Source organism: Pseudomonas sp. Pseusp9 (assembly GCF_059491265.1).
Genome location: NZ_CP168500.1, coordinates 2,362,501 through 2,420,171, shown reverse-complemented (window position 1 = coordinate 2,420,171; position 57,671 = coordinate 2,362,501). Strand labels below are relative to the sequence as shown.

The window sequence follows — 57,671 nt, the reverse complement described above, 5'->3', positions numbered from 1 at the left end:
TCCGCCTATGGCTACGACAACCGTTGTCTGCTGGACACGCTGGCGCGCAACAAGGGCCGCCATAAAGGTGTCGTCGTGGTGCCGAACGATGTCTCCAGCGAGACGCTCGCGCAGTACAAGGCACAGGGAGTAGTCGGCGTGGCGCTCAATGCGGCACTGCTGGGTCCCGAGCGTTTCCTGAAGGTCGACACCCTGATGGGGCGCCTGGCCGAGCTGGACCTGTTCGCCCAGATCCAGGTGAAAGACGATCAACTGCTTGCACTGTTGCCCTTGCTGCAGCGCACGCGTCCCCGTGTGCTGATCGACCACTCCGGCCGGCCCGATGCCAGCGCCGGCTTGCAACAGCCGGCCTTCCAGGCACTGCTGGCGCTTGCCGGCAACGGACGTACCTTCGTCAAACTCTCCGGACTGTCGCAATACTCCAGGCAGAATTACCCGTATGCCGATGCCCAGCCATACCAGCTTGCACTTTTGCAGGCGTTCACTGCCGAAAACTGCATGTGGGGCACGGACTGGCCGTTCTTGCGCGCGCACCAACACATGGAGTTGGGCACCGTTCTGACCAACTTCGGCGAGATGTTCCCGAATGCCAGTGACCGCCAGCAGATTCTTTGGGAGACCCCAAAACGCCTGTTCGGCTTTACCGCCTGACCCGGAACATCACGGATAACTCAGCCTGACCTGGCTCGGCAGGCTGTTCGGCCGCCCTTTCAACTGGCGCCCGAAAGTGGACAACCAGGGTGCCATAGAAGAAAGGCAGCACCGGTTGCCCGGATGGATGGGACGTGGGAGCTGCGAAGTTGTTCAGATCAGCAAGTCTTCATGGAACGCGCCAAACGGACGCTCGGGATGGGCGAGCTGGATTTCCAGAATCCACAGGCCGGTGTTCGGGCATTGATCCAGATCCCCGAGGTCGCCGCCCCGATAAATCGCGTGGGGAAAATCGCTGACCCGGTGGCCTTTGATGTCGAGGTTGAGCTTCCATCCCATGGCCTGCGCCTGAGCGGCCGCAAAGTCATAAAGCGCCACCCCGGAAACCCGCTCGCTGCGCCAGAAACTTTCGACCCGGTTGAACAGCTCCCTGGCCGCCGCCGCGCAGGCGAGCATTTCTGGATCGGTGCCGGTGGTGAAGGTCGCGCCGGCATCACCTTCGTGCCCTTGCCACACCACCCCCATGTCGATGAAGAAAATGTCTTCGGCCCCCAACTCGGGGTCGCCATCGGAGCGCTGCTTGAACGTTTTGAGCGTGTTGGCGCCAAAGCGAACCAGCAACGGGTGCCAGATCCGGTCCATGCCCAGTTCCGCCAGAATCTCTTTGCCTCGCAACTGCGCCTCGGATTCGCGCATACCGGGCGTGATTACCCGGGCAATCCGGTCGATGGCCTTCCAGGTCATCTGCTGGGCGTGTCGCATCGTTTCCAGTTCGTAACGCTCACCTACCGCTTCTTTGCTGCTCAAATCCGTACTCATCATTCATTCCCTTGGTAAGAAAGTGCAGGCCAAGCGCTATATAGTTTTGTATATTGCGATACTTGATTCCAAAAATAAAGCCATGACCCAGGCTTCGACCCAACCTTATGACAATCGCTAACACCGCAATCGGTGGCCAAAGCAGCGCGCTGGAGCACTCTCTCAAGCCCACAGCGACTCGCATCCGCCAGCACAATCAGCACCTGATCCTCAAGGCCGCCAGTGAAGAGTTTTCAGCGACTGGCTTCGACGCAACCCAGACCCGTGATATCGCGGCGCGTGCCGGGGTTCCCAAGGCCAACCTCTATTACTACTTTCAAAGCAAAGAGAATCTATACGCTCAGGTACTGCTGAGTTTTGTCGAGCCACTGCTCCAGGCTTCAGCGGCATTAAGAGAAAGCGACGACCCGGTGGTTGGCTTGCAGGCCTACATACACGCCCGGATTCGCATCATTCAAGAAAACCCTCTGAGTTCAAAAGTCTTCAGCCATGAACTGTTGTTTGGTGGAAAACATTTACCTGAGGAGTGCAAGAACCTGCTGCAAGCCGAGGCCCGGCGCAACGTCGACTGCCTGCGCAGCTGGATCGATCGTGGCCTGCTCGCGCCAGCTGATCCCGAACATTTGATGCTCTTCATTTGGTCGGCAACCCGAACCTATACCAATCTGGGTTGGCAGATGTCACTGATTACGGGCACACAAAAACCGAACGACGCAGACTATGAGTGCGCAGCGGCGACCATTACCCGGATGGTGCTGGGCGGCGTTGTTCCAAAAATCGGCAACGGATTTGAAGCCGCAGCATTCATAACTTGAACGACAGCCTGCCAACACCGGGGATCAGGAAAGGTTGGCCAACCAGGCCTTGGTGATCGTGAAAGCGTGAGCCAGCCGCTCAGTTGCGCCTGTCGCGGGGCATGGGATTTCCACACTCCAGTGCAGCCCGGTTGGCAAGACATCGAGCAACTCGGTCAAGGGCAATTGCCCCTGACTGGGCGGCAGACGACCCTCGCGGGCTTCGCGGATGATTCCCTCCCCTGTGGGCGCCAGCGCCGGCGCATCGCACCATTGCACGCCATGAATGTATCGTTGATCCAGTTGAGCCACGGCAGCGGCATTGCCACCTGAGCGGAACAGGTGCAACGCATCCAGCAGCACGCCGCCGTTGGCCTGCCCCGCCGCCGCGATCAACGCGACGGCCTGTTGCAGGTTGCCAATGTGGCGCCAGCGCATGAATTCCAGATCCACTCGCAGGCCATAACCGGCCGCCAACTCGCACACGGCAGCGAAATTATCCGTGAGCCGGCATTGCTCCGGGTCGTCGCCCGACACAGTGAGGCAACGCGCTCCCAGTTGCGCCCCGGACTCCAGCAGCGAGGCAAATCCGGCGACGTCCACTTGCGGTGTCAGCTCGACGAATTCGATCTCGTTGACTACCACGCCTTCGCTATCCAGCGTGGTCTTCAACTGTTGCAGCGCCTGGCTGCCCGGCGCCAGCGGGTAAGCGATGCCACCCGCCATGGCCGGGTGCAGGCGCAGGCCGACCGAACTGAAACCGGCGCGCGCCGCCTCTCGTACCAGGGCATCGGGCGCCAGCTCCAGCGCGGTGAGGTGCGCGACACCCAGGCCATTCAATAGGTGGCCCTCCCGCCACTGAGGTCGAACACAAAGCCTGTAGTGAAGCTGCACTCGGGCCCGGCGATCCAGGTCACCATGTTGGCGATCTCCTCGATTTGCAGGAAACGCCCCATGGGAATCTTGGCCTTGCTCGCGGCAATGTGCTCCGGCGTCATTTGCGCCATCAGCCCGGTTTCCACCATGGCCGGAGCAATGCAATTGAGCAGCACGCCGTCCTGGGCCAACTCCTTGGCCGCCGCCTTGGTAAACGCGATGACACCGGCCTTTGCCGCCGAATAACCGGAGATGTATTGCACGCCGTCCTTGCCGGCCATTGAGGCGACATTGACGATGCGCCCGTAACCGCGCTTGCGCATGTGCGGGATGACCGTGCGGCAGCAATGGAACACGCCCGTCAGGTCGATGGCGATGACCTGGTCCCAGGCCGCTGTCGGGTACTCCCAGCAAGGGGCTACCGGTCCATTGATACCGGCATTGTTGACCAGGATATCGACGCCCCCCTGTTGGGCAACGACCTCGCCGAAAGCCGCCTCGACGGACGCCAGTGAGGCGACATTGACGGCTTGCCGCATCACCGGTTCAAAGCCGTTGACGACGCTGTCCCAGCCATCGACCGCCAGGTCCCAGATGACGATCTGCGCGCCAGCCTTGTGCAAGCGACGGGCAATGCCCAGGCCAATGCCACGCATGCCGCCGGTAACGATGGCCGTCTGGCCTTCAAGGTATCGGGTCATCAAAGTGCTCCTTGTTGAACGGACTGGATGTCGGGCAGGCGGCGCAGATCGCGCACCATGAACAGGTAACACAGCGCCCCCAGCACGGTGATCGAGGACACGAAAGCCAGGGCCCAGACGAACGAACCCGTGGTTGTGACGATGACGCCGATGGTCAACGGGGTGACGATGCCGGCCGCATTGGCGAACAGGTTGAACACACCACCGCTCAAGCCGAGCAAGCCTTTGGGGGCGATATCGGAGACGATCATCCAGGCCAGCGCCGACATGCCCTGGGCGAAATAGGCCACGCACAGAATGGCGATCACCAGGGCGTCGGAGTCCACGTAATTGGCCAGCACGATCACCGATGCGGTCAAAAGACCTGCGATCACCGGCAACTTGCGTGCGACATTCAACGAGTAGCCGCGGCGCAGCAACGCGTCCGACAGCCAGCCTCCGGCCAGGGTACCCAGGGACGCCGCGATGAACGGCAGCACCGCCACCCAACCTACCTTGAGCCAGGGCATGTGCCGCTCGGTGACCAGATACGTGGGGAACCAGGTCAGGAAGAACACGTTCGTCGAGTTACAGGCAAACTGCCCCAGGCAAATCCCCAACATGTTGCGATGCTTGAGCAATGCAGGAATCTGCGACCAGGAGAACCGCGTGGCCTTCTGGCCCCCATCGACCACCCCGCCGCCTTCGGCGATGTAGTCGAGCTCGGCCTGATTGGCAGTGGTCGACTCATGGGGCTCGTGGTACTTGCGCCACCACACCAGGCCATAGAGAACACCCAGGATGCCCACCGCCATCAGCAGTACGCGCCAGCCATGGGCGTGCAGCACCCAGAACAGCAACGGCGTGAGAAACGCCAGCCCGACGTATTCGGCGAAGGTGTAGATGCCGGTTGCCCGAGCGCGCTCGCTCTGCGGGAACCAGGTCGCGACCACCCGGCTATTGGTGGGAAAGCACGGCGCTTCGCTGGCCCCCACCAACAGGCGAAAGCCCAGTAACGAAAGAAAGTCCTGGGCGAGACCTTGCAGACCGGTGAACAACGACCATAACGTCAACGCCAGCCAATAGGTGAACTTCGTGCCCAACCGGTCGATCAGGATGCCGCCGGGAATCTGCGCGGCGGCATAGGTCCAGGAAAATGCCGAGAAAATGAGCCCCATCATGACAGCGTTCAGGCCCAGGTCGGCACTGATACTGGGAGCGGCGATACCCATGACGCTGCGATCCAGGTAGTTGATCATGGTGCCTCCGGAAATCAGCGCCAGGATCATGAATCGGGTGCGGGTTCTGGCGGTTTGCGCCGCCGGACAGGCGAGCGTTGCCGCCGCAAATCTATTGTCGGTCGTCATCGTTTTGTTCCTTGTTGTTATCGGGGGTATTACGGGTAGCGCAGTTGCCCTGGGCCGGCTCAATGCTCGCCAAAACCGAACAGTCGCCGTGGCGTGTCCCACATCACCTTTCGCCTTACACTGCAATCGGGCATCAGTCGCTCGGCCAGCTTGAGCAGCGGCCCGTAGTCCACGCGCGACTGCTCGCGAATGAACGGCCAGTCCGAACCCCACACGCACGCATCCGGGCCAAAGGCCTGGAGCAGCGCCCGAACGTAGGCACCGGCTTGCTCATCGAGATGATCGTGGGCGGCGAACTTCTGCATGCCGGAGATTTTCACCCAGGCCCGGCCGCTCCCGGCCAGCCCCAGTAGCGCCTGGAACCCTGGCTGACCGAGGCCTGCGCGGACGTCGGGACGGCCACAGTGGTCGATGAGCAGCCGCGGCGCAGTCGATTCAATCAAGCCCAGCAAACCGACCAGTTGGTTGCCATGGACCTGGATCTGGGCGAACAGGTCCAGTTCGGCGAGCCGCCCGAAAAGCCCGGCCGCATCACTCATGACAGCCAAGCCTTCCAGCGCCGGATTGAACGCAATGCCCACCACACCCTGCTCCTTGAGCGCGGCCAGCTTATCCAGGCCGGTGTCATGGTCGACAACGGCAATCCCCTTGAAGCGGCCCTCGTTTTGCGCCAGCGCATGCAGCAGGCAACGATTGTCCGTGCGGTAGCCACTGCTCGGCCCCACCAGCAAAGCGTGTTGCACACCATAGGCGTCCATGACCCGGCCGAACTGCTCCAGAGGCGCGACTTCCTGCCCGGCGGGTGCGTAAATCGTGTCGGTGCGGTAGGCAAAGCGCGCGGGGTCGAACAGGTGGTTATGGCAATCGATCTTGGGTTCGTCGTAGATGCTCAAGGCTGCTCCCGCCAAGCGTCACTGCGCCTGCTCACTGATCTTTGTTATTGTTCGCCGCGTGGGCGATGCCGTGGCAGTGAAGATACGACCAGGCGATCGATAGCGCTCATACAGAGATCGCACGAACAATAACCAAAGGTTAATGACCCATGCCCTACGGCGAAGGCCCGGACGCCAACACGATGCTGTTCAAGCTGCGGCACATGGAAGTGTTCCGGGCGGTGATGCTGACCGGCTCGATCAGCGGTGCGGCAAAAATGCTCTACGTGTCGCAGCCGGCAGTCAGCAAGCTGATCACCTATATCGAAAGTCGGCTGGTCTACCGTCTGTTCCAGCGCATCAACAATCGCCTGGTGCCCACCGCCGAAGCCGTGACCCTTTACCGGGAAGTCGAGCGTGTCTACCAGGCCGCGCTGGCCGTCAATGAGTGTGCCTTGGCCCTGGCCAACGGCCCCCACCGTCAGCTGCGCATCTGCTGCAGTGCTTCACTGTCGACGGTGGTCATCCCGTTCGCCCTGGCCCGACTCAAGCGGGAATTGCCATCGCTGAACATTGAATGGCAAACCACGCTGATGGGCGATATGCCCAACCAGATTCTCTCGAAGAAGGTCGACCTGGCTGTTTCGGCACTGCCGCTGATCCATGACCACCTGCACTCGCTGGCCTTCATGCGCGCCCGCATGGTCTGCGTGATGCCGGCTGATCACCCCCTTGCCCGCCGATCTTCATTGTCACTGCACGAGCTGGTTGACCAGCCGTTGTTGCTGTTTCGCCCCGACATGCCTTTTGGCCGGTTGCTGGCCGACGAGATCGAGCGCCAGGGCCTGAATCTGTGCTCCATGCTCAATTTCACCAATGCCAATGAAGCGGTCGCCCTGGTCAAGCAAGGCATGGGGCTGACCATCATCGATGAATTCGTGGCCCAGGACAGTGGCCTGGTCGTCGTACCGCTGGTTGAGGCGATTCATTTCGATATCAGCTTTGTCTACTCGCGGTTTGAGCCGCTTGGCGAATCCGCCATCCAGCTCATGCAGGTGCTTTATCGCCAGGCGGTCAAGCTGGGACGAGTGATCCCCGGCTGCGAACTGCCGAATTTCGACCGATAACCACGAAGGCAGCCCAGCAGATTGAACATCGATACCCGAATCAAATTCCGTCATCTTGTCTGCTTTCTCGAGGTCGCGCGCCAGGGCAGCCTGGCACGTGCTTGCGACAAGTTGGCAATCAGCCAGCCAGCGCTTTCCAAAACGCTGAAGGAACTGGAAACCCTGCTGGCGGCCACGTTGTTTGAGCGGGGAAAAAAGGGCTCGACGCTGACCGAGGCCGGAGTGGCCTTTTTGCGCTATGCGGGACCGAGCGTGCAATCGCTGCGTGAAGGGGTCAACAGCCTGCGCTCCGGTGTCCATGAGCCGATTACCGTACGGCTGGGCGTGCTTTCCACCGTCGAAAGCCTGTTGGTTCCTGAAGTTGTCTGCCGTCTGCATGACCGCCAACCCGCTTTGACGGTCAGTGTCGTGACCGGGCCCAGCGCCTACCTATTGTCCCAACTGCGCGTCGGTGAGCTGGATCTGGTGATTGGCCGAATGACCGATAGCCCATCGATTCTCGGGTTGACGTTCGAGCACCTTTACAGCGAGTCCATGACCCTGGTGGTACGTTGCGGCCATCCGCTGCTGACCTATCCACTGGGGCCTAAAAACCTCGAAGACTATCCAGTGGTATTGCCATTGGCGGGAACGACGATCCGGAAATTCGCCGACGGCCTGTTTGTACAGCACGGAATTACCCCGTCACGCCAGCGTCTGGAAACCCTGTCGGTAGCCCTGAGCCGACGCTACGTGCAATGCAGTCAGGCAATCTGGGTCGCACCGCTCGACGCTGTCCGCCAGGACTTGCGGCAAGGCGAGTTGGTGGAGCTGGACCTGGGAATGCGTGAACCAGGCGGTTCCGTAGGGTTATGTACAAACCCTGCGATGCCTGTGACACCCGCAGCGCAGTGGTGCGTGGAGGCGCTGCGTGAGGTCGGGCAAGAATATCGCGAGGGCAAATATCCATAACCATTTGGATATGGATAAGGTCGGTTTTTTCAATTTCGGGTTGGGCCGCAACGAGGGAGACTGAGCCACAGGTAGCCGCCAATGCAGCGCTTGCCTCTGACTAACCATAACAACAGGAAGACCGACATGTCTGATGCGCATGACAGCCGCTTCGTCATTCGTGACCGTAACTGGCACCCCAAAGCCCTGACGCCTGACTATAAGACTTCGATCCCGCGATCCCCCCGCCAGGCACTGGTGAGCATCCCCCAATCGTTATCGGAAACCAGCGGTCCGGATTTTTCCCACCTGAAGTTGGGCCGGCACGATAACGATCTGCTGCTGAACTTCAATCATGGCGGCTTGCCCGTTGGCGAACGCATCATCGTCGCGGGTCGGGTTTGCGATCAGTACGGCAAGCCGATTCCCCATACCCTGGTGGAGATGTGGCAAGCCAATGCCGGTGGCCGTTACCGGCACAAAAAAGACAGTTATCTGGCTCCCCTTGATCCGAATTTCGGCGGCGTCGGCCGTGCCTTGACAGACCGCGATGGCAACTACAGCTTCCGTACGGTCAAGCCCGGCCCCTATCCATGGCGCAACGGCCCCAACGACTGGCGGCCGGCCCATATCCATGTCTCCATCAGTGGACCGTCAATTTCCACGCGCCTGATTACCCAGCTGTATTTCGAAGGTGATCCGCTCATCCCCATGTGCCCGATCGTCAAGTCGATCGCCAATCCGGACGCGGTGCAGAGCCTGATCGCCAGGCTTGATATGAGCATGGCCAATCCTATGGATTGCCTGGCTTATCGCTTTGATATCGTCCTGCGCGGCCAGCGCAAGACCCACTTCGAAAACTGCTGAGGAGGCCTGCACATGCCCGTTCAACTGCTGCCTGAAACACCGTCGCAAACAGCCGGTCCCTATGTGCATATCGGACTGGCACTGGAGGCGGCCGGCAACCCGCCGCGCGAACAGGAAATCTGGAACGTCATGGCTAAACCAGGCGCGCCCGGTGAGCACATTTTATTGATGGGTCACGTTTACGATGGCAATGGGCATTTGATTCGTGACGCATTTCTGGAGTTCTGGCAGGCGAACCACGACGGTCTCTACGACACCGCTTACGATCAGGAAAAACCATTCAACGGCTTTGGCCGTACAGCCACCACAGATGTCGGTGAATGGACGATCGAAACCGTGAAACCCGGCCTGGTGAAGAACGCCTCGGGTGTGCCGATGGCGGCGCATATCAATGTGTCGCTGTTCGCTCGGGGCATCAACATTCACTTGCAGACGCGGCTGTATTTCGACGACGAATCCGAGGCCAATGCAGTGGATCCCGTATTGAACCTGATCGAACAGCCACATCGGCGTGAATCCCTGATTGCCAGGCGCTGCACGGTTGACGGGAAGTTGGCGTACCGCTTCGATATCCACCTTCAAGGCGAATCGGAAACAGTGTTCTTCGACTTCTAACGACGCAAGTGCCGAGGCCTGCGGGTCGTCGGCGAGTCCGTTACCCGATAGTTGCCAGCGTCACGCACAGAGCCCACCGCGGATTTATCCGCGATGGGCTCTGCAACCGCGTAGCAATGTGCGACCAGCAGCAAAAGCATCATGCCGTCAGGATAAAGTCCGCCTGATCGATACCTGCACTGTTGACACCGACAAGGCGAATAGAGTCTATTCCGATCCCGATCAGCGTGTCTGCACCGTCGGCCGCAATGCTCACGTTGGCAGCGAATGTCTCGCTGTTGATCCCCAGCCCCGCGATATTGAGCAAGTCCTGCCCTCCGGCCGGATCGGCATCGAAGTCCTGGATCGAGTCGTTGCCGAAGCCTGCGGCAGCAAACGCGAAGGTATCGTTGCCGAAGCCGCCGTTGAGCGTGTCGTCGCCCAGCCCGCCGAAGAACAGATCGTCACCCGCACCGCCGACCAGAACGTCGTTGGCCAGGCCGCCCAGCATCGTGTGATTTGCCGCCGCTGCATCGTAGGCCAGCTCACTGCCGCTGCCCTCGCTGTTCGCTTGCAAACCCGCCGCCGCGTATTGGCCATTGAGCGCGACCTGCGACACATGCGCACCGTCACTCACGCTCAACAGGCCACCGGTGCCGGTGTCATTGGCTGCATAGGTGATCTGCGTATTGGCGCCGAACGCAACATCGCCAAAGTCCAGCTTGTCACCTGCGGCAAAACCGCTGACGCTGCCACTGAACGCCGTCGACACATCGAGCTTGAGCGTGCCTGCCGCGCCGCTGTCGAACCTCACATGCTGATCGGAGGCAGCACCGAACTCCAGTATCGCCGAACCGCTGATAGTCGCGCTTCCCGCGCCACTGGCATCTCCGTGGACGGTGATGTTGCCATCGTTCGCCCACAGGCTGCCGCTGTTGAGGAGCGCACTTTCAATCACCAATCCACCGCTGCCGCTCGCTTGCAGCACGCCCGTGTTGGTGACGGCGCTGCTACCGGTATCGATCACCAGTGCATTGATGCCGCTGGCATGAATCAGGCCCGAGTTGACCAGCATCATCTGCCCCGCTCCCAATTGACCGGCACCGGTGATGGTGTTGTCGGCATTGGTGAGCACCGTGTCGGCACTGCCGCCGAAAATCACGTTTTGCGCGTTGTCGGATAGCAGCACCTGGCCGCCACCGGTCAATGTCGCGCCACGGAACAGAATCTCAAGGCTGGTCTCGTTGCCGGTGGAGCCGAGCTCGACGGTGCCGCTGTTATGGATGCTGCCACCGAACGGCATGATCGCGCCGTCGGCAATGGTGAGGGTGCCGGTATTGGTCGTGACCGGGTTCACATCGAACAGCAGGTTGGCCCCGCTCAACGCCGCCGCATCCACGCCGTTGACAGTGATCGTCTGGTCGGCACTGATGCTGAGCACGGCATTGCCGTTCGCATCGTTGGCGATACTCACATCCGCAAAATCGTTGACGCCCGTGAAGCCGATCAAGTCAATTTTGTCCACCGCCGCGTCGAAGCTGTAAATGACGTTGTTGCCGATCGGCTGGGCGAAGACGAAGGTGTCGGCAGCGGACGAGCCGGTCAGGTTGTCGTCGGCGGACAAGGCGAAGATCGGTGCACCCGGGGCATAGACTTCGACGTTGTTGAACACATAGGCGCTTGCGGTGCTGCCGTCGCTGTTGCTCCAGTGCATGTTGACATCGAGCACCAACGCACCGGCGAAGTCGCTTGGCGTTGTCACAGTCAATGCGCCGGGATCGCTGGTCTGCACGGTCCAGGTGCCATCGCCATTGTCGGTTCCTGCATTGAACGTCCATCCCGAGGGAACACCGCTGATGGCCACCGTTATCGGGCCGCTGATATCGGCCGACGGAACGTTGAGGGCCAGATTGATGGGTTCGCCAGCCGCACCTGCCGGGAGATTTGCGTTAGAGGTGTACGCAACACCCGTATTACCAGCCAAGTCCGTGTAGGTGTTTGCAACGTTGGCTTTTACAGATCCATTGTCGGTTCTGGTGAAGTCCACGGTATAAGTAGTGCCGCTACCGGAGAAGTTGCTGAGGGTTCCGCGGTTTGCGGTGACACTGAAATCACTGATATCGAAGTTAATCACCGCTTCACTGAACGTGATGGTTATTGTGCCGCTGCCGGTGTTCCCTAGCTGTGTCGGCATCCCTGACGCTGTGTGCACGGTTATGGAAGTCACCATCGGCGCTACGGTATCGACTGGCGTCTCAACGACGTTCTGCACGTTTACCGTAATGGTCTGTGTGTCGGTTCCGCCATTGCCGTCGGCCACCTGAACGTCCACAACGTAGGCGTTGTCGCCGTCGGTGCCACCGATATCCTGGGGATTCTCGTAATCGGGCGCCGAATTGAACATCAGCACCCCGCTCGAACTGATCGAGAACTTGCTGAAGTCCGTCCCGGCCGTATTCAGGATCGAGTAGCTCAGCGTCTGCGCCGGTAAATCGGCATCGGTCGCCAGCACTGTCGTGACCGCCGTGGTGTTCTCCGCCACATTGATCGAAGCTGTCGCACCACCGCCGTTGGAAGTGATTGTCGGTGAGTCGTTGCTGCCGGCGATATGCACGGTGACCGAAGTGAGGGTGCCATCGGCACTGCTCACCGCGAAGGTGTCGGTGTAGGTAGTGCCGGCGGCGAACTCGTTGTGGGCGGAGTTGGCGACGTAGGTCCAGGCACCGCCGGTGCCGATGGAGAACTGGCCGTAGCTGCCGGTGGTGTTGGTTTGCGCGACGAAGGTTGCGGCGCTGTCGACGTCGCTGATGGTCAGGGTGCCGGTGGTGGTCAGCGCAGCATTGGTCTCGGTGAGGTTGGCGACGTCGGCGGACAGCACGGCCGCATCGTTGGTGCCGAGGATATGCACGGTGACCGAAGTGAGGGTGCCGTCGGCACTGCTCACACCGAAGGTGTCGGTGTAGGTGGTGCCGGCGGCGAACTCGTTGTGGGCGGAGTTGGCGACGTAGGTCCAGGCACCGCCGGTGCCGATGGAGAACTGGCCGTAGCTGCCGGTGGTGTTGGTTTGCGCGACGAAGGTTGCGGCGCTGTCGACGTCGCTGATGGTCAGGGTGCCGGTGGTGGTCAGCGCAGCATTGGTCTCGGTGAGGTTGGCGACGTCGGCGGACAGCACGGCCGCATCGTTGGTGCCGAGGATATGCACGGTGACCGAACTGAGAGTGCCGTCGGCACTGCTCACCGCGAAGGTGTCGGTGTAGGTGGTACCGGCGGCGAACTCGTTGTGGGCGGAACTGGCGACGTAGGTCCAGGCACCGCCGGTGCCGATGGAGAACTGGCCGTAGTTGCCGGCGGTGTTGGTTTGCGCGACGAAGGTTGCGGCGCTGTCGACGTCGCTGATGGTCAGGGTGCCGGTGGTGGTCAGCGCAGCATTGGTCTCGGTGAGGTTGGCGACGTCGGCGGACAGCACGGCCGCATCGTTGGTGCCGAGGATATGCACGGTGACCGAACTGAGAGTGCCGTCGGCACTGCTCACCGCGAAGGTGTCGGTGTAGGTGGTACCGGCGGCGAACTCGTTGTGGGCGGAACTGGCGACGTAGGTCCAAGCACCGCCGGTGCCGATGGAGAACTGGCCGTAGCTGCCGGTGGTGTTGGTTTGCGCGACGAAGGTTGCGGCGCTGTCGACGTCGCTGATGGTCAGGATGCCGGTGGTGGTCAGCGCAGCATTGGTCTCGGTGAGGTTGGCGATGTCGGCGGACAGCACGGCCGCATCGTTGGTGCCGAGGATATGCACGGTGACCGACGTGAGGGTACCATCGGCACTGCTCACACCGAAGGTGTCGGTGTAGGTGGTGCCGGCGGCGAACTCGTTGTGGGCGGAACTGGCGACGTAGGTCCAGGCACCGCCGGTGCCGATGGAGAACTGGCCGTAGTTGCCGGTGGTGTTGGACTGCGCCTGGAAGCTTTCCGGGCTGTCGATATCGCTAATGGTCAGGCTGCCGCCGGTGGTCAGCGGAGCATTGGTTTCGCTCAGCGTAACGCTGGCCGAGGACAGCACGGCGGCGTCGTTGCTGCCGGTGACGGTGATAGTCACCAGTTGGGTGTCCTCGCCACCGAGGCCATCGCTGACTTGCACGCTGAACACTTCGTTGTGACTCTCGCCCGCCTTCAGCGACTGCACCGCACTGGCGACACCATTGGTGCCATTGGCCAGCGTGTAGGTCCACTGGCCGGTGTGGTCCACGGCGATCGAGCCGTAGCTGCCCGTATCCGTACCCACAATGCTCCAGGTCGCCGTGGCCTCGTGATCGATGTCGGCCGAGCTGAACTGGCCGCTAACGCTGAAGGTGGTGTCTTCCTGCACCGCGCCGGCATCATTGCCCTCCACGAAACTGAGCACTGGCGCATCGTTGCTGCCGGTGACGGTGACGGTCACCAGTTGGGTGTCGACACCGCCGAGGCCATCGCTGACCTGCACGCTGAACACTTCGTTGTGACTCTCGCCCGCCTTCAGTGACTGCACCGCACTGGCGACACCATCGGTGCCGTTGGCCAGGGTGTAGGTCCACTGGCCGGTGTGGTCCACGGCGATCGAGCCGTAGCTGCCCGTATCCGTACCCACAATGCTCCAGGTCGCCGTGGCATCGTGATCGATGTCGGTCGAGCTGAACTGGCCGCTGACGCTGAAGGTGGTGTCTTCCTGCACCGCGCCGGCATCATTGCCCTCCACGAAACTGAGCACTGGCGCGTCGTTGCTGCCGGTGACGGTGACAGTCACCAGCTGGGTGTCGACGCCGCCGAGACCATCGCTGACCTGCACGCCGAACACTTCGTTGTGACTCTCACCCGCCTTCAGCGACTGCACCGCACTGGCAACGCCATCGGTGCCGTTGGCCAGGGTGTACGTCCATTGGCCGTTGCTGTCGACGGCGATCGAGCCAAAGGTACCGGTATTTGACCCGGCAATACTCCAGGTCGCCGTGGCCTCGTGGTCGATGTCGGTCGAACTGAACTGGCCGCTGACGCTGAGCTTGAGGTCTTCCTGCACCGCACCGGCATCATTGCCCGTCGCGAAGCTGAGCACTGGCGCATCGTTGCTGCCAGTAATGGTGATGGTGACGGTCTGTGGCGCCGAGATCGCATTGGCCGCACCGCTGTTGTCGCTGGCCACCACGCGGTAGGAGAAGCTGATGGTTTCACCGGCGCGCAGGAAGTCCAGGTTCTCGCTGCTGCTGTAGGTCCAGCCGTCCTGATCGACCGAGAAGCCGGCGACCAGCGCGGCGGCCTGCGCCGCACCGAGGGTGCCGCCGCTCCAGACGATATCGTTATTGGCGCTCTGGCTGATCGTCACGACGTCATTACTGTCCAGGTCGGCGAAGCCCAGCGCCCCGCTGTCGCTCAGGGTGGCGGCGCCGTTGCCTTCGTTCATCGCCCCGGTCGTGTCGTCGATGGTCAGCGTTGGCCGGTCGTTGGTGCCGGTCAGGGTGATCGTCACCGTCTGCGCTGCCGAGACCGCATTGGCCGCACCGCTGTTGTCGCTGGCCACCACGCGGTAGGAGAAGCTGATGGTTTCACCGGCGCGCAGGAAGTCCAGGTTCTCGCTGCTGCTGTAGGTCCAGCTGTCCTGATCGACCGAGAAGCCGGCGACCAGCGCGGCGGCCTGCGCCGCACCGAGGGTGCCGCCGCTCCAGACGATATCGTTATTGGCGCTCTGGCTGATCGTCACGACGTCATTACTGTCCAGATCGGCGAAACTCAGCGCCCCGCTGTCGCTCAGCGTGGCTGCGCCGTTGCCTTCGTTCATCGCTCCGGCCGTGTCGCCGATGGTCAGCGTCGGCCGGTCATTGGTGCCGGTCAGGGTGATCGTCACCGTCTGCGCTGCCGAGACGGCATCGGCCGCGCCGCTGTTGTCGCTGGCCACCACGCGGTAGGAGAAGCTGATGGTTTCACCGGCGCGCAGGAAGTCCAGGTTCTCGCTGCTGCTGTAGGTCCAGCTGTCCTGATCGACCGAGAAGCCGGCGACCAGCGCTGCGGCCTGCGCCGCACCGAGGGTGCCGCCGCTCCAGACGATATCGTTATTGGCGCTCTGGCTGATCGTCACGACGTCATTACTGTCCAGATCGGCGAAGCTCAGCGCCCCGCTGTCGCTCAGCGTGGCTGCGCCGTTGCCTTCGTTCATCGCCCCGGTCGTGTCGCCGATGGTCAGCGTCGGCCGGTCATTGGTGCCGGTCAGGGTGATCGTCACCGTCTGCGCTGCCGAGACCGCATCGGCCGCGCCGCTGTTGTCGCTGGCCACCACGCGGTAGGAGAAGCTGATGGTTTCACCGGCGCGCAGGAAGTCCAGGTTCTCGCTGCTGCTGTAGGTCCAGCCGTCCTGATCGACCGAGAAGCCGGCGACCAGCGCTGCGGCCTGCGCCGCACCGAGGGTGCCGCCGCTCCAGACGATATCGTTATTGGCGCTCTGGCTGATCGTCACGACGTCATTACTGTCCAGATCGGCGAAGCTCAGCGCCCCGCTGTCGCTCAGCGTGGCTGCGCCGTTGCCTTCGTTCATCGCCCCGGTCGTGTCGTCGATGGTCAGCGTTGGCCGGTCGTTGGTGCCGGTCAGGGTGATCGTCACCGTCTGCGCTGCCGAGACCGCATCGGCCGCGCCGCTGTTGTCGCTGGCCACCACGCGGTAGGAGAAGCTGATGGTTTCACCGGCGCGCAGGAAGTCCAGGTTCTCGCTGCTGCTGTAGGTCCAGCTGTCCTGATCGACCGAGAAGCCGGCGACCAGCGCGGCGGCCTGCGCCGCACCGAGGGTGCCGCCGCTCCAGACGATATCGTTATTGGCGCTCTGGCTGATCGTCACGACGTCATTACTGTCCAGATCGGCGAAACTCAGCGCCCCGCTGTCGCTCAGCGTGGCTGCGCCGTTGCCTTCGTTCATCGCTCCGGCCGTGTCGCCGATGGTCAGCGTCGGCCGGTCATTGGTGCCGGTCAGGGTGATCGTCACCGTCTGCGCTGCCGAGACGGCATCGGCCGCGCCGCTGTTGTCGCTGGCCACCACGCGGTAGGAGAAGCTGATGGTTTCACCGGCGCGCAGGAAGTCCAGGTTCTCGCTGCTGCTGTAGGTCCAGCTGTCCTGATCGACCGAGAAGCCGGCGACCAGCGCTGCGGCCTGCGCCGCACCGAGGGTGCCGCCGCTCCAGACGATATCGTTATTGGCGCTCTGGCTGATCGTCACGACGTCATTACTGTCCAGATCGGCGAAGCTCAGCGCCCCGCTGTCGCTCAGCGTGGCTGCGCCGTTGCCTTCGTTCATCGCCCCGGTCGTGTCGCCGATGGTCAGCGTCGGCCGGTCATTGGTGCCGGTCAGGGTGATCGTCACCGTCTGCGCTGCCGAGACCGCATCGGCCGCGCCGCTGTTGTCGCTGGCCACCACGCGGTAGGAGAAGCTGATGGTTTCACCGGCGCGCAGGAAGTCCAGGTTCTCGCTGCTGCTGTAGGTCCAGCCGTCCTGATCGACCGAGAAGCCGGCGACCAGCGCTGCGGCCTGCGCCGCACCGAGGGTGCCGCCGCTCCAGACGATATCGTTATTGGCGCTCTGGCTGATCGTCACGACGTCATTACTGTCCAGATCGGCGAAGCTCAGCGCCCCGCTGTCGCTCAGCGTGGCTGCGCCGTTGCCTTCGTTCATCGCCCCGGTCGTGTCGTCGATGGTCAGCGTTGGCCGGTCGTTGGTGCCGGTCAGGGTGATCGTCACCGTCTGCGCTGCCGAGACCGCATCGGCCGCGCCGCTGTTGTCGCTGGCCACCACGCGGTAGGAGAAGCTGATGGTTTCACCGGCGCGCAGGAAGTCCAGGTTCTCGCTGCTGCTGTAGGTCCAGCCGTCCTGATCGACCGAGAAGCCGGCGACCAGCGCGGCGGCCTGCGCCGCACCGAGGGTGCCGCCGCTCCAGACGATATCGTTATTGGCGCTCTGGCTGATCGTCACGACGTCATTACTGTCCAGATCGGCGAAGCTCAGCGCCCCGCTGTCGCTCAGCGTGGCTGCGCCGTTGCCTTCGTTCATCGCTCCGGCCGTGTCGCCGATGGTCAGCGTCGGCCGGTCATTGGTGCCGGTCAGGGTGATCGTCACCGTCTGCGCTGCCGAGACCGCATCGGCCGCGCCGCTGTTGTCGCTGGCCACCACGCGGTAGGAGAAGCTGATGGTTTCACCGGCGCGCAGGAAGTCCAGGTTCTCGCTGCTGCTGTAGGTCCAGCCGTCCTGATCGACCGAGAAGCCGGCGACCAGCGCGGCGGCCTGCGCCGCACCGAGGGTGCCGCCGCTCCAGACGATATCGTTATTGGCGCTCTGGCTGATCGTCACGACGTCATTACTGTCCAGATCGGCGAAGCTCAGCGCCCCGCTGTCGCTCAGCGTGGCGGCGCCGTTGCCTTCGTTCATCGCCCCGGTCGTGTCGTCGATGGTCAGCGTTGGCCGGTCGTTGGTGCCGGTCAGGGTGATCGTCACCGTCTGCGCTGCCGAGACCGCATCGGCCGCGCCGCTGTTGTCGCTGGCCACCACGCGGTAGGAGAAGCTGATGGTTTCACCGGCGCGCAGGAAGTCCAGGTTCTCGCTGCTGCTGTAGGTCCAGCTGTCCTGATCGACCGAGAAGCCGGCGACCAGCGCGGCGGCCTGCGCCGCACCGAGGGTGCCGCCGCTCCAGACGATATCGTTATTGGCGCTCTGGCTGATCGTCACGACGTCATTACTGTCCAGATCGGCGAAGCCCAGCGCCCCGCTGTCGCTCAGCGTGGCTGCGCCGTTGCCTTCGTTCATCGCCCCGGTCGTGTCGTCGATGGTCAGCGTTGGCCGGTCGTTGGTGCCGGTCAGGGTGATCGTCACGCTCTTGCTCACCGTTGCCCCGAAGTCGTCGGTCAGCGTCACCGTGAACACTTCGGCCTTGGTCTGAGCCTCAGCCAGGTACTGTGCCGCGCTGTTGTTCAGCGTATAGGTCCAGCCCACGCTACCCGCCGCGTCGCCGGTGCTCTCGTCGCTGACACTGGCCACCAGCGTACCCAGCGCACCGGACGGTGCACTCACGCTGGCCACATGGGCGTCATCGGCCAGGTCCACGTCGCCGAAGGCAAAGCTGCCACTGGCCACCGTGGTGCCGTCTTCGGTCACCGCACCGCTTTCGACTTCTGCCGCTGCCACCGTCGGCGCGTCGTTGGTGCCGGTCAGGGTGATCGTCACGCTCTTGCTCACCGTCGCCCCGAAGTCGTCGGTCAGCGTCACCGTGAACACTTCGGCCTTGGTCTGACCCTCAGCCAGGTACTGTGCCGCGCTGTTGTTCAGCGTATAGGTCCAGCCCACGCTACCCGCCGCGTCGCCGGTGCTCTCGTCGCTGACACTGGCCACCAGCGTACCCAGCGCACCGGACGGTGCACTCACGCTGGCCACATGGGCGTCATCGGCCAGGTCCACGTCGCCGAAGGCAAAGCTGCCACTGGCCACCGTGGTGCCGTCTTCGGTCACCGCACCGCTTTCGACTTCTGCCGCTGCCACCGTCGGCGCGTCGTTGGTGCCGGTCAGGGTGATCGTCACGCTCTTGCTCACCGTCGCCCCGAAGTCGTCGGTCAGCGTCACCGTGAACACTTCGGCCTTGGTCTGACCCTCAGCCAGGTACTGCGCCGCGCTGTTGTTCAGCGTATAGGTCCAGCCCACGCTACCCGCCGCGTCGCCGGTGCTCTCGTCGCTGACACTGGCCACCAGCGTACCCAGCGCACCGGACGGTGCACTCACGCTGGCCACATGGGCGTCATCGGCCAGGTCCACGTCGCCGAAGGCAAAGCTGCCACTGGCCACCGTGGTGCCGTCTTCGGTCACCGCACCGCTTTCGACTTCTGCCGCTGCCACCGTCGGGGCGTCATTGGTGCCAGTGATAGTGATGGTCACATTCTGCGTTGCCGACGATCCATGACCATCGCTGATGGTGACCAGGTAAGTTTCGGTTACTGTCTGTCCCTGTGCCAGGTACTGCGCCGCCGCATTGTTGAGGTTGTACGTCCATTGCACCGAACCGTTGGCCGCGTTCGCGGCTTCGCTTACCGGCGAGAGCACAAGCGTACCAAGATGAGTAGCGTTGCCCTGCGCCGGCGCGAAGGTCGCCATGTGCGTATCACTCAGGTCGACATCATTAAAGACAATCGTGCCGCTGGCCGTCCGCGAGTCGGTCGTGCTCGCTGTGGTGTCGGCGTCTTCGGTCACCGTGCCGGCCTGCGCGCCAAGGCTGATCGTCACACCATCGTTCACGCCCGAAAACTGCACGATAGCAGTGGCCCAACTGAGCGTTCCGTTGCCGAGGCGAATCGCGTAGGTAAAGCTGTCCGTCAGGAGCTCGCCAGTGGCAAGCGCCTGAAGTTGCGCCTTGAACGCAGATGAGAAAGTGGCGGCATCGTAGCCGACCTTACCGTCCGAAGTGATCCAGATCTTCGCACCATTCAAACTGGTATCAGTACTCGTCGCCTCAGCCCTCGCCGTATCCTGGGCCAGGAGGTCGGCCGGAGCATAAGCCTTGGTGGCAGTAGAAAGACTGTCCGCGTTGTCGAGTGACCAGAGTGTCTTCGCGTTGCCGCCGAGGTCATTGGACATGACGTCCCAATACATGACTCCCTGCAGATTTTCAGTGGTGCTGAAGACGTCATCCTTCGCCTGCGGCGTGTTGGAAAACGAGGTAACGGTTCCGCCGCCGGTAGTTGTAGTGCTAGCCATGTCTTTCTCCCTAGAATGTCACCCTGAGCAAAAAGCCGCTGTGGGCCGCTAACAGCCACCAGTCGATTCTTCCTCACCCCACGAACACCTCACTCAACCGGCACCAGCCGGCTGGTCAGCAGTTTCACGCCCGCCCCGGTCCTGCCGCCCTGTGGCTCAATGCGCACGATTTGCCCTTGCGCCTTGAACTTCATGGGGCCGCCGGGAGTGTCGAGTTCGATCTCGAACTCAATCAAGCTACCCACCCGCTGCTCGCTATCGGTTTCGAAATACAAACCGGAGGCGCTTATGTCACGGGTGACACCGTGGCTCCCGCCGGTCAGTTGCAGCGACAGGGTGACTTGTTCACGGGGCTCGACTCGGTATGTGCCTTTCATGGCTGCAGTCTAAAAGGACGATTGTTTTTTACATGAGCGCGCTATCCCTTTTTTTCTGGGAGTCAACCAGCCATGAAATCAGTGTTTTATGGGACAAATGTCATGGGAGGGGTTGCCGCAAGCGCTATAGAAAAAAGCTACAGGCCGTAACGATTGCTATCATGATCAGCTAACACAACCCGCCTAAAGGGGCAGCGAACCGCATGCCAATTCAAGTCCTGTTAGTTGCTCTACCGCTCGTGGCCTGGGGTCTTGAGCGTCTGGTGGAAAGTGCTCAACCGAGGTTGATGTTGGCGGGTTCGGTGGCGTCGGTGGCGGAATATCTGCTTTCGCTGCACCAATACACGCCAGATGTGGTGGTACTGGACCTGGACAGCGAGGACTGCATCGAGTCGCTGGCCGACTTGCACAGCCGGACCAAAGCCAAGATTCTGGTAGTGACAGGGTCAAGCGATGTGGCGTTGCATGACAGTGCGGTGCTGGCGGGCGCACGTGGCGTGGTGGATAAGCGGGAGTCGGCATCCGCCTCAATATTGCTCAAAGCCATAGAAAAAGTGCATGACGGCGAACTCTGGATCGACCGCAATGCGACCAGCCGTATCTTCCTTGAACTGGCGCGCAAGAAAGCCGAGCGCGATATAGACCCGGAGCAACACAAAATCGCCAGGCTAACGCGTCGCGAGCAGCAGACCATTGCATCGCTGGCCAGCGACCCGTCAGCCCCTGGCAAGCTGGTGGCCGAGAAGCTGCACATCAGCGAGCACACGCTGCGCAACCATTTGACATCGATCTACAGCAAGCTGGGCCTGACGAACCGCGTGGATCTGTACGCCTACGCACACAAGCACGGGCTTTTCACAGGCGACTGAGGACTGCGGCAACACGCCGGGCGGCGTGCCGATGATGGTCGTTAACGATGACGCGGGAAACCTGGTAACCCGCGGTGCTCTCGGGTTTTTCGCGAGCGAGCTCGCTCCTGCAGGGACAGCGGTGCATCAGATAAAAAACCGGCGGCACCCTTTTGCGGCGGCCGCCGGCGAGGTAAAGCCTAGATGCCGAAACGGTCGCGCAGCGAGTAGTACACGGCGCCGAGGGCGGTCAACGGTGCCGAGAAGGTACGCCCGCCGATCATTGGCATGTGCGGCAGCGAGGCAAACGCGTCAAAACGCTCGGCATCGCCACGGATCATTTCCGAGATCAGTTTGCCGGCCAGGTGCGAGCAGGTAACGCCGTGGCCACTGTAGCCCTGCATGTAGTAGGCGTTTTTCTCGATACGGCCGAATTGCGGCATGCGCGACATGGTCAGCAGGAAGTTGCCGGTCCAGCGGTAGTCGATCTTCACATCCTTCAATTGCGGGAAGGTCTTGAGGATTTTCGGGCGGATCAGTTGTTCGATGTCGTCCGGCTCACGAGCGCCGTAGACCACACCACCGCCGTACAGCAGGCGGTTGTCCGCGGTCAGGCGGTAGTAGTCGAGCAGGTAGTTGCAGTCTTCGACGCAATAGTTGTTCTTGATCAGGCTGCGGGCCTGTTTTTCCGACAACGGCTCGGTGACGACGATCTGCGAACCGCACGGCATGCTCTTGCTGGTCACGCGATTGTCGAGGCCCTGCGGCAGGTAGGCGTTACCGGCGATCAACAGGTACTTGGCCCGCACCAGGCCCTTGGCGGTGCGCACGGTGATCGGCTCACCGTAGTTGATTTCCACCGCCGCCGACTGCTCGTAGATCTTGCCGCCCAGGCCGATGATGGCCGAGGCTTCGCCCAGGGCCAGGTTCAGCGGGTGAATGTGGCCGCCCTGCATGTCCAGCAGGCCGCCAACGTAGGCATCGGAACCGATTTCGCGCTTGATGTCAGCCGCGTCGAGCATTTTCAGGTTCTTGTTGCCGTAGCTTTCCCAACTTTTCTTCTGCTCGGCCAGGCCCTTGAGCTGCTTCTTGTTCATTGCCGCGAAGATGCCGCCGGGACGGTAATCGCACTGGATGTCGTAGTGCTGTATGCGCTGACGAATGATGTCGGCGCCTTCGAAAATCATGCTGCCGAGGATTTCGGCAGTCTTGTCGCCGTAGCGCTCTTCGATGACATCGACGTCGCGGCTGTAGGAGTTGACCAGTTGGCCGCCGTTGCGACCGCTGGCGCCGAAACCGACCTTGGCCGCTTCCAGCACGGTCACGCTGTAGCCCGCTTCAGCGAGGAACAGTGCCGAGGACAGGCCGGTGTAGCCGGCGCCGATCACGCAGACATCGCAGTCGACCGCCCCTTCCAGCACCGGGAAATCGCCGGTGAAGTTGCGGGTGGCGGCGTAGTAGCTGTCTACGTGCTTTTGTTTAACGGTATCTTGTTTCATAGGTTTCTCCGGTGGCCGCCGGCAAGGTGCAGGCGGCCGCCGTTTAATAGGTCTTAGAGCTTGATCCAGGTCGCTTTGAGTTCGGTGTACTTGTCGAACGCGTGCAGCGATTTGTCCCGACCGTTACCCGACTGCTTGAACCCGCCGAACGGCGCGGTCATGTCGCCGCCGTCGTACTGGTTGACCCAGACGCTGCCGGCACGCAGGGCACGGGCGAAGGTATGGGCCTTGCTCAGGTTGCTGGTCCATACGCCGGCGGCCAGGCCGTAGATGCTGTCGTTGGCAATCGCCAAGGCTTCTTCAGCCGTGTCGAAGGTGATGACTGAAAGCACCGGGCCGAAGATTTCTTCCTGGGCGATGGTCATGGCGTTGGTCACGCCGTCGAAAATCGTCGGTTCCACGTACTGGCCACCGGTGCCTTCGAGGGTGCGGCTGCCGCCAGCGATCAACTGAGCGCCCTGCTCTTTGCCGATACCGATGTAGCGCAGCACGTTGTCCAGTTGACGCTGGTCAACGACCGCGCCGACGGTGGTTGCAGGATCGAGGGCGTGGCCCGGCTTCCAGGCTTGCAGGGCTTCCACCAGCAGCGGGATGAACTGCTCGCGAATCGAGCGCTCCACCAGCAGGCGCGAACCGGCGGTGCAGACTTCGCCCTGGTTGAAGGCAATGGCACCGGCTGCCGCCTGTGCTGCCGCGCGTAAATCCGGCGCATCGGCAAACACCACGTTGGCGCTCTTGCCCCCCGCCTCTGCCCAAACGCGTTTCATGTTGCTTTGCCCGGCGTAGATCATCAGCTGCTTGGCGATCGCCGTGGAGCCGGTGAAGGCCAGCACGTCGACATCCATATGCAACGCCAGCGCCTTGCCGACGGTGTGACCGTAGCCCGGCAGGACGTTGAACACGCCCTTCGGAATGCCCGCTTCCAGCGCCAGCTGGGCGATGCGGATCGCGGTCAGCGGCGACTTTTCCGAAGGCTTGAGGATGAACGAGTTGCCCATCGCCAGGGCCGGGGCGAATTTCCAGCTGGCCATGATCAACGGGAAGTTCCACGGCACGATGGCCGCGACCACACCGGCCGCTTCACGCACCACTAGACCAAGCTGATCCTGGGGCGTGGCGGCGACTTCGTCGTAGATCTTGTCGATGGCTTCGGCGGTCCAGCGGATCGCGTTGGCGGTCGCCGGAATGTCGATGCTCATGGAATCGCTGATCGGCTTGCCCATGTCGAGGGTTTCGAGCAGGGCCAGTTCTTCACGGTTTGCCAGGATCAGGTCGGCGAAACGGATCAGCACACGCTTGCGCTCGGCCGGGGCCAGGTTGGCCCAGACGCCGGACTCGAAGGCGCCGCGCGCTACGGCGACCGCCGCATTGGCGTCAGCTTCGTCGGTGCTGGCGACGTTTGCCAGGAAACGACCGTCTACCGGGCTGATGCATTCGAACGTGGCGCCACTGGCGGCCGCGCAGTACTGGCCGTCAATGAATGCGCGACCTTCTATAGAGAGGGACTGGAAGCGTTGCTCCCAATCGCTGCGAGTGTTTGTCATGGTTGTGACTCGACGCAGGGGAATATGTAGTCGAACTGACCGGTCATTCAAGGGTTTGAAAGACAGTCCCCTGTGGGAGCGAGCCTGCTCGCGAAAGCGGTGTGTCAGACAACATCATTGCTGACTGAACCGCCGCCTTCGCGAGCAGGCTCGCTCCCACAGTTGATCGGTGTGATCCGTCTTAAACGGTATGCAGGTACCAGTTGTACTCAAGGTCGGAGATGGAGTTCTCGAACTCGGCCAGCTCGCTTTCCTTGCACGCCACGAACACGTCGATGTACATCGGGTCGATGTAGCGCGCCATGACTTCGCTGTCGTCCAGCTCGCGCAGGGCATCGCGCAGGTTGTTCGGCAGGCTCTGCTCGTTCTGCTCGTAGCTGTTGCCTTCCACCGGGGCGCCCGGTTCGATCTGGTTGGTCAGGCCGTGGTGCACGCCCGCCAATACCGAAGCCATCAGCAGGTACGGGTTGGCGTCGGCACCCGCCACGCGGTGTTCGATGCGCACGGCGTCCTTTGAGCCGGTCGGTACACGGACAGCCACGGTGCGGTTGTCGATGCCCCAGCTCGGCGAGTTCGGCACATAGAACTGCGCGCCGAAACGACGGTACGAGTTGACGTTCGGGCAGAGGAACGCCATCTGCGCCGGCAGGGTCTCGAGCACACCGCCGATCGCGTGACGCAGCGCGGCGTTCTGCTCGGGATCCTCGCTGGCAAAGATGTTGTTGCCTTCTTTGTCGAGAATCGAAATGTGCACGTGCAGACCGTTACCTGCCTGGCCCGGATACGGCTTGGCCATGAAGGTGGTGTCCATCTCGTGGTCGTAGGCGATGTTCTTCACCAGACGCTTGAGCAGCACCGCGTAGTCGCACGCCTTGATCGGGTCAGCCACGTGATGCAGGTTGACTTCGAATTGCGCCGGGGCGCTTTCCTTGACGATGGCGTCAGCCGGGATGCCCTGCTCTTTCGCGCCTTCGAGGATGTCTTGCAGGCAGTCGACGTATTCGTCGAGGTCGTCGATCAGGTACACCTGGGTCGACATCGGACGCTTGCCCGATACCGGCGAACGTGGCGATTGCGGACGACCGTTCACGTTGTCCTGGTCGATCAGGTAGAACTCCAGTTCGAACGCGGCGCAGATGGTCAGGCCCATGTCGTCGAACTTGCGCACGATATTGGCCAGCACTTCCCGCGGGTCGGCGAAGAATGGCTCGCCTTCGAGTTCGTGCATGGTCATCAGCAGTTGCGCAGTCGGGCGCTTCTGCCAGGGTTCGATGCTCAGGGTGCCCGGGATTGGGTAGCAGATCCGGTCGGAGTCGCCGATGTCCAGACCCAGGCCGGTGCTTTCCACCGTAGAACCGTTGATGTCCAGAGCAAACAGAGACGCCGGCAGGTTGATGCCTTTCTCGTAAACCTTATGAAGACTGGTGCGCTCGATGCGCTTGCCGCGCACCACACCGTTCATATCCGCAATCAGAAGGTCGACGTACAAAACCTCAGGATGTTTCTTAAGGAATGCGTTTGCTTCGTTGAGTTGAACGGCACGCAGAGGGACCGACATGATGCACCTATTTTTTACTGTTAATTATTATGTTCACCGCCCTTTCACGAGCCCAGTCAATCCGAAAGGCAAAGTGAAGTCAATAGCGAACACTCAGCCTTTAAGCGTTTATTTTCGGGCCTCTCACAAGGACGAGAGTGCCAGATAAGCCCTCAAACACGCGTAAACCCTGAAGATCGGACGTGCGGCGTTTAGAATTTTTTACATGAGAGTTGTTAATTAAAATCAACAAGGCTAAGCTCCGGAAAAGCTCGTTCAAGTGTGAAACTTCGAGGTGATAAAAATGGCATTCAAGCCATTGATCGGCGTTACTGCGTGCGTCAAACAGATTGGCCTGCACCCCTACCACATCAGCGGCGACAAGTACTTGCGTGCTGTCAGCGTTGCGGCGCTGGGGCTGCCTGTCGTTATTCCTTCCTTAGGCGATCTGACCGAAATCGATGACCTGCTGCCGCAGCTCGACGGTCTGTTGCTGACCGGCTCGCCGTCGAACGTGGAACCCTTCCACTATCAAGGCCCCGACAGCGCCCCCGGTACGGAGCACGATCCGCAACGGGACCGCACCACCCTGCCACTGATCCGCGCAGCCATCGCTGCCGGCGTTCCGGTCCTCGGCATCTGCCGGGGTTTCCAGGAAATGAACGTGGCGTTCGGTGGCAGCCTGCATCAGAAAGTCCATGAACTCCCAGGCTTCCTGGATCACCGTGAAGCCAATCACCCGGACCTGGCCGTGCAATACGCGCCGGCCCATGCGGTGAATGTGCAGCAAGGTGGCGTGTTCGAAGCGCTGGACCTGCCGGCGGTGTTCCAGGTCAACTCGATTCACAGCCAGGGCATCGACCGCCTGGCGCCCGGCCTGCGCGCCGAAGCCGTCGCCCCCGATGGCCTGATCGAGGCGGTGTCGGTGGAGAACAGCAAGGCCTTCGCCCTCGGCGTGCAATGGCACCCGGAATGGCAGGTCCTGAACAACCCTCCTTATTTGAGTATTTTCCAGGCGTTCGGCGAAGCCTGCCGGCAACGGGCGGCGCTGCGTCACTCGGGCTGACGAAAAAACACTGACAAACGGTTTTCTGCCCCCGCGGGTCAGGCGGGCGCGCCTTTGGGCGCCCGTCACCCGCGACAACAACACACTGCAATAACAACAAGTACGGAAGGCAGCCAGGATGGCGGCGCCGAATAAACCCGAACGGGTCAAGCGCAGCCCCCTGTAGGAGCGAGCTCGCTCGCGATGGAGTGTCAGCAACATTGGTGTCGACTGACACACCATCGCGAGCAGGCTCGCTCCTACAAGGGGCCAGTGCGAACCGGCTTCACGGGTTTGCAATCCACTATTAAGCCGGGCCGTGTTGGCCTGGCGACTGAAACCTGTTGGGAGTTTCACATGGCAAACGCCTCCAGCATCTACAGGAAGGCAATTGAAGGTCACCAGGCACCGAAGAAGGTGCTGGTGAAAGTCGATCGCGTCACCAAGAAATTCGACGAAACCACCGCGGTGGACGATGTGTCCCTGGAAATCCACCAAGGTGAAATCTTCGCCCTGCTCGGCGGTTCCGGCTCCGGCAAATCGACCCTGCTGCGCATGCTCGCCGGTTTCGAGCGCCCGACCGAAGGCCGGATTCTGCTCGACGGTGTCGACATCACCGACATGCCGCCATACGAACGACCGATCAACATGATGTTCCAGTCCTACGCACTGTTCCCGCACATGACGGTGGCGCAGAACATCGCCTTCGGCCTCAAGCAGGACCGTTTGCCAGCGGCCGAAATCGAAGCCCGCGTGCAGGAGATGCTGCGCCTGGTGCACATGACCCAGTACGCCAAGCGCAAGCCGCACCAACTGTCCGGCGGCCAGCGTCAGCGCGTGGCCCTGGCCCGTTCCCTGGCCAAGCGTCCGAAACTGCTGCTGCTCGACGAACCGATGGGCGCCCTGGATAAAAAGCTGCGTTCGCAAATGCAGCTGGAGCTGGTGGAAATCATCGAGCGCGTCGGCGTGACCTGCGTGATGGTGACCCACGACCAGGAAGAGGCCATGACCATGGCCCAGCGCATCGCGATCATGCACCTGGGCTGGATCGCCCAGATCGGCAGCCCGGTCGACATCTATGAAGCCCCCGTCAGCCGCATGGTCTGCGAATTCATCGGCAACGTGAACGCCTTCGAAGGCACCGTGGTTGAAGACCTGGAAGGTCACGCGATCATCCACAGCCCGGACCTGGAGCAGAAGATCTACGTCGGCCACGGCGTCAGCACCTCGGTGCAGGACAAGTCGATCACCTACGCGATCCGCCCGGAAAAACTGCTGGTCAGCACCCTCAAGCCCGAGAACCGCTACAACTGGTCCAGCGGCAAGGTGCATGACATCGCCTACCTCGGCGGCCACTCGGTGTTCTACGTCGAGCTGCCTGGCGGCAAGATCGTCCAGTCGTTCATGGCCAACGCCGAACGCCGTGGCGCGCGTCCGACCTGGGACGATCAGGTCTACGTGTGGTGGGAAGACGACAGCGGCGTGGTACTGCGCGCATGAAAACCTTCAATCAGCAATTTCTCAGATTGGTCCCCAGCGGGCGCAAGTTCGTCATCGGGATTCCATTCATCTGGCTGTTCCTGTTCTTCATGTTGCCGTTCTTCCTGGTGATGAAGATCAGCTTCTCGGAAGCGGCCCTGGCCATTCCGCCCTACTCGGAGATCTACACCTACGCCGAGCAGAAATTCCAGCTGTTGCTCAACATCGGCAACTATTCCCTGCTGGGCGAAGACGAGCTGTACCTCTCCGCCTACCTGGGTTCGTTGAAGGTCGCGCTGTTCAGCACCCTGATGTGCCTGGTGATCGGCTTCCCGATGGCCTACGCCATCACCAAGGCCAGCAAGGAAGCGCAGAACGTGCTGATGCTGCTGATCATGATGCCGACCTGGACCGCGATCCTGATCCGCGTCTATGCGTGGATGGGCATCCTCAGCAACAACGGTTTGCTCAACGCCTTCCTGCTGTGGACCGGGCTGATCAATCACCCGATCGAGATCCTCAACACCAACACCGCCGTGTACATCGGCGTCGTCTATGCGTACCTGCCGTTCATGGTGCTGCCGCTGTACGCCAACCTGGTCAAGCACGACCAGAGCCTGCTGGAAGCCGCATCGGACCTGGGCTCGAGCACCTTCAACAGCTTCTGGAAGATCACCGTGCCGTTGGCCAAGAACGGCATCATCGCCGGCTGCATGCTGGTGTTCATTCCGGTGGTCGGTGAGTTCGTGATTCCGGAACTGCTCGGCGGTCCGGAAACCCTGATGATCGGCCGTGTGTTGTGGCAAGAGTTCTTCAACAACCGCGACTGGCCGGTGGCGTCTGCCCTGGCGGTGGTGATGCTGTTGATCCTGATTGTGCCGATTCTGCTGTTCAACCGCAGTCAGGCCAAAGAGATGGAGGCACGGGGATGAAACGCTTCGGATTTTCAAAGTTCATGCTGATTTTCGGCCTGTCGTTCATCTACCTGCCGATGCTGATCCTGGTGATCTACTCGTTCAACGCCTCGAAGCTGGTGACGGTGTGGGGTGGCTGGTCGATCAAGTGGTATGCCGGCCTGCTGGACAACTCGCAACTGATGGGTTCGGTGGTGCGCTCGCTGGAAATCGCCTGCTACACCGCCGTCGCAGCAGTCGCACTAGGGACGTTAGCCGCGTTCGTGTTGACCCGCGTTACGCGCTTCAAGGGCCGTACCCTGTTCGGTGGCCTGGTCACCGCGCCGCTGGTGATGCCTGAAGTGATCACCGGTCTGTCGCTGTTGCTGCTGTTCGTGGCCATGGCGCAGCTGATCGGCTGGCCGCAGGAACGCGGCATCGTCACCATCTGGATCGCCCACACCACGTTTTGTGCTGCCTACGTGGCGGTGGTAGTCTCCGCCCGCCTCCGCGAGCTGGACCTGTCCATCGAGGAAGCGGCCATGGACCTGGGTGCGAAGCCGTTCAAGGTGTTTTTCCTGATCACCATTCCGATGATCGCGCCGTCACTGGCGGCGGGCGGCATGATGTCGTTTGCCCTGTCGCTCGATGACCTGGTGCTGGCGAGCTTCGTGTCGGGACCTGGTTCCACGACCCTGCCGATGGAAGTGTTCTCGGCGGTGCGTCTGGGCGTGAAGCCCGAGATCAACGCCGTGGCCAGCCTGATCCTGCTGGCGGTGTCGATCGTGACCTTCATGGTCTGGTACTTCAGCCGCCGTGCCGAAGAAAGCCGTAAACGCGCGATCCAGGAAGCCATGGACCAGACCGCCAGCGAATCCTGGCAACAACCGAAAAAGCAAATGGCAGAAGCAACGGCCTAGCACCACCCCCCTGTAGGAGCGAGCTTGCTCGCGATGGACGTCAACGATAACGCGGGCTGTCTGATTGAACGCGGCGTCCTTGAGTTTTTCGCGAGCGAGCTCGCTCCTACAAGGGAGCGTGAAAGCTTATTTACTGCGTGATTTGAACAAGAAAAGAAATGGAGTTGTACCGATGAAAATGTTTGGCAGGACTCTGCTGACACTGTCCTTATTGGGCGCAATCGCCACTGGCGCCCAGGCCAATGACAAGGTTCTGCGCGTCTACAACTGGTCGGATTACATTGGCCCGGATACCGTCAGGAAGTTCGAAGACGAGACCGGCATCCAGGTGACCTACGATGTGTTCGACAGCAACGAAACCCTGGAAGCTCGCCTGCTGGCGGGTAAATCCGGCTACGACATCGTCGTGCCGTCCAACAGCTTCCTGGCCAAGCAGATCAAGGCCGGCGTCTACCAGACGCTGGACAAGTCGAAGCTGCCGAACTGGAAAAACCTCAACCCGGTGCTGCTGAAGAACGCCTCCGCGAGCGATCCCGAAAACGCTCATGCCATCCCGTACATGTGGGGCTCGATCGGCATCGGCTTCAACCCGCAGAAGGTCAGGGAAGTGCTCGGCACCAACGCCCCGACCAACTCCTGGGACCTGTTGTTCAAACCGGAAAACGCCGAGAAGCTCAAGGCCTGCGGCATCAGCTTCCTCGACTCGCCGACAGAAATGATCCCGACCGCCCTGCACTACCTGGGCTACCCGGTGAACGATCAAGACAAACAGCACATCGCCGAAGCCGAGGCGCTGTTCATGAAGATTCGCCCGAACGTGGCGTACTTCCATTCGTCGAAATACATCTCGGACCTGGCCAACGGCAACATCTGCGTGGCCGTGGGTTACTCCGGCGACGTGCTGCAGGCCAAGGCCCGCGCCCAGGAAGCCGGGGACAAGGTGAAGATCGACTACAGCATCCCGAAAGAAGGCGCCGCCAGTTTCTACGACATGCTCGCCATCCCGCGCGATGCCGCCAACGTCGACAACGCTTACCTGTTCATGAACTTCCTGATGCGCCCCGACGTGATCGCCGACATCACCAACAACATCGGCTACAGCAACGCCAACGCGGCAGCCACACCGCTGGTCGATGAAGCGATCCGCAACGATCCGGGCTCCTACCCGCCGGAAGCGGTGATGGCCACGCTCTATGCCGTGCCGGACCAACCGATCGCCATCCAGCGGATCATGACCCGTGGCTGGACCAAGGTGAAACTCGGCCAGTAATTCACTCAAAAACGCCTTCGCGAGCAGGCTCGCTCCCACATTGGTCCGTGTTGCCCTCTGTGGGAGCGAGCCTGCTCGCGAAGGGGCCATAAGACTCAACACAAATTTCAGCTTTACCCTTTTCCGTTCACGCAGCGCCTTACCACCGCTGCCTCTCCTGCAAGTAGAACGGCCTCACCTGGCTCCCTCGGTTCAGGTGAATTTGGCGCCCTCGGGCGCCTTTTTTTATGGGGGATCAATCAAGGGCCATTGGGCCAGCGCCCGATAGCGGCCCTTGTGGGATTCGAACAGGGTGAAGCGGTCGGCACGCAGGAAGAAATGCGGCGCGGTCGCGGACTCCGGCACCGGCGCCCGATACTGCCGTGCCAGGGTCAGGTGCGGGCGGTATTCCCTGGGGGCTTCCTCCAGACCGAACGGCAACATCGCCTGCTCCAGGGCATACACCAATCGCAGCAATGCCGGGGGCGCCTGCTCCGGCGCGAGCACCAGCGCTCCTGCCCTGCGCCACACGTCCAGCCGGTCCAGCACCACCGTCAAGCGCTCGCCCGGTGTGCGGATTGACGCCACTGCATCGCAGATGTCGGCAATCTGCGCCACGCCCACCGCCCCCAGGAACTTCAGTGTCAGGTGAAAGTTTTCCGCCGGCACCGGCCGTCCATTGCGCAGTTGCAGCGCACTGCGCCACTGGGCGATGTCCCGGCGCTGGGCCGCAGCGCAGTCGAGCGCAAAGAACAGACGCTTGAACGGCTCGCGGGATTCTTCGTTCATGCCGGACACCTATTGGGAGGACCGCCTGAGTGTACCCAACCCTCGCGTACCGGCCAGCGCATTTCTGGCACCGCCCGGCAGGCGCGTTATAGTTCTAGCATCCCGGGAAAGCGGAGGGGGCCATGCGACAGATCCTCAGCAAAGAGCCATGGTGGGCCAGACCGCCCGAGCCAGGTCAGGATGAACTCAAGCTGGAATGGGGCTGGCTGGTGCATTACAGCGAAGGTGAGCCGCGCTTCGAGTTCATCCGCGAGCGGCCGACGGACGAGGAAATCCGGCATCGCAAGAGTTGCAGGATCACCCCGACGCCGGAGTGATCCCACGGCCGGCGTCAGGCATCGAGGAGCATTTCAAACCCGCCATACACCATGCGCTGACCGTCAAACGGCATCGGATTGACGTTCGGCTGCATGCGCGGATCCTGCATCATCTTGTCCATTCCGGCATTGCGGGTGGCCTTGTCCGGCCAGATGATCCAGCCAAAGGCCACGATTTCGCCCTCCTTGAGTTTCACCGCCATCGGGAACGATGTGACCTTGCCCTCCGGCACGTCTTCGCCCCAACATTCGACCACGCTCAAGGCACCGTTTTCCTTGAAGACCGAGGCAGCGATTTTGGCGTGCTTGATGTATTGCTCACGGTGGGCAGTGGGTACGGCAGCGATAAAACCATCGACATAAGACATGAGCGTTTCTCCTGGGGTCATGGGGTGTTCTGCTGGGTAGTCGGTTGCGCTGGCGTCCAATCGACAGTACCGGCGCTCAAACCGACCGACGGTGCTGTGCGGTCTGCCAGGCTGCCCTCGATCTGCCCTGCCATGTAAAGCGTGCCAGCCATGACGCCGGTGGTCGGGTCCTGCACCAGTTTGGTCCAGGCCTTGTCGAAGGTGCTGCCCAGGCTGCTGCGGATCAGCGCCTCACTGTCAGGCTGGTCATTGGCCTGGATGAGTGCACGAACGCCCGCCACCCCCAACGTGATCAAGCCACCGGCCAGTTTTCCGGCTGCTGCGGCCACGGCGCTGGCGGCCCCGCGCGGGGCCATCTCGGCTTCCATCCGCCGGCTGGCGCGCCTGGCCACCGGCGCCATCGCGGTATCGGTCGAGCCCACACCCTTGTCGCCACCGGCCCTGTGGATTTTGTCGACCAGCGCGACGAAGGCCGGCAAGGTGTTCAGCGGTTCGGTGTGCACGATCTGGTACAAGGAGGCGTCCCGCGCCGGTGGTGGCCCGAGGGCGATGGCCGGAATTTTCTGGATGCGCCCGTTGAGTTGGGCAACCGGCACGCCGTGGCGGGTGGAGATCTTCTGCAGCTCTTCCTTGAGGATGTCGACGTAGAACGCCGCTGCCAGACCGAGAATCGCATCGGGATCGACTTCCACTGCCGCCGGGGCCAGGACCTTTTCCTGATAGGCTTCGAGCAGGTACGCCGCCAAGCGTTTTTCCGCCGTGTCCTGCTCGCCCTTGGCGCTGATGGTGTACCAGCTGACCTTCATCGACAGCCATTCCTGGGTCCAGTAACTGCTGAACCACGGAATGAAATTCTGTTCGGTCAATTCATAGACCCGTGTGCGCCAATACTCCATGGCGCCGCGGGCGTAGATTCTGGTCTGCTCGGTGGCCGACTGCGACGCGGCGACGATCTCCCGGTCCACCTGCTGCCAGGTACTGGCGGGCACGACGACCGGTGCCACTTGCACCACCGGCGCGCGCACAGGCGTGGCACACCCCGCCAACACCACCAGCACGGCAATGATCAGCGAACGCAGGTTCAAGATGGCGGCTTCCTGGAGTTTGCATCGGGCGAAATGCCCGACACGCGTAACCCTCGGTTTAAGTATAGGTGGCGGTGTCCCTGAGGACGCCTTCGCGAGCAGGCTCGCTCCCACAGGTAAGCGGTTGGCCACGGACCTGTGGGAGCGAGCCTGCTCGCGAAGGGGCCCGCATCAACCGCGCAAAAACCACCATCACTTGCGTCGATAATCACCATCGCCGCGATTGCCTTCCGCCTGATGGCCGTCAGCGTAGGATCGATACCAAGCCAACACGAAACCCCGAATCGGAGGGGAACATCATGCTCATCCATCTGTTGACCTGCCTGGCCCTGACGGCGTTCACATTGGGTGTATTTTCCTGGTACGTCTTGAGCGAGGAGCAAACGTCATGATTCACACCATCACCCTCGCCGTGCGTTTCCCGGTGTTCGGCAACAATTTCTACGCGCAGGAATTCGAGTCACGTAAAGAGTTGACTCTGATGTTCGACAAAAATTTCGAGGCGTTGCTGATCCCGGCAGCCGATCATCACTTCAGCAACGAAGTGGTCGGGCTCAATGATCAGTTCCGTTTTTTGAATGACGTGCTGGTCGAGCATCTACTGGATGTCGAGCTGGCTAAAGTCTCGGCCCGTTCGTTCGGGTTCTGACAGCGACCGCCGGTCACCCTTGCCCGAACGGGAACCGCTCACAATGTTCGCTGGCTGTTGCCGATCCCCTTGGCAATATCGATCCCCCAATCCATCGCCGCCTCCATGTCCATCATGTGCGGCCGTGGGTCGTGGTTTTCATTGATGACGGTGCCGTCCGGCCGATAGACGCCGATGAACATGCCCAACGAACCGTCCTTCAATATCTCGGCCTTGACTTCAATCCGGCATCCATTCGACAGCGTTTCCTTGTGGACCTCGTGACGCTCAGTCATTGCTGCTTTCCTCCCGCCTGTGGATTGCGAGCCTACCGGCAATGCTAGCTCAGCCCCCGCAAATGCGTAGACCCGCTGGACCGGAGGCCCGCCCTGACAGCGGCGTAATGCCACCTATACTCAAGAACACCTCCCCCCAAGGGATCTGCACGTTCAACAATAAAACGCAGAGGTGGAACATGGTCTGGCAGCAAGTCTACGATCCGTTCGGCAACCCGGTGCTTTCAACCATCATGGCCGCCGTACCGGTGGTGGTGATGCTGGCGTCCCTCGCGTTTTTCCATGTCAAGGCGCACCTGGCGGCGTTGCTCGCCCTGGCCTCGGCTCTGCTGATCGCGATCTTCGCCTTCGGCATGCCGGCGAACATGGCCGGCACGGCGGCGCTGTTCGGTGCAGCCAATGGTTTGCTGCCGATTGGCTGGATTGTGTTGAACATCATCTTCCTGCACCGCCTGACCACCGAGAACGGCTCGTTCAAAGTGTTGCAAGACTCCCTGGCACGCATCACCGATGACCGACGCCTGCAATTGCTGCTGATCGCGTTCTGCTTCGGTGCGTTTTTCGAGGGGGCGGCCGGTTTCGGTACGCCGGTGGCGGTGACTGGCGCGATTCTGATCGGGCTGGGATTTTCGCCGCTCGCCGCTTCAGGGCTGGCGCTGATCGCCAACACCGCCCCCGTGGCGTTCGGCGCCCTCGGCACGCCGATCATCACCCTGGCCAAGGTCACCGGGCTCGATGAAATGGAGCTGTCGATGATGGTCGGCCGGCAACTGCCGTTCTTCTCGGTGCTGGTGCCGTTCTGGCTGATCTGGGCCTTTGCCGGCTGGCGCAAGATGCTGGAAATCTGGCCGGCGATCCTGGTGGCCGGGGTCAGTTTTGCCGTGCCGCAGTTCCTGGTGTCCAACTATCACGGGCCAATGCTGGTGGATGTCATCGCCGCGCTGATTTCCATGGCCTGCCTGGCCGGTTTCCTCAGGGTATGGAAACCGGCCACGGTACATACGTCCGCCGCCCTGACCGGCCGGGTCGACAACTCGAAGATCGAGGCCGGGCACGACGAAAAGCCCGTACCGACTGCAACCTTCGCCAATGAGGCAAAACCGGCAGTGATGCGGGCGTGGATGCCGTGGATCATCCTCACCATCTTCGTGTTCATCTGGGGCACCCAGGGCTTCAAGAACACCTTCGACACCCGCCCTGCCATCGACCCGCAAACCAGCGCCGCCAAACTCGATCCCCAGGGTAAACCGATGCGCGAGGCGAACCCGGTGTTTGCCCCGGTCGTGACCTTCACCACCCTGCACCTGCAGGTCGAGAAAGTCCCGCCCGTGGTCCCCGCGCCGAAAACCGAAGAAGCGGTGTACAAGTTCACCTGGTTCACCGCAACCGGCAGCGGCATTCTGCTGGCGGCGATTGTCGGCGGCTTACTGATGGGTTATTCGATCCCGCAACTGATCCGCCAGTACCTGCGCACCCTGTGGGTGGTGCGTTACTCGTTGATCACCATTGCGGCCATGCTTGCCCTGGGCTTCCTCACGCGCTACTCCGGCCTGGATGCGACCATGGGCCTGGCCTTCGCCGCGACAGGCATCTTCTATCCCATGTTCGGTACCCTGCTCGGCTGGCTCGGCGTGGCGCTGACCGGCTCGGACACGGCGTCCAACGTGCTGTTCGGCGGCTTGCAACGGGTGACCTCCGAGCAGTTGGGCATCAGCTCGGTGCTGATGGCCGCCGCCAACAGCTCCGGCGGGGTCATGGGCAAGATGGTCGACGCCCAGTCGATCGTGGTCGCCTCCACCGCCACCCGCTGGTACGGCCACGAAGGGGAAATCCTGCGCTACGTGTTCTTCCATTCGATCGTGCTGGCGATTCTGGTCGGTGGACTGGTGACGTTGCAGGCCTACGTCGCGCCGTTCAGCCATATGGTGGTGGGCGGGCATTGAATCGAATACACGCGTAACTCTGTTTAACCCTGATCCCTGTGAGAGCGAGCCTGCTCGCGATGGCGGAGTGTCATTCAACGTAGATGTCGAATGATCTGCCGCCATCGCGAGCAGGCTCGCGCCCACATCTATAGACAGCTGAGCCTGACGGGCCAATGATTAAGACGGTGGACCGCGAAAACAGACCTCATGTAATAACAAAACGAGTGTCGAGCGCCGATGAACATTCTCTACGATGAACGCGTTGACGGCGCCCTGCCCGACGTCGACAGGCAGGCACTGTTGCACGCCCTGAAAACCCGCTTGCCGAATCTGGAAATCCTCCATCTGCAGGAGGAACTCAGGCCCTACGAATGCGACGGGCTCTCGGCCTATCGCACCACGCCGATGCTGGTGGTGCTGCCCCGATACATCGACGAAGTACAAGGGGTGCTGCGCGTCTGTCATGAGTGGCACGTCCCGGTCGTGGCCCGTGGCGCGGGCACCGGTTTGTCCGGTGGCGCCTTGCCTTTGGAGAAAGGCGTGCTGCTGGTGATGGCGCGCTTCAACAACATCCTGCACATCGACCCCGCCGCCCGTACTGCGCGGGTTCAGCCCGGCGTACGCAATCTGGCGATTTCCCAGGCAGCGGCACCGTTCGGCCTGTATTACGCGCCGGATCCGTCCTCGCAAATTGCCTGTTCCATCGGCGGCAACGTGGCGGAAAATGCCGGTGGCGTGCACTGCCTGAAGTACGGCCTGACCGTGCACAACGTGTTGAAGGTCGACATCCTTACCGTCGACGGCGAGCACCTGAGCCTGGGCTCCAACGCCCTCGATTGCCCCGGCTTCGACCTGCTGGCGCTGTTCACCGGCTCAGAAGGCCTGCTCGGGGTCATCACCGAAGTCACGGTCAAACTGCTGCCCAGGCCGCAGACTGCCAAAGTGCTGCTGGCGGCATTCGACTCCGTGGAAAAAGCCGGGCGTGCCGTCGGCGACATCATCGCCGCCGGCATCATCCCCGGTGGCCTGGAAATGATGGACAACCTGGCCATTCGCGCCGCCGAGGACTTCATCCACGCCGGTTATCCGGTGGACGCCCAGGCCATTCTGTTGTGCGAGCTCGATGGCGTCGAAGCCGATGTCCAGGATGACTGCGAGCGGGTGCGCCAGGTACTGCAACAGGCCGGCGCAATCGAGTTGCGTCAGGCGAAAGACGAAGCCGAACGCGTGCGTTTCTGGGCCGGGCGCAAGAATGCCTTCCCGGCGGTGGGCCGCCTCTCGCCAGACTATTACTGCATGGACGGCACCATCCCCCGTCGCGAACTGCCCGGCGTACTGCAGGCCATCGCCGAGCTCGCGAACGAATACGGTCTGAGGGTGGCGAACGTGTTCCACGCCGGCGACGGCAACATGCATCCGTTGATTCTGTTCGACGCCAATCAGCCCGGTGAGCTTGATCGGGCCGAAGCCCTGGGCGGCAGGATTCTGGAGTTGTGCGTGAAGGTCGGCGGCAGCATCACCGGTGAACACGGCGTGGGTCGCGAGAAGATCAACCAGATGTGTGCGCAGTTCAACAGTGATGAGCTGACCCTGTTCCATGCCGTCAAGGCCGCCTTCGACCCGAGCGGCCTGCTCAACCCCGGCAAGAACATACCGACCCTGCACCGCTGCGCCGAATTCGGCGCCATGCATGTGCACGGCGGACAGTTGCCCTTCCCTGAGCTGGAGCGTTTCTGATGCACGGCCCTGAAGATTTCGATGACAGCCAGTCGCTGCTGGAACAGGTCAACCAGGCGCTGGAAAACGCCACGCCGTTGCGCATCCAGGGATCCAACAGCAAGGGCTTCCTCGGGCGTGCCACGGCCGGGGAAATCCTCGATACCCGCTCGCACCGGGGCATCGTCAGTTACGACCCGACTGAGTTGGTGGTCACCGTCCGTTGCGGCACGCCGTTGGCGCAGTTGGTGCAGGTGCTGGATGCCGCGCAACAGATGCTGCCCTGCGAACCGCCGGCTTTTGGCGACAGCGCCACCGTCGGCGGCATGATCGCCTGCGGGCTGTCCGGGCCACGGCGTCCGTGGGTCGGCTCGGTGCGCGATTTCGTGCTCGGCACACGGGTCATCACAGGGCAAGGCAAGTTGTTGCGCTTCGGTGGCGAGGTGATGAAAAACGTCGCCGGCTACGACCTGTCGCGCCTGATGGCCGGCAGTTACGGCTGCCTCGGGCTGATCACCGAAGTCTCGCTCAAAGTGCTGCCCAAACCCCGGCAGTGCCTCAGCATCAGCCTGGAAATGGACACCGCACAGGCCTTGCTGCGGCTGGCGGAATGGGGCCAGCAGCCGCTGCCGATCAGTGCCGCCTGTCACGACGGTGCACGCCTGCACCTGCGGCTCGAAGGCGGTGAAGGTTCGGTGGCGGCGGCCCATGAGCGCCTCGGTGGCGAACGGCTGGACGCTTGCTACTGGGACGATCTCAACGAGCAGCGCTTGAGTTTCTTCGATGAAGACCAGCCGCTTTGGCGCCTTTCACTGCCGAACAACACGCCATGCCTGACGCTGCCGGGTCGCCAGTTGTTCGACTGGGGGGGCGCCCAGCGCTGGTTGAAATCCGATGCCGACGCGGCGTTCATCCGCCAGGTCGTCGACGAGGTTGGTGGCCATGCCACCTGTTTCAGCCACGGCCTGACCGATACCCCGTTCCAGCCGCTGCCCCCGGCCCTGATGCGTTATCACCGCAACCTGAAACAACAGCTCGATCCACGGGGCATCTTCAACCCCGGACGCCTGTACGCGGAGCTTTGAACCATGCAGACGACCTTGAGTGAAAACGCCAGCCATCTGCCCCGCGCCGCAGAAGCCGAAAGCATCTTGCGCACCTGCGTGCACTGCGGGTTCTGCAATGCCACGTGCCCGACCTATCAACTGCTCGGCGACGAACTGGACGGACCGCGGGGGCGCATCTACCTGATCAAGCAAGTGCTGGAAGGCAACGACGTCACGCAAAAGACCCAACAGCACCTGGACCGCTGCCTGTCGTGCCGCAACTGCGAAACCACCTGCCCGTCGGGCGTCGATTACCACAACCTGCTGGACATCGGCCGGGCGGTGGTCGATGCGGCGGTACCGCGCCCGCTCGGTCAGCGCCTGTTGCGCGAGGGGTTGCGTCAGACCGTGCCGCGTCCCGATGTGTTCAAGAGTCTGGTCAATAGCGGTCAGGTGTTCCGTGCGCTGCTGCCCGGGCCCCTGCAAAGCAAGTTGCCGCGTAGCGTCTACCCGGCCAAGCCACGGCCCATGACCCTGCGTGAGCGTCAGGTGCTGATGCTCGAGGGATGTGTGCAGCCCAGCCTCTCACCCAACACCAATGCCGCGGCGGCGCGGGTGCTGGATCGCCTGGGGATCAGCGTCATCGCGACCCGCGAAGCCGGTTGCTGCGGTGCCGTCGACTATCACCTGGACGCCCAGGCCGCCGGCCTCGATCGCGCCCGGCGCAACATCGACGCGTGGTGGCCGGGCATCGAAAAAGGCGCCGAGGCGATTGTGCAGACGGCCAGCGGTTGCGGCGCCTTCATCAAGGACTACGGGCACCTGCTCGCCAGCGACCCGGCCTACGCCGACAAGGCGAAAAAGGTCAGTGCGCTGGCCCGGGACCTGGTGGAAGTGTTGCGCGACGAACCGCTGGAGCAACTCGGTATCCACGCCTCGCAACGCCTGGCCTTCCATTGCCCCTGCACCTTGCAGCACGGGCAGAAACTCGGCGGTGCCGTAGAAGCACTGCTGACCGGGTTCGGTTTCAACCTGACGTCCGTTCCCGACGGGCACCTGTGCTGCGGTTCGGCGGGCACCTACTCGCTGACCCAGCCCGAACTGTCACGACAACTGCGCGATAACAAGCTCAACGCCCTGGAAAGCGGCCATCCCGAGGTCATTGTCACGGCCAATATCGGCTGTCAGTCGCACCTCGATGGCGCGGGCCGAACCCCGGTGCGGCACTGGATCGAACTGGTCGAAGCCGCCCTGCCTTAACCCGAATCCCGGAGATGCCCATGAACCGCAAAGCTGTCCTGAGCCAGGCCGAAGTCGGCCGGATCCTTGCCGCCGCCCGCGCCGAAGCACAGGCCAATCAATGGGCCGTGACCATCGTGGTAGTCGATGACGGCGGCCACCCGCTGGCCCTCGAACGCCTCGACGGCTGCGCACCTGGCAGCGCGTATATCGCTACCGAAAAGGCACGCACCTCAGCCCTCGGGCGGCGCGAATCGAAAAACTATGAGGACATGATCAACGGTGGGCGCTACGCTTTTCTGTCAGCACCCTTGCTGACCTCGCTGGAGGGTGGCGTGCCGATTGTTTTCGATGGCCAGGTGATTGGCGCGGTCGGGGTGTCGGGCGTCAAGCCTGAGCAGGATGCGCAAGTGGCCAAAGCCGGTGCGCAGTGCCTGAAATGAGGTTTTGCCATCACCACCTGGCCCTGTGGGAGCGAGCCTGCTCGCGAAGACGGCGGCACATCCGACATCCATGTGTCTGATACACCGCTTTCGCGAGCAGGCTCGCTCCCACAGGGACTGCGTTGAACCTGCCGAGAGGAACTCCGCCCATGACCCGCCTCACCGCCAAAGACTTCGCCCCCGAACTGCTGGAACTCTACGACTACTACGCCCACGGCAAGATCGACCGTCGGGAGTTTCTCGATCGCGCAGCGTTATTTACCTTCGCAGGTATGACGGCCGGAGCCCTGCTCGCCGCGCTGAGCCCCAACTACGCGTTGGCCGAGCAGGTCGCGTTCACTGATCCGGAGATTGTTGCCGAGTACATCACCTATCCGTCGCCCAAGGGCCACGGCCAGGTTCGCGGTTACCTGGTGCGTCCGGCCAAGGCCACCGGCAAAGTACCGGCAGTGGTGGTCGTGCACGAAAACCGCGGGCTCAACCCGTACATCGAAGATGTGGCCCGGCGGCTGGCCAAGGCCGGTTTCATCGCCCTCGCCCCGGACGGCCTGAGTTCGGTCGGCGGTTATCCGGGCAATGACGACAAGGGCCGCGAGCTACAGGCCACGGTCGACCCGGAAAAGCTGATGAACGACTTTTTCGCCGCCGTCGAGTGGATGATGAAACACCCTGCCGCCAGCGGAAAAGTCGGCATCACCGGATTCTGCTATGGCGGTGGCGTGACCAACGCCGCTGCCGTGGCCTATCCGGAACTGGGTGCCGCCGTGTCGTTTTATGGTCGCCAGCCAGCGGTCGAGGACGTGCCCCGTATCAAAGCACCGCTGATGCTGCACTACGGCGAGCTGGATACGCGGATCAACGAAGGCTGGCCGGCCTTTGAGAAAGCCTTGAAGGCCGCGGGCAAGACCTATGAGACCTACATCTATCCGGGCTGTAATCATGGCTTCCACAATGACTCTACCCCGCGCTTCGACGAGGCGGCGGCGAAACTGGCGTGGGAGCGGACGTTGGGGTGGTTTAAAAAATATCTGGTTTGAATTGAAGTTCTGAGCCAGCAGGCCTGGCCCCTTCGCGAGCAGGCTCGCTCCCACAGGTTCTGAGTCGTTCACAGACATGTGCTTCGACTCGGACACTGTGGGAGCGAGCCTGCTCGCGAAAGCGGTTTCAAGGCTCGCTGCGGTTACTTCGGCTGAGCCACAGTCCGCAGATATGGCTTCAAGGTCTTGAAGCCATCGGGATATTTCTTCTTCGCGTCTTCGTCAGATACCGAGGTCGGGATGATCACGTCCTCACCCGGCCGCCAGTTCACTGGCGTGGCGACGGTGTGTTTGGCATTCAATTGCAGGGAATCGAGCAGGCGCAGCACTTCATCGAAATTGCGCCCGGCGCTCATCGGGTAGATCAGCATGGCCTTGACCTTCTTGTCCGGGCCGACGATGAACACCGAGCGCACTGTGGCGTTATCCACTGCTGTGCGCGCACCGCCGCTGGCATTGGGGTGGATCATGTCGTAGAGCTTGGCCACCACCAGGTTTTCGTCGCCGATCAGCGGATAGTTGACCGCACTGCCCTGGGTCTCGGCGATGTCGCCGACCCAGCGGTGGTGGTCACTGACCGGGTCGACGCTGAGGCCGAGGACCTTGGTGTTGCGCTTGTCGAATTCCGGCTTGAGTTTGGCCAGGTAGCCCAGTTCGGTGGTGCACACCGGGGTGAAATCCTTGGGGTGGGAAAACAGGATCGCCCACCCGTCGCCGATCCATTGGTGAAAGTTGAGCGTGCCTTCGGTGGTTTCGGCGGTGAAATCCGGTGCTTCATCGCCAATGCGGATAGCCATGTTCGATCTCCTTGCAGTGATGGACAGGGGCGCCGTCAGGGCAACGAATGCGCTTTCAACGGCATGGACGCGAACAGTATAGGAGAGGTTCCGGGACTCGCCGGCCCGCCTACCCCACCAGTGCAATCAGTTGGTGACGCTGGGCATCGGTCAGCATCGGGCCGAAACCGGCCCGGGCATTTTCCGCCATGTAGCGCGGGTTGCCGGTGCCCGGAATCACGCACGTCACCGCCGAATGCGAGAGCAGGAACTTCAGCGCCAGTTGCGGCCAGCTCTTGACCCCGACTTGCGCCGCCCAGCCTGGCAGCGGCTTGTCTTTGAGTCTGGCGAGCAAACCGCCTCCGCCGAACGGTCGATTGCAGATCACCGCCACGCCCCGCTCGCGGCACAACGGCAGCAGGCGTTGCTCGGCACCGCGATCATCCAGGGCGTAGTTGATCTGCAAGAAATCCACTGGCTCGGCCTTGAGTACCGCTTCCACTTCTTCATAGGCCGAGGCCGTGTAATGGCTGATGCCGATGTAGCGAATGCGCCCTTTTTCCTTCCAGTGGCGCAATGTCGGCAGGTGCGTTTGCCAGTCCAGCAGGTTGTGGACCTGCATCAGGTCGATCCGGTCGGTTTGCAGCAAGGCAAAGGATTGTTCCATCTGCGCGATGCCTTCTTCGCGCCCCCGGGTCCACACCTTGGTGGCCAGGAACGCCGGCGAGCGCGGCTCATGGATCGACAGCAGTTCGCCGACGGTCTGTTCGGCGCGACCGTACATCGGCGAACTGTCGATCAGCTTGCCCCCCTTGTCGAACAACGCGTCCAGCACCGCGGGCAAGTCTTTGTAAGCCGGTTGCGAAGGCTCGACATCGAATCCGCGATAAGTGCCCAACCCGACGATCGGCAAGGACTCGTTGCTGGAAGGAATGGCACGGGTCTGCATGGTCTCGCCTCCTGTTCCCGTCGACGGCACGGGTTGCGCACCCGTGCGGCCGAACGTGAAGACCGCCGAAGCACCGGCAGCCAGCGTGAGTATTTCTCTACGGGTGTAACCCACAGGATGGCTCATAAAACGCTTCTCACCAGTCGCCCGGGTCCGGCCTGTCGCGCCAACAACGCGGATAACCCGCGCCAAGGGTCGATTGACTACACTCAGTAAGCCTTGCGGCGCCAGCCTCTCTCAAACCCCGAGCAGTCAATGCCGCCCACTAACGTTAGCCGAATGTCGCGCACCCTGGTGTTACTCGCTGTCATTGTCGCTGCGTTGTACCTGGCGCTATGCGTAGCGCTGTTCGTGTTTCAGCGGGCGCTGATTTATTACCCGCAACCGCGCGCCGTCGGCACAGCCGCTACCCTGCTCACACTGCCGGTCGCCGACGCACGGGTGCTGGTCACCATCCGGCCTCACGACGGCCCCGACGCCCTGATTTATTTTGGCGGCAATGCCGAAGACGTCTCGCGCAACCTGCCCGGGTTCGCGCAAGCGTTCCCTGACCGGGCGCTGTATCTGCTGCATTACCGTGGCTACGGCGGGAGTACCGGCTCACCCTCCGAAGAGGCCATCGCCCGCGATGCCCTCACCTTGTTCGATCAGGTGCATGCCACCCATCCGCACGTGGCGGTGGTCGGACGCAGCCTGGGTTCCGGGGTCGCCGTGCGCCTGGCCAGCCAGCGCCCGGTGGCTCGGCTGGTGCTGATCACGCCCTACAACAGCCTCGAAGGGCTCGCCGCCCGTCAGTTTCGCTGGTTTCCAGTGCGCTGGCTGTTGAAGGACAAATACCCGTCCTGGCAGTACGCCGCCCGCATCACGGTGCCGACGGTATTGATAGCCGCCGAGCATGACGAGGTGATTCCGCGTTCAAGCACCGAGCGTTTGTATACACACTTCGCCAAAGGCGTGGCTTCGCTGCAGGTGATACCGGGAACGGGGCATAACTCGATCAGCGAAAGCCCTGAGTACCTCAAGGCGCTGGGGGACGGGTTGTAGCCAGCGGGAAGTTCTGGCTGGAAAAAACCGGTCCGGGCAAGCGCGACCACGCTTGTCCGGACCAAAGGACACTACACGCAATCAAAAACGCGGCTTGACCGCCTTCCATTCCGGCTTGTATCGCTGCATCTGCTTGACGTCATCTCGTTGGCGAATACCGCACGTCAGGTATTGGTCATGCAGCTTGCCCAACTGGTCGTGGTCCAGCTCCAGGCCCAGGCCCGGGGCACGGGTGATTTTCACGCAACCGTCGACAATCGGCAGCTTGCCACCCTTGATCACCTCTTCGTCCGGCTCCTGCCAGGGGTAATGGGTGTCGCATGCGTAATCCAGATTCGGCACCGCAGCGGCGACATGCGCCATGGCCATCAGGCTGATGCCCAAATGCGAATTGGAATGCATCGACACTCCAAGACCGAAGGTTTCGCACATTTTCGCCAACGCCTGGGTGTCACGCAGGCCACCCCAATAATGGTGGTCGGCGAGGACAATCTGCACGCTGTTCTGCGCCACGCTGCGGCGCAACTCGTCGAAATCCGTGACCACCATATTGGTCGCCAAGGGCAAACCGGTGCGCCTGTGCAGTTCGGCCATGCCCTCCAGGCCCGGCGTCGGGTCTTCGTAATACTGCAGGTCATCACCGAGCAATTCGGCCATGCGGATCGAGGTTTCCAGCGACCAATTGCCGTTCGGATCGATGCGCAGCGGGTAACCGGGGAAGGCCTTTTTCAGCGCTTTGATGCACGACACCTCATGCTCCGGCGGCAAGGTGCCGGCCTTGAGCTTGATGCTCTTGAAGCCATAGGCCTCGATCATCCGTCGCGCCTGGGCAACGATCTGTTCTTCGTTCAGGGCCTCGCCCCAGTTGTCGGGCTTGTAGGGTGAATCGACGTGTTGCGCGTACTTGAAGAACAGGTAGGCGCTGAACGGGATCTCCTCGCGGATGGCCCCGCCCAGCAAGTCCACCAGGGGCACATTCAAGGAGTGCGCCTGCAAATCCAGGAATGCCACTTCGAACGCCGAATAGGCATTGCTGACCGCTTTGCTGGCATGAGAGCCCGGCGCCAGTTCGGCACCGGCAATGCTCGCCGGTTTATTCGACGCCACCGTGGCCTGGACGATGGCGCGCAACTGATTCAGGTTGAACGGATCAAGGCCGATCAGTTGGGACTGCAGTTGTTGCTGGATCGCCAGTGCCGGAGCGTCGCCATAACTTTCACCCAGGCCGATGTAGCCATTGTCACTCTCGATCTCGATGATCGAACGCAGCGCGAAGGGTTCGTGAATGCCGCTGGCGTTGAGCAATGGCGGATCGCGGAAGGCGATGGGGGTGACGGTGACTCGGGTGATTTTCAAGAGGCGGCTCCCGTTGGATCTGATTTCAGGGCTTGATGATTGATTGGCTTTTTTACGTCGGCACCTTCCACCGGCGAATGCAGTGCGTTGCCACGCGGCGCGGTGCGGGCAAAGAAGATCACCACGGCGGCCACCAGCGAAGTGGCGGCCAGGCCGTACAGTCCGCCCTCGATGGAGCCGGTGGTTTGCTCCAGGAAGCCAAACGCGGTCGGGGCGACAAAGCCGCCGAGGTTGCCGATGGAGTTGATCAGGGCGATCACCGCTGCGGCGATGCGTGCATCCAGATAGCCTTGCGGAATCGGCCAGAACAGCGCCGAGGCCGCCTTGAAGCCGATCGCGGCAAAGCAGATGGCAACGAAGGCGAAGACCGGGCCGCCAGTGGTGGACATGAACATGCCGAACGAGGCGATCACCAGGGTCACCGCGACCCAGGCCTGCTGGAATTTCCATTTACTGGCCATGGCCGCAAAGCCATACATCGCGATGATGGAAATGATCCATGGAATCGAGTTGAACAGGCCGACCTGGAAGTCACCGAGGTTGCCCATCTTCTTGATCATGCTCGGCAGCCAGAACGTGGCGCCGTAGATGGTCAGGGCGATGGAGAAGTAGATGAAGCAGAACAGCGCGATCTGTTTGTCGGCCAGCAACTTGAACATCGAAGGCTTGACCGTCCGGGTGGCGTCGCGAGCCTGCTGTTCCAGGTCGATGGCAGCGCTCAGCGCGGCTTTTTCTTCATCGCTCAGCCACTTCGCTTGCCGTGGATGGGATTGCAGCCAGAACCAGACGAAACCGCACAGCACGATCGAGGCGAAGCCTTCAATCAGAAACATCCACTGCCAGCCATGCAGGCTCAAGCCATTGATGTGCAGCAGCGCGCCGGATACCGGCCCGGAAATCACCGAAGCGATGGCCGAGCCGCTGAGGAAAATGGCCATGGCCTTGCCGCGCTCGGACGATGGCAACCATTGGGTGAAATAGTAAATGATGCCGGGAAAGAAGCCCGCTTCGGCAGCGCCGAGGATGAAACGCAGCACATAAAAACTGCTTTCGCCCCGGACAAAGGCCATCGCCATGGCGGCAGCGCCCCAGGTGAACATGATGCGTGTCAGCCAGGCGCGGGCGCCGTAGCGTTGCAGCAGCATGTTGGATGGCACTTCGAAAATCGCGTAGCCCACGAAAAACAGCCCGGCACCCAGGCCATAGGCGGCAGCGCCTATGCCCAGGTCGGTCTCCATGTGGCTGCGCACGAAGCCGATGTTGACCCGGTCGATGTAGTTGACGATGAACATGATCACGAACAGCGGCAGGACGTGGCGCTTGACCTTGGCGGCAGCGCGGGCGAGCACATTCGGGTCGGGTGGACTCTGCAGGGTATTCAAGGGGCGACTCCCGATCATTGTTTTTCTAGGGATGATTTTCAGGCCTGGCCCGATGATGGACGCGCACATTGATCCCGTCTAATCTAACTTGGCATTCGATTGATACCTGGATTAGATCAATGTTCGAACTGACTCAACTGCGCTGCTTCACCACCGTGGCCACGGAACTGAATTTTCGCCGTGCCGCCGAACGGCTGAACATGACCCAGCCGCCCCTCAGCCGGCAGATTCAGTTGCTGGAACACCACCTGGGCGTCGAGTTGTTCACCCGCAGCACCCGCAGCGTCGCGCTCACTGCCGCCGGTCGGGCTTTCTTCATCGAAGCCCAGAACCTGCTGGAGCGCGCCCAACAAGCGGCAGTGACGGCCCGGCGATTCGCCGAGGGCGACATCGGTTCGGTCAATATCAGCTTCGTCGGCAGCGCGGTTTACGAGTTCCTGCCCAAGGTCATTGCCGAGGCGCGACTCAAACAGCCCCATGTCAAAATCGACCTGTCGGAGATGAACACCTACCAGCAACACGAAGCACTGCGCGCTCGCCGCATCGATCTCGGCATCGCCCGTGCGCCGCTGCTGGAACCGGGCTACTCCACCGAATGCCTGGTGCGCGAGCCGTTCGTGCTTGCGGTGCCCAGCACGCACCGCCTGGCCCGTGCCGCAACGGTATCGGTCCAGGACCTCGATGGGCAGCCGTTCCTGATGTACTCCCACGCCGCCTACCCGCCGTTCAACGAGCTGCTGACCGGCATGCTGCGTTCGGCTCGCGTCGCCCCGGACTACGTGCAATGGCTGGGCTCGTCCCTGACCATCCTGGCGCTGGTCAACGCCGCCATGGGCCTGGCTCTGGTGCCGCGTTGCGCGACCAGTGTGGTGTTCAGGAACGTGGTGTTTCGCGATATCGATCTGGGCGAAGGCGTGCAGAGTGAGTTGCACCTGATCTGGCGCGAGAACAACGACAACCCGGCGTTTGCGATGTTGCTGGAGGGCATTCGGCGCGCAGTGCAGGAGGGATGGGGGGGTAGGTCAGATTTGCATGGCGACCTTGATGCGAAATGAACCGGGCGGTGGCTTTTAATCGAGTTTAAAGAGGACGGGAAAAGTTCGGACGCGGCAAAAAGCCTGTTCTCCGGGCGCAAAGCATCGTAATTTACGCGCCATAACTAGAAGGACGTTTGGGGATACAGGTGGGAGCTTATCGTCTGCTGTTGGCTGTGCTGGTGGCCGTTTCGCATATGGGCAAGACACTGGCAGGGCTAAACCCCGGCGTGGTTGCCGTGATTTCCTTCTTGATCATCAGCGGTTTCGTGATGACCCCGCTCATCGAGCGAAACTACAAGACGCCGGAGAAAGTCGGCCTGTTCTACATGGACAGGGCTTTGCGGCTTTACCCTCAATTCCTGTTCTACTTCGTTGCCTCCTGCGCGGTGATCTATTTTCTGCTGCCCGGCACCCCTCAAGCCGCCGAGCTGACATTCAGGAACATCGCCGCAAGCCTGCCTATTGTGCCCCTTGGCTTCTACATGTTCGGCGCGGCCGGATCGGAGATTTTGCCGCCGGCCTGGTCGCTCGGGCTTGAGATGTGTTTCTACCTGGTGATTCCTTTCCTGATCATCTACAGGGCACGGGGCGTTGCGTTTGCCCTGTCTGTCGCCGTTTTCATGGCTGCGTGCCTTGGCTACATAAACGCCGACCTGTACGGCTACCGGCTATTGCCGGGTGTCCTGTTCATGTTCCTGTGCGGCAGCTACTTGTACAAACCCCAAGCGAAGGGTTCAGTGATCGCTGCCGGCACCGCCGTGGTTGCGGCGCTGATGTTCGCGGCAATCATGGCGGGATTGATCGAGCGCCGGCCGTTCAACGCGGAGGTATCCCTCGGCATAGCGTTGGGCGTACCCGCCGTGTACCTGCTGACAAAGCTCAAGTTTCACCGGGTGGACGAGTTCCTCGGGAACATCAGCTACGGCGTGTTCCTGAATCACTTTGTGGTGATGTACTTCCTGCGCGCTTTTTGGCCGGTTGCCTACGATTGGCACATCGTTGCAACAGTGCTGGCCCTGTCATTGCTTTTGAGCGGCATTTCGTACTACTGCGTTGAGCGGCCGGCCCTGAAACTTCGTCATGCACTTCGGGCTGGCGCGCAAGTACGCCGTGTCGCTTCAGTGGACCTACAAGACCCTCAAGGTTGTTCGAAAGGACGAGATTGCGCGCCGTCGTCAGGTTGACAGGTTCGCCCCGCTGACTGATGACTGAGCGGGGCGTCTCCTATTGCACAGGCTGCAACTGCGCCATTACCAGCGACCGGCCATGACCGTTAATCCGAGAATTCGTCAGCATCCAATAAAAACATATTTTTATGCCTATATTGATATTGTCGAACGTTCCCATTCTCAGAGGGTGCCATCATGAATATCAAAACCCTGGCTTTGCTCCTGCTGGCTTTGTGTGCGCAACCGGCCTGGAGCCAGACGCCCGCCGCTTCACCCGCCGCTGCCGACAGCCCCGCGCTGACCACGCGCCTGGCCCTGCGTGGCCTTTGGGTCGAACACATTTTCTGGATCAGAGACTACGCGATGGCCAATCAATCCGCCGACAAGAAGCAAGCCAAGGTCGCGGCGGATCAGGTCGTCGACAACGCCACCAAAATCGCCAACAGCATCGCCCCGCTCTACGGCCAACCGGCGGCGGACCAATTGCTCAAGCTGCTTGCCGGCCATTGGGGGGCGGTGAAACACTACAGCGATGCCACAGTGACCAAGGATGCCAAGGGCAAGCAGGCCGCCGTCACCGAGCTGACCGGCAATGCCAAGGCGATTGCGGCATTCCTGGCCACCGCCAACCCCAATCTGCCTGAAGCCACACTGGTCAACATGTTATCGGCCCATGGCGGTCACCACGTTGCCCAGATCGATGAGTTTGCCGCGCACGATTACACCGGCGAAGCCCGTACCTGGGCGATGATGCGCACGCACATCCTGGCCCTGGCAGACGCATTGACCGGCGCGCTGGTCAAGCAATTCCCGGACAAGTTCTGATATCGCGCGAGGGCACCCCATGCTGGAAGGACTGGGCCGAACACAGCAAGACCTGCTCAATGCACTGCTGCACCATGCGGGCGGCATGAGCATTGACGAGCTGGCTGAACATCTGGCCGTCACGCGCACGGCGATCCGCCAACACCTGGCGGCGCTGGAGCGTGACGGTCTGGTGCTGCGCGGCGACACCCGTCCGACGGGTCGTCGTCCGGAGCAGCTGTATCGGCTCACCGACCACGCGCGGGAGCAGTTCCCTCGCCACTATCAGCTACTGGCCAGCGTATTGATCGATGAAGTGGCGGGCATCATCGGGCCTGACGCCCTGGCATCGCTGATGCGCAGCATGGGCCGCAAGTTGGCGCTGGACCGTGAACAACAGGTCGTGGATGAAGCCAGGATCGTGCAGCACATGAACCAGGCGGGTTACGAAGCCGAGGTGTTTTTTCGTTCGGCCGGCACCCCGGAAATCGTCGCGCATAACTGCGTCTTCCACCGCCTGGCCGCTGCCCACCCGGTGGTCTGCGAACTGGACCTGGCCTTGATCGGTACCTTGGGCGGCGGTGAAGTCGAGCACAGTGAGTGCATGGTGCGTGGCGGGCATGTCTGCCGCTTCAAACTGCGACCGAGCGAAAAACCGGACGTTGCGACAGAGGCAGCTTCGCTCAATACCGATCAACCAGCCTAGCGCTTGCCTGTCAGCCGTTGCTGTCGGTTTCCGGCGACCTGACACCGGCCTCATGGCTTCGCCCGGAAATAGACAGGTCCGCGGCGTGAACCTTGTTTCGAGCCGCCAGTCATAGCCCAGCGCTTTTCCCCACTTTCTTCGTTGTCATCTCATCAGAGTTGTCCGTCCATGCGCCAAACTGTCGTTGCCTTGCGCTTTTCTTCGCTGTGCCTGTTTTCCCTGCTCCCCGTTTTTTCCAGCCCCGCCCATGCCGATGGGCAGCGGCAACTGGTCGACGCCATCAACGACTATCGCGCCCATCCGCAACGCTGCGACCGACGACCGACGCAACGTTTATCCCCCCTGAAGCTCAAGCCGAACCTGGCCTTGCCCGTTGGCTATGGCGGTGGGTTGCGGGACCGGTTAAAGGCTTCCGGCTATCAGGCGACCATGGTGCGGTCGATCCGCGTGGTGGGTGCACGGGATGCCGATGAGGCGTTCGATTTGTTCCAGGACGAACATTGCGCAGCACTGCTCGACAACCAATACGCCGACATCGGCGTGAGCCGCGCCGGCAGTGAGTGGCAAGTGGTGCTGGCGCGCCCGGTGCTCGACGGGCAAACCGGCGATCCACGCAGCGCCGCCCAGGCGTTGCTGGCGCAGGTCAACGCAGCCCGGGCCAAGCCGCGTCTGTGTGGTCGCCAGCGCTTCGCCGCCGCGCGGCCGCTGTCCTGGAGCCCCTCCCTCTACGCCGCCGCCCAGGGTCATAGCAAAGCCATGGCCTACGGCAACTATTTTGCCCACCAGGACCCCGACGGCGACATGCCCTACGACCGCGCCAAGGCCGCCGGCTACCGTGGCCGACAGATCGGTGAAAACATCGCTGCCGGACAAGGCTCACCGAGCAAGGCCATGGCCGGCTGGCTCGCCAGCCCCGGGCACTGCGCCAACCTGATGAACCCGATGTTCACCCAGGTCGGTGCCGCGTACGCCGCCAACGCGCGCAGCGACAATGGCGTTTACTGGACGATGCTGTTTGGCGCGCCTTGAGCCACTGGCCAGACTCACCGTGCGGGCATTAAAAAGCCCGCACTGAGCGGGCTTCGCGGGTGAATGTAAGTAGGTGGCCGGTGCTGGTCTCCGGCTTACAAGGTTTATCAGGCCTCCCACAAAAGAGTCGTGAAACTGTAATGGAACTCTTCTGCTTCACACGGCATAAGGGCTGGATCCCAGCGCGGGGATCTTTCTAACCGTGTACCCTTCGGAACGCGCCCCACGTCTCCTTGCTATCCTTTTGCGCATCAGTCTGCGTCTTCACCTACAGGATTGAGAATAGCAAAACAGGCTCAATTGCCAACCAGGCTTTTAGACCGATTTCGACCAGCAGAAAACAGCGCAGGACGGAAAAATACTATCGATTCAGGGATGACTTTACATGCATGAGTTTCACCAAGGCAGTTGCCTCTGCGGCGCCATCAGATATGGCCTGTCGACCGAGCTGAAAGCCGTCACCCATTGCCATTGCAGCCAATGCCGGAAGAGCCATGGGGCTGCATTTGCAACCTATGCCAGCGCACCCGCCTCGGCGCTCTCGATCATGACCGGCGCAGATTCGCTGCAGGCATATGAGTCGTCCAGGGGGGTTACGCGGCAGTTCTGTTCTCACTGCGGATCTTCGCTGTTCTGGACTGACTCGACAGGAGCGTTTTCCGATTGGGTTTCAGTTGCCCTCGGCACGCTGGACACGCCACTACGAATCCGCAAGCAAAAACATGTGTGTGTCAGTTCGAAAGCGGGTTGGTATGACATCAATGATCAGCATCCCCAAACCGACTGAGTCGAGGGCGCGGGCTTGCTCCAGACGGCGTTCCGACGATGGACGTTAACGATGGCGCGGGAAACCTGATGCCCCGCGGCGCGCTCGGGTTTTTCGCGAGCTAGCTCGCTCCTACAGGGGCGCCAAAAACAAAACCCCTACCTGCGTACGCAGATAGGGGTTTCGGAATTTAATCTTGACGATGACCTACTCTCACATGGGGAAACCCCACACTACCATCGGCGATGCATCGTTTCACTGCTGAGTTCGGGATGGGATCAGGTGGTTCCAACGCTCTATGGTCGTCAAGAAATTCGGGTACCGAGTCGTGGCCGGCTGGCCGCGCTTCAGCAAATTGGGTATGTGATAAAAATCGGTGTTTTGTGAGCGTCGAACTTTCGGTTCTTGCGTCTTCACACACCGCAATCTGGCCTTTCGACGCAAATTGCTTGGGTGTTATATGGTCAAGCCTCACGGGCAATTAGTATTGGTTAGCTCAACGCCTCACAGCGCTTACACACCCAACCTATCAACGTCGTAGTCTTCGACGGCCCTTCAGGGGACTCAAGGTCCCAGTGAGATCTCATCTTGAGGCAAGTTTCCCGCTTAGATGCTTTCAGCGGTTATCTTTTCCGAACATAGCTACCCGGCAATGCCACTGGCGTGACAACCGGAACACCAGAGGTTCGTCCACTCCGGTCCTCTCGTACTAGGAGCAGCCCCTCTCAAATCTCAAACGTCCACGGCAGATAGGGACCGAACTGTCTCACGACGTTCTAAACCCAGCTCGCGTACCACTTTAAATGGCGAACAGCCATACCCTTGGGACCGGCTTCAGCCCCAGGATGTGATGAGCCGACATCGAGGTGCCAAACACCGCCGTCGATATGAACTCTTGGGCGGTATCAGCCTGTTATCCCCGGAGTACCTTTTATCCGTTGAGCGATGGCCCTTCCATACAGAACCACCGGATCACTAAGACCTACTTTCGTACCTGCTCGACGTGTCTGTCTCGCAGTCAAGCGCGCTTTTGCCTTTATACTCTACGACCGATTTCCGACCGGTCTGAGCGCACCTTCGTACTCCTCCGTTACTCTTTAGGAGGAGACCGCCCCAGTCAAACTACCCACCATACACTGTCCTCGATCCGGATAACGGACCTGAGTTAGAACCTCAAAGTTGCCAGGGTGGTATTTCAAGGATGGCTCCACGCGAACTGGCGTCCACGCTTCAAAGCCTCCCACCTATCCTACACAAGCAAATTCAAAGTCCAGTGCAAAGCTATAGTAAAGGTTCACGGGGTCTTTCCGTCTAGCCGCGGATACACTGCATCTTCACAGCGATTTCAATTTCACTGAGTCTCGGGTGGAGACAGCGCCGCCATCGTTACGCCATTCGTGCAGGTCGGAACTTACCCGACAAGGAATTTCGCTACCTTAGGACCGTTATAGTTACGGCCGCCGTTTACCGGGGCTTCGATCAAGAGCTTCGCGTTAGCTAACCCCATCAATTAACCTTCCGGCACCGGGCAGGCGTCACACCCTATACGTCCACTTTCGTGTTTGCAGAGTGCTGTGTTTTTAATAAACAGTCGCAGCGGCCTGGTATCTTCGACCGGCGTGGGCTTACGCAGTAAATGCTTCACCCTCACCGGCGCACCTTCTCCCGAAGTTACGGTGCCATTTTGCCTAGTTCCTTCACCCGAGTTCTCTCAAGCGCCTTGGTATTCTCTACCCAACCACCTGTGTCGGTTTGGGGTACGGTTCCTGGTTACCTGAAGCTTAGAAGCTTTTCTTGGAAGCATGGCATCAACCACTTCGTCACCCAAAGGGTAACTCGTCATCAGCTCTCGGCCTTAGAATCCCGGATTTACCTAAGATTCCAGCCTACCACCTTAAACTTGGACAACCAACGCCAAGCTGGCCTAGCCTTCTCCGTCCCTCCATCGCAATAACCAGAAGTACAGGAATATTAACCTGTTTTCCATCGACTACGCTTTTCAGCCTCGCCTTAGGGACCGACTAACCCTGCGTCGATTAACGTTGCGCAGGAAACCTTGGTCTTTCGGCGTGGGTGTTTTTCACACCCATTGTCGTTACTCATGTCAGCATTCGCACTTCTGATACCTCCAGCAAGCTTCTCAACTCACCTTCACAGGCTTACAGAACGCTCCTCTACCGCATCACTTACGTGATACCCGTAGCTTCGGTGTATGGTTTGAGCCCCGTTACATCTTCCGCGCAGGCCGACTCGACTAGTGAGCTATTACGCTTTCTTTAAAGGGTGGCTGCTTCTAAGCCAACCTCCTAGCTGTCTAAGCCTTCCCACATCGTTTCCCACTTAACCATAACTTTGGGACCTTAGCTGACGGTCTGGGTTGTTTCCCTTTTCACGACGGACGTTAGCACCCGCCGTGTGTCTCCCATGCTCGGCACTTGTAGGTATTCGGAGTTTGCATCGGTTTGGTAAGTCGGGATGACCCCCTAGCCGAAACAGTGCTCTACCCCCTACAGTGATACATGAGGCGCTACCTAAATAGCTTTCGAGGAGAACCAGCTATCTCCGAGCTTGATTAGCCTTTCACTCCGATCCACAGGTCATCCGCTAACTTTTCAACGGTAGTCGGTTCGGTCCTCCAGTCAGTGTTACCTAACCTTCAACCTGCCCATGGATAGATCGCCCGGTTTCGGGTCTATTCCCAGCGACTAGACGCCCTATTAAGACTCGCTTTCGCTACGCCTCCCCTATTCGGTTAAGCTCGCCACTGAAAATAAGTCGCTGACCCATTATACAAAAGGTACGCAGTCACCCAACAAAGTGGGCTCCCACTGCTTGTACGCATACGGTTTCAGGATCTATTTCACTCCCCTCTCCGGGGTTCTTTTCGCCTTTCCCTCACGGTACTAGTTCACTATCGGTCAGTCAGTAGTATTTAGCCTTGGAGGATGGTCCCCCCATATTCAGACAAAGTTTCTCGTGCTCCGTCCTACTCGATTTCATGACTAAGAGATTTTCGCGTACAGGGCTATCACCCACTATGGCCGCACTTTCCAGAGCGTTCCGCTAATCTCAAAGCCACTTAAGGGCTAGTCCCCGTTCGCTCGCCACTACTAAGGGAATCTCGGTTGATTTCTTTTCCTCAGGGTACTTAGATGTTTCAGTTCCCCTGGTTCGCCTCTTGCACCTATGTATTCAGTACAAGATAACCATCTTATGATGGCTGGGTTCCCCCATTCAGACATCTCCGGATCAAAGTCTGTTTGCCGACTCCCCGAAGCTTTTCGCAGGCTACCACGTCTTTCATCGCCTCTGACTGCCAAGGCATCCACCGTATGCGCTTCTTCACTTGACCATATAACCCCAAGCAATCTGGTTATACTATGAAGACGACATTCGCCGAAAATTCGAATTTCTCAATTAAGAGAACTCACAAATTTTACCTTAGCCTGATCCGTTACCAGTGAAAGTAACGTTCAGTCTATCTTTCTATCACATACCCAAATTTTTAAAGAACGATCTAATCAAAAGACTAGAAATCAATATTCCCATCGGAATACTCATTTCTAAACTTTCAGAAGCAGTTATATGGTGGAGCCAAACGGGATCGAACCGTTGACCTCCTGCGTGCAAGGCAGGCGCTCTCCCAGCTGAGCTATGGCCCCATAACAAAATTGGTGGGTCTGGGCAGATTCGAACTGCCGACCTCACCCTTATCAGGGGTGCGCTCTAACCAACTGAGCTACAGACCCAATTTCGAGCGCGTAACTGTTAGCTTGGAGCTATCAGCTTGGAGCTTAAAGCTGCTTCTATCGTCTTCTTCAATGAATCAAGCAATTCGTGTGGGAACTTATGGAGCAGCTGAGTCGTCGATTAAGGAGGTGATCCAGCCGCAGGTTCCCCTACGGCTACCTTGTTACGACTTCACCCCAGTCATGAATCACACCGTGGTAACCGTCCTCCCGAAGGTTAGACTAGCTACTTCTGGTGCAACCCACTCCCATGGTGTGACGGGCGGTGTGTACAAGGCCCGGGAACGTATTCACCGCGACATTCTGATTCGC

General features: G+C 61.1%; 45 protein-coding genes, 2 tRNA genes, 3 rRNA genes and 4 pseudogenes (2 of these 54 only partly in view). 28 read left to right on the top strand and 26 right to left on the bottom strand.

Annotated features, from left to right (window positions below; genetic code table 11):
- On the top strand, positions 1-651 hold the 3' portion of the coding sequence (locus ACEN8E_RS10940; protein WP_495592606.1) for an amidohydrolase family protein. 354 nt of this gene lie to the left of the window's left edge; 651 of the gene's 1,005 nt are visible here — the last part of the coding sequence; its start codon lies beyond the left edge, outside the window; the stop codon is at positions 649-651.
- A 153-nt stretch (positions 652-804) separates the two neighbouring features.
- Here the strand turns inward: ACEN8E_RS10940 and ACEN8E_RS10935 are convergent, their stop codons facing one another.
- Positions 805-1,470 carry a M24 family metallopeptidase gene (locus tag ACEN8E_RS10935; protein WP_495592605.1) on the bottom strand — a complete coding sequence of 222 codons (666 nt, stop codon included), beginning with the start codon at positions 1,468-1,470 and terminating at the stop codon, positions 805-807.
- Positions 1,471-1,577: 107 nt separating this feature from the next.
- Between ACEN8E_RS10935 and ACEN8E_RS10930 the strand changes: the two genes are divergently transcribed.
- Positions 1,578-2,285 (top strand): TetR/AcrR family transcriptional regulator, encoded by a 708-nt coding sequence (locus ACEN8E_RS10930; protein WP_495592604.1) that lies wholly within the window; start codon positions 1,578-1,580, stop codon positions 2,283-2,285.
- A 24-nt stretch (positions 2,286-2,309) separates the two neighbouring features.
- Here ACEN8E_RS10930 and ACEN8E_RS10925 read toward each other — a convergent pair whose 3' ends face one another.
- From ACEN8E_RS10925 to ACEN8E_RS10910, 4 genes are read right to left on the bottom strand one after another with little or no spacing between them, the layout of a single operon-like run.
- Positions 2,310-3,104, bottom strand: a complete 795-nt coding sequence (locus tag ACEN8E_RS10925; RefSeq protein WP_495592603.1) for a sugar phosphate isomerase/epimerase family protein — start codon at positions 3,102-3,104, stop codon at positions 2,310-2,312.
- The gene (locus ACEN8E_RS10920; protein ID WP_495592602.1) at positions 3,101-3,841 is read right to left on the bottom strand and encodes an SDR family NAD(P)-dependent oxidoreductase; all 741 of its coding nucleotides are present in this window, start codon (positions 3,839-3,841) and stop codon (positions 3,101-3,103) included. Before ACEN8E_RS10920 ends, ACEN8E_RS10925 begins: the two co-directional genes overlap by 4 nt.
- Positions 3,841-5,187, bottom strand: coding sequence for an MFS transporter (locus ACEN8E_RS10915; protein WP_495592601.1), 1,347 nt, complete (start codon positions 5,185-5,187; stop codon positions 3,841-3,843). The genes ACEN8E_RS10920 and ACEN8E_RS10915 overlap by 1 nt, the downstream gene beginning before the upstream one ends.
- A gap of 59 nt (positions 5,188-5,246) precedes the next feature.
- Positions 5,247-6,080, bottom strand: coding sequence for an amidohydrolase family protein (locus ACEN8E_RS10910; RefSeq protein ID WP_495592600.1), 834 nt, complete (start codon positions 6,078-6,080; stop codon positions 5,247-5,249).
- 149 nt (positions 6,081-6,229) lie between these two features.
- Between ACEN8E_RS10910 and ACEN8E_RS10905 the strand changes: the two genes are divergently transcribed.
- The 4 genes from ACEN8E_RS10905 to pcaG all read left to right on the top strand — a co-directional run bounded on the left by ACEN8E_RS10905 (position 6,230) and on the right by pcaG (position 9,598).
- On the top strand, positions 6,230-7,186 hold the full coding sequence (locus ACEN8E_RS10905) for a LysR family transcriptional regulator (RefSeq protein ID WP_495592599.1): 957 nt from the start codon (positions 6,230-6,232) through the stop codon (positions 7,184-7,186).
- 21 nt (positions 7,187-7,207) lie between these two features.
- On the top strand, positions 7,208-8,137 hold the full coding sequence (gene pcaQ / locus ACEN8E_RS10900) for a pca operon transcription factor PcaQ (protein WP_495592598.1): 930 nt from the start codon (positions 7,208-7,210) through the stop codon (positions 8,135-8,137).
- Between the two features lie 126 nt (positions 8,138-8,263).
- Positions 8,264-8,983: a protocatechuate 3,4-dioxygenase subunit beta gene (pcaH, locus tag ACEN8E_RS10895; RefSeq protein ID WP_495592597.1), complete on the top strand. Its 720-nt coding sequence runs from the start codon at positions 8,264-8,266 to the stop codon at positions 8,981-8,983.
- A gap of 12 nt (positions 8,984-8,995) precedes the next feature.
- Positions 8,996-9,598: a protocatechuate 3,4-dioxygenase subunit alpha gene (pcaG, locus tag ACEN8E_RS10890; protein WP_495592596.1), complete on the top strand. Its 603-nt coding sequence runs from the start codon at positions 8,996-8,998 to the stop codon at positions 9,596-9,598.
- 139 nt (positions 9,599-9,737) lie between these two features.
- Here the strand turns inward: pcaG and ACEN8E_RS10885 are convergent, their stop codons facing one another.
- The 5 genes and pseudogenes from ACEN8E_RS10885 to ACEN8E_RS10865 all read right to left on the bottom strand — a co-directional run bounded on the left by ACEN8E_RS10885 (position 9,738) and on the right by ACEN8E_RS10865 (position 20,689).
- Positions 9,738-18,650, bottom strand: a complete 8,913-nt coding sequence (locus ACEN8E_RS10885; protein ID WP_495593303.1) for a beta strand repeat-containing protein — start codon at positions 18,648-18,650, stop codon at positions 9,738-9,740.
- 120 nt (positions 18,651-18,770) lie between these two features.
- Positions 18,771-18,989, bottom strand: a pseudogene (locus ACEN8E_RS10880) (VCBS domain-containing protein); the annotation flags it as partial.
- Positions 18,990-19,121: 132 nt separating this feature from the next.
- Positions 19,122-19,343: pseudogene (locus tag ACEN8E_RS10875) on the bottom strand (VCBS domain-containing protein); the annotation flags it as partial.
- 81 nt (positions 19,344-19,424) lie between these two features.
- Positions 19,425-20,192, bottom strand: a pseudogene (locus ACEN8E_RS10870) (VCBS domain-containing protein); the annotation flags it as partial.
- A gap of 209 nt (positions 20,193-20,401) precedes the next feature.
- Positions 20,402-20,689, bottom strand: coding sequence for a PilZ domain-containing protein (locus tag ACEN8E_RS10865; RefSeq protein ID WP_495592595.1), 288 nt, complete (start codon positions 20,687-20,689; stop codon positions 20,402-20,404).
- A 203-nt stretch (positions 20,690-20,892) separates the two neighbouring features.
- Here ACEN8E_RS10865 and ACEN8E_RS10860 point away from each other — a divergent pair, with 203 nt between their 5' ends.
- On the top strand, positions 20,893-21,558 hold the full coding sequence (locus ACEN8E_RS10860; RefSeq protein WP_495592594.1) for a LuxR C-terminal-related transcriptional regulator: 666 nt from the start codon (positions 20,893-20,895) through the stop codon (positions 21,556-21,558).
- Between the two features lie 179 nt (positions 21,559-21,737).
- On the opposite strand, the gene ACEN8E_RS10855 is transcribed toward ACEN8E_RS10860, so the two are convergent.
- The 3 genes from ACEN8E_RS10855 to ACEN8E_RS10845 all read right to left on the bottom strand — a co-directional run bounded on the left by ACEN8E_RS10855 (position 21,738) and on the right by ACEN8E_RS10845 (position 26,138).
- Complete coding sequence (locus ACEN8E_RS10855; RefSeq protein WP_495592593.1) at positions 21,738-23,036, bottom strand: NAD(P)/FAD-dependent oxidoreductase; 1,299 nt, start codon at positions 23,034-23,036, stop codon at positions 21,738-21,740.
- 53 nt (positions 23,037-23,089) lie between these two features.
- Entirely contained in the window at positions 23,090-24,580 is a 1,491-nt protein-coding gene (locus ACEN8E_RS10850; RefSeq protein ID WP_495592592.1) for an aldehyde dehydrogenase, read from the bottom strand.
- A 181-nt stretch (positions 24,581-24,761) separates the two neighbouring features.
- Positions 24,762-26,138, bottom strand: coding sequence for a glutamine synthetase family protein (locus tag ACEN8E_RS10845; RefSeq protein ID WP_008019695.1), 1,377 nt, complete (start codon positions 26,136-26,138; stop codon positions 24,762-24,764).
- Positions 26,139-26,421: 283 nt separating this feature from the next.
- Here ACEN8E_RS10845 and ACEN8E_RS10840 point away from each other — a divergent pair, with 283 nt between their 5' ends.
- From ACEN8E_RS10840 to ACEN8E_RS10820, 5 genes are all read left to right on the top strand, one after another.
- Positions 26,422-27,183 carry a gamma-glutamyl-gamma-aminobutyrate hydrolase family protein gene (locus tag ACEN8E_RS10840; RefSeq protein ID WP_495592591.1) on the top strand — a complete coding sequence of 254 codons (762 nt, stop codon included), beginning with the start codon at positions 26,422-26,424 and terminating at the stop codon, positions 27,181-27,183.
- Positions 27,184-27,519: 336 nt separating this feature from the next.
- On the top strand, positions 27,520-28,662 hold the full coding sequence (potA, locus tag ACEN8E_RS10835) for a polyamine ABC transporter ATP-binding protein (protein ID WP_495592590.1): 1,143 nt from the start codon (positions 27,520-27,522) through the stop codon (positions 28,660-28,662).
- Positions 28,659-29,573: an ABC transporter permease subunit gene (locus ACEN8E_RS10830; RefSeq protein ID WP_495592589.1), complete on the top strand. Its 915-nt coding sequence runs from the start codon at positions 28,659-28,661 to the stop codon at positions 29,571-29,573. Before potA ends, ACEN8E_RS10830 begins: the two co-directional genes overlap by 4 nt.
- Positions 29,570-30,454 carry an ABC transporter permease subunit gene (locus ACEN8E_RS10825; RefSeq protein ID WP_057396702.1) on the top strand — a complete coding sequence of 295 codons (885 nt, stop codon included), beginning with the start codon at positions 29,570-29,572 and terminating at the stop codon, positions 30,452-30,454. The genes ACEN8E_RS10830 and ACEN8E_RS10825 overlap by 4 nt, the downstream gene beginning before the upstream one ends.
- A gap of 172 nt (positions 30,455-30,626) precedes the next feature.
- Entirely contained in the window at positions 30,627-31,724 is a 1,098-nt protein-coding gene (locus ACEN8E_RS10820) for a polyamine ABC transporter substrate-binding protein (RefSeq protein WP_495592588.1), read from the top strand.
- A gap of 225 nt (positions 31,725-31,949) precedes the next feature.
- Here ACEN8E_RS10820 and thpR read toward each other — a convergent pair whose 3' ends face one another.
- Entirely contained in the window at positions 31,950-32,492 is a 543-nt protein-coding gene (thpR, locus tag ACEN8E_RS10815) for an RNA 2',3'-cyclic phosphodiesterase (protein ID WP_495592587.1), read from the bottom strand.
- A gap of 122 nt (positions 32,493-32,614) precedes the next feature.
- Here thpR and ACEN8E_RS10810 point away from each other — a divergent pair, with 122 nt between their 5' ends.
- Complete coding sequence (locus ACEN8E_RS10810; protein WP_495592586.1) at positions 32,615-32,809, top strand: hypothetical protein; 195 nt, start codon at positions 32,615-32,617, stop codon at positions 32,807-32,809.
- A gap of 14 nt (positions 32,810-32,823) precedes the next feature.
- On the opposite strand, the gene ACEN8E_RS10805 is transcribed toward ACEN8E_RS10810, so the two are convergent.
- Together ACEN8E_RS10805 and ACEN8E_RS10800 are read right to left on the bottom strand one after the other, a co-directional pair.
- Complete coding sequence (locus ACEN8E_RS10805) at positions 32,824-33,177, bottom strand: DUF1428 domain-containing protein (RefSeq protein WP_495592585.1); 354 nt, start codon at positions 33,175-33,177, stop codon at positions 32,824-32,826.
- A gap of 17 nt (positions 33,178-33,194) precedes the next feature.
- Entirely contained in the window at positions 33,195-34,262 is a 1,068-nt protein-coding gene (locus ACEN8E_RS10800) for a hypothetical protein (RefSeq protein WP_495592584.1), read from the bottom strand.
- A gap of 388 nt (positions 34,263-34,650) precedes the next feature.
- On the opposite strand from ACEN8E_RS10800, the gene ACEN8E_RS10795 reads away from it, so the two are divergent.
- Positions 34,651-34,911 carry a hypothetical protein gene (locus ACEN8E_RS10795; protein WP_495592583.1) on the top strand — a complete coding sequence of 87 codons (261 nt, stop codon included), beginning with the start codon at positions 34,651-34,653 and terminating at the stop codon, positions 34,909-34,911.
- A gap of 38 nt (positions 34,912-34,949) precedes the next feature.
- On the opposite strand, the gene ACEN8E_RS10790 is transcribed toward ACEN8E_RS10795, so the two are convergent.
- A complete protein-coding gene (locus ACEN8E_RS10790; protein ID WP_008019682.1) occupies positions 34,950-35,186 on the bottom strand; it encodes a hypothetical protein in 237 nt (78 codons plus the stop codon).
- Positions 35,187-35,365: 179 nt separating this feature from the next.
- On the opposite strand from ACEN8E_RS10790, the gene ACEN8E_RS10785 reads away from it, so the two are divergent.
- The 6 genes from ACEN8E_RS10785 to yghX all read left to right on the top strand — a co-directional run bounded on the left by ACEN8E_RS10785 (position 35,366) and on the right by yghX (position 42,592).
- Entirely contained in the window at positions 35,366-37,129 is a 1,764-nt protein-coding gene (locus ACEN8E_RS10785) for an L-lactate permease (protein ID WP_495592582.1), read from the top strand.
- Positions 37,130-37,348: 219 nt separating this feature from the next.
- The gene (glcD, locus tag ACEN8E_RS10780) at positions 37,349-38,848 is read left to right on the top strand and encodes a glycolate oxidase subunit GlcD (RefSeq protein ID WP_495592581.1); all 1,500 of its coding nucleotides are present in this window, start codon (positions 37,349-37,351) and stop codon (positions 38,846-38,848) included.
- Positions 38,848-39,912, top strand: coding sequence for a glycolate oxidase subunit GlcE (gene glcE, locus ACEN8E_RS10775; protein WP_495592580.1), 1,065 nt, complete (start codon positions 38,848-38,850; stop codon positions 39,910-39,912). The genes glcD and glcE overlap by 1 nt, the downstream gene beginning before the upstream one ends.
- A gap of 3 nt (positions 39,913-39,915) precedes the next feature.
- Positions 39,916-41,133 carry a glycolate oxidase subunit GlcF gene (gene glcF / locus ACEN8E_RS10770; RefSeq protein ID WP_495592579.1) on the top strand — a complete coding sequence of 406 codons (1,218 nt, stop codon included), beginning with the start codon at positions 39,916-39,918 and terminating at the stop codon, positions 41,131-41,133.
- A gap of 20 nt (positions 41,134-41,153) precedes the next feature.
- Positions 41,154-41,555, top strand: a complete 402-nt coding sequence (locus tag ACEN8E_RS10765) for a heme-binding protein (protein WP_495592578.1) — start codon at positions 41,154-41,156, stop codon at positions 41,553-41,555.
- 149 nt (positions 41,556-41,704) lie between these two features.
- Entirely contained in the window at positions 41,705-42,592 is an 888-nt protein-coding gene (gene yghX, locus ACEN8E_RS10760) for a YghX family hydrolase (RefSeq protein ID WP_495592577.1), read from the top strand.
- 143 nt (positions 42,593-42,735) lie between these two features.
- Here the strand turns inward: yghX and ACEN8E_RS10755 are convergent, their stop codons facing one another.
- Positions 42,736-43,389, bottom strand: a complete 654-nt coding sequence (locus ACEN8E_RS10755; protein WP_085717968.1) for a peroxiredoxin — start codon at positions 43,387-43,389, stop codon at positions 42,736-42,738.
- 109 nt (positions 43,390-43,498) lie between these two features.
- On the bottom strand, positions 43,499-44,443 hold the full coding sequence (locus ACEN8E_RS10750) for an aldo/keto reductase (protein ID WP_495592576.1): 945 nt from the start codon (positions 44,441-44,443) through the stop codon (positions 43,499-43,501).
- Between the two features lie 129 nt (positions 44,444-44,572).
- Between ACEN8E_RS10750 and ACEN8E_RS10745 the strand changes: the two genes are divergently transcribed.
- Positions 44,573-45,361 carry an alpha/beta hydrolase gene (locus ACEN8E_RS10745; protein ID WP_495592575.1) on the top strand — a complete coding sequence of 263 codons (789 nt, stop codon included), beginning with the start codon at positions 44,573-44,575 and terminating at the stop codon, positions 45,359-45,361.
- An 81-nt stretch (positions 45,362-45,442) separates the two neighbouring features.
- On the opposite strand, the gene ACEN8E_RS10740 is transcribed toward ACEN8E_RS10745, so the two are convergent.
- Positions 45,443-46,717, bottom strand: coding sequence for a glucarate dehydratase family protein (locus ACEN8E_RS10740; RefSeq protein WP_495592574.1), 1,275 nt, complete (start codon positions 46,715-46,717; stop codon positions 45,443-45,445).
- Complete coding sequence (locus ACEN8E_RS10735; protein WP_495592573.1) at positions 46,714-48,099, bottom strand: MFS transporter; 1,386 nt, start codon at positions 48,097-48,099, stop codon at positions 46,714-46,716. Before ACEN8E_RS10735 ends, ACEN8E_RS10740 begins: the two co-directional genes overlap by 4 nt.
- A 119-nt stretch (positions 48,100-48,218) precedes the next feature.
- On the opposite strand from ACEN8E_RS10735, the gene ACEN8E_RS10730 reads away from it, so the two are divergent.
- The 7 genes and pseudogenes from ACEN8E_RS10730 to ACEN8E_RS10700 all read left to right on the top strand — a co-directional run bounded on the left by ACEN8E_RS10730 (position 48,219) and on the right by ACEN8E_RS10700 (position 53,631).
- Positions 48,219-49,154, top strand: a complete 936-nt coding sequence (locus ACEN8E_RS10730) for a LysR family transcriptional regulator (RefSeq protein WP_495592572.1) — start codon at positions 48,219-48,221, stop codon at positions 49,152-49,154.
- Positions 49,155-49,282: 128 nt separating this feature from the next.
- Positions 49,283-50,239, top strand: a pseudogene (locus tag ACEN8E_RS10725) (acyltransferase family protein); the annotation flags it as partial.
- On the top strand, positions 50,217-50,348 hold the full coding sequence (locus ACEN8E_RS10720; RefSeq protein ID WP_495592571.1) for a Mor transcription activator family protein: 132 nt from the start codon (positions 50,217-50,219) through the stop codon (positions 50,346-50,348). The pseudogene ACEN8E_RS10725 and the gene ACEN8E_RS10720, both read left to right, overlap by 23 nt.
- Before the next feature lie 152 nt (positions 50,349-50,500).
- Complete coding sequence (locus ACEN8E_RS10715; protein ID WP_495592570.1) at positions 50,501-51,130, top strand: hypothetical protein; 630 nt, start codon at positions 50,501-50,503, stop codon at positions 51,128-51,130.
- A 19-nt stretch (positions 51,131-51,149) separates the two neighbouring features.
- Positions 51,150-51,815, top strand: coding sequence for a helix-turn-helix transcriptional regulator (locus ACEN8E_RS10710; RefSeq protein WP_495592569.1), 666 nt, complete (start codon positions 51,150-51,152; stop codon positions 51,813-51,815).
- A 168-nt stretch (positions 51,816-51,983) separates the two neighbouring features.
- Complete coding sequence (locus ACEN8E_RS10705) at positions 51,984-52,844, top strand: CAP domain-containing protein (protein ID WP_495592568.1); 861 nt, start codon at positions 51,984-51,986, stop codon at positions 52,842-52,844.
- A gap of 385 nt (positions 52,845-53,229) precedes the next feature.
- The gene (locus ACEN8E_RS10700; protein ID WP_495592567.1) at positions 53,230-53,631 is read left to right on the top strand and encodes a GFA family protein; all 402 of its coding nucleotides are present in this window, start codon (positions 53,230-53,232) and stop codon (positions 53,629-53,631) included.
- Between the two features lie 173 nt (positions 53,632-53,804).
- Here the strand turns inward: ACEN8E_RS10700 and rrf are convergent.
- From rrf to ACEN8E_RS10675, 5 genes are all read right to left on the bottom strand, one after another.
- A 5S ribosomal RNA gene (gene rrf, locus ACEN8E_RS10695) occupies positions 53,805-53,920 on the bottom strand.
- 150 nt (positions 53,921-54,070) lie between these two features.
- A 23S ribosomal RNA gene (locus tag ACEN8E_RS10690) occupies positions 54,071-56,962 on the bottom strand.
- Positions 56,963-57,196: 234 nt separating this feature from the next.
- Positions 57,197-57,272 (bottom strand) — tRNA-Ala (locus tag ACEN8E_RS10685).
- 10 nt (positions 57,273-57,282) lie between these two features.
- Positions 57,283-57,359, bottom strand: a tRNA-Ile gene (locus tag ACEN8E_RS10680).
- A gap of 122 nt (positions 57,360-57,481) precedes the next feature.
- Positions 57,482-57,671, bottom strand: a 16S ribosomal RNA gene (locus ACEN8E_RS10675) (it continues 1,347 nt past the right edge of the window).
- Together the 16S, 23S and 5S rRNA genes with 2 tRNA genes alongside form the textbook arrangement of a ribosomal RNA operon.

Excerpts from the sequence above, each read along its gene's own strand:
- yghX (WP_495592577.1), top strand. The coding sequence starts at position 41,705 with ATGACCCGCCTCACCGCCAAAGACTTCGCCCCCGAACTGCTGGAACTC.
- ACEN8E_RS10820 (WP_495592588.1), top strand. The coding sequence starts at position 30,627 with ATGAAAATGTTTGGCAGGACTCTGCTGACACTGTCCTTATTGGGCGCA.
- ACEN8E_RS10860 (WP_495592594.1), top strand. The coding sequence starts at position 20,893 with ATGCCAATTCAAGTCCTGTTAGTTGCTCTACCGCTCGTGGCCTGGGGT.
- potA (WP_495592590.1), top strand. The coding sequence starts at position 27,520 with ATGGCAAACGCCTCCAGCATCTACAGGAAGGCAATTGAAGGTCACCAG.
- ACEN8E_RS10850 (WP_495592592.1), bottom strand. The coding sequence starts at position 24,580 with ATGACAAACACTCGCAGCGATTGGGAGCAACGCTTCCAGTCCCTCTCT.
- ACEN8E_RS10710 (WP_495592569.1), top strand. The coding sequence starts at position 51,150 with ATGCTGGAAGGACTGGGCCGAACACAGCAAGACCTGCTCAATGCACTG.
- ACEN8E_RS10865 (WP_495592595.1), bottom strand. The coding sequence starts at position 20,689 with ATGAAAGGCACATACCGAGTCGAGCCCCGTGAACAAGTCACCCTGTCG.
- pcaG (WP_495592596.1), top strand. The coding sequence starts at position 8,996 with ATGCCCGTTCAACTGCTGCCTGAAACACCGTCGCAAACAGCCGGTCCC.
- glcF (WP_495592579.1), top strand. The coding sequence starts at position 39,916 with ATGCAGACGACCTTGAGTGAAAACGCCAGCCATCTGCCCCGCGCCGCA.
- ACEN8E_RS10905 (WP_495592599.1), top strand. The coding sequence starts at position 6,230 with ATGCCCTACGGCGAAGGCCCGGACGCCAACACGATGCTGTTCAAGCTG.
- thpR (WP_495592587.1), bottom strand. The coding sequence starts at position 32,492 with ATGAACGAAGAATCCCGCGAGCCGTTCAAGCGTCTGTTCTTTGCGCTC.
- ACEN8E_RS10930 (WP_495592604.1), top strand. The coding sequence starts at position 1,578 with ATGACAATCGCTAACACCGCAATCGGTGGCCAAAGCAGCGCGCTGGAG.
- ACEN8E_RS10700 (WP_495592567.1), top strand. The coding sequence starts at position 53,230 with ATGCATGAGTTTCACCAAGGCAGTTGCCTCTGCGGCGCCATCAGATAT.
- ACEN8E_RS10730 (WP_495592572.1), top strand. The coding sequence starts at position 48,219 with ATGTTCGAACTGACTCAACTGCGCTGCTTCACCACCGTGGCCACGGAA.
- ACEN8E_RS10750 (WP_495592576.1), bottom strand. The coding sequence starts at position 44,443 with ATGAGCCATCCTGTGGGTTACACCCGTAGAGAAATACTCACGCTGGCT.
- ACEN8E_RS10935 (WP_495592605.1), bottom strand. The coding sequence starts at position 1,470 with ATGAGTACGGATTTGAGCAGCAAAGAAGCGGTAGGTGAGCGTTACGAA.
- ACEN8E_RS10745 (WP_495592575.1), top strand. The coding sequence starts at position 44,573 with ATGCCGCCCACTAACGTTAGCCGAATGTCGCGCACCCTGGTGTTACTC.
- ACEN8E_RS10915 (WP_495592601.1), bottom strand. The coding sequence starts at position 5,187 with ATGACGACCGACAATAGATTTGCGGCGGCAACGCTCGCCTGTCCGGCG.
- ACEN8E_RS10920 (WP_495592602.1), bottom strand. The coding sequence starts at position 3,841 with ATGACCCGATACCTTGAAGGCCAGACGGCCATCGTTACCGGCGGCATG.
- glcD (WP_495592581.1), top strand. The coding sequence starts at position 37,349 with ATGAACATTCTCTACGATGAACGCGTTGACGGCGCCCTGCCCGACGTC.
- glcE (WP_495592580.1), top strand. The coding sequence starts at position 38,848 with ATGCACGGCCCTGAAGATTTCGATGACAGCCAGTCGCTGCTGGAACAG.
- ACEN8E_RS10830 (WP_495592589.1), top strand. The coding sequence starts at position 28,659 with ATGAAAACCTTCAATCAGCAATTTCTCAGATTGGTCCCCAGCGGGCGC.
- ACEN8E_RS10840 (WP_495592591.1), top strand. The coding sequence starts at position 26,422 with ATGGCATTCAAGCCATTGATCGGCGTTACTGCGTGCGTCAAACAGATT.
- ACEN8E_RS10755 (WP_085717968.1), bottom strand. The coding sequence starts at position 43,389 with ATGGCTATCCGCATTGGCGATGAAGCACCGGATTTCACCGCCGAAACC.
- ACEN8E_RS10810 (WP_495592586.1), top strand. The coding sequence starts at position 32,615 with ATGCGACAGATCCTCAGCAAAGAGCCATGGTGGGCCAGACCGCCCGAG.
- ACEN8E_RS10825 (WP_057396702.1), top strand. The coding sequence starts at position 29,570 with ATGAAACGCTTCGGATTTTCAAAGTTCATGCTGATTTTCGGCCTGTCG.
- ACEN8E_RS10715 (WP_495592570.1), top strand. The coding sequence starts at position 50,501 with ATGAATATCAAAACCCTGGCTTTGCTCCTGCTGGCTTTGTGTGCGCAA.
- ACEN8E_RS10765 (WP_495592578.1), top strand. The coding sequence starts at position 41,154 with ATGAACCGCAAAGCTGTCCTGAGCCAGGCCGAAGTCGGCCGGATCCTT.
- ACEN8E_RS10845 (WP_008019695.1), bottom strand. The coding sequence starts at position 26,138 with ATGTCGGTCCCTCTGCGTGCCGTTCAACTCAACGAAGCAAACGCATTC.
- ACEN8E_RS10785 (WP_495592582.1), top strand. The coding sequence starts at position 35,366 with ATGGTCTGGCAGCAAGTCTACGATCCGTTCGGCAACCCGGTGCTTTCA.
- pcaH (WP_495592597.1), top strand. The coding sequence starts at position 8,264 with ATGTCTGATGCGCATGACAGCCGCTTCGTCATTCGTGACCGTAACTGG.
- ACEN8E_RS10805 (WP_495592585.1), bottom strand. The coding sequence starts at position 33,177 with ATGTCTTATGTCGATGGTTTTATCGCTGCCGTACCCACTGCCCACCGT.
- ACEN8E_RS10705 (WP_495592568.1), top strand. The coding sequence starts at position 51,984 with ATGCGCCAAACTGTCGTTGCCTTGCGCTTTTCTTCGCTGTGCCTGTTT.
- ACEN8E_RS10795 (WP_495592583.1), top strand. The coding sequence starts at position 34,651 with ATGATTCACACCATCACCCTCGCCGTGCGTTTCCCGGTGTTCGGCAAC.
- ACEN8E_RS10790 (WP_008019682.1), bottom strand. The coding sequence starts at position 35,186 with ATGACTGAGCGTCACGAGGTCCACAAGGAAACGCTGTCGAATGGATGC.
- ACEN8E_RS10720 (WP_495592571.1), top strand. The coding sequence starts at position 50,217 with ATGCACTTCGGGCTGGCGCGCAAGTACGCCGTGTCGCTTCAGTGGACC.
- ACEN8E_RS10855 (WP_495592593.1), bottom strand. The coding sequence starts at position 23,036 with ATGAAACAAGATACCGTTAAACAAAAGCACGTAGACAGCTACTACGCC.